Below are 57,671 nucleotides of genomic sequence, written 5' to 3' on the forward strand. Positions count from 1 at the left end.
CTTAATAGGGCACGTACGGTTTGATAAGGGGGAAGCCTTGAGAGAGGTTTCCCTACTTTATTTGCGTGTTGAGACTTTTTTGGTTATCATTGGTCAGCTCGCATAAAAAAAGAGCAAGTGAACGGAAGAAATTAAATTCCCTCGTTCACTTGCTCGTTAATAGTTATTGATAAACAGGAACATCGAAGTACCAAGTATATGCGCTTAGCTGGGAATATAGTTTATGCATATTATTGACTTGCTTGACAGCCCAGCCTATGTCGGTCGCGTATTGATGAGTTCCTGGTATAGCAGGGTTCCAGCGCATTTTATATAACGTATTCTGTGCATACGTCGGGTGGTTAATATATTTTTGCCCGATAAATTGCGCTCCACCAAAAATGGCTGCTTCCGGTGTGAACCATCCGCTCTTATAGGCATATTCTGATCCAGTGCGTACTGCATCACCATCATATGCACCAATTCCGAACATATTATATACTACTCTAGGAGTGACACTTACGCCATCAACTGTGTTCACCATGACGCCGTTTGCCAACTGAGATGTTCCATTTCCAGTTTCTAGAAATGCGTGTGATATCAAATAAATCTCATTAATATTGTAGGTTACACTTGCGTCAATGAAGGTTTGACCCATGCCTTGCAAAATGCCTTTGCCTGCAAGCGTAGTGTAATTTAAATCATAAGCACTTATTCCAGTATTTTTGTTCAATAACAAAAATTGAAGATAGGAACTGCTTCCAAGACTGAAGTTTTGCGGATTAACATAATAGCTTACATCCTGAGCCGTTGGATTTCGCCACGCAGAATATCTTATTTCATACCAACCATTATTCTGGCCGAGGATTTCCACTTGGCTTCCACTATTTAGAGTTCCAAAGCTATGATGTTCAACTCCCGGTCCTGAGCGTACATTCAAAATCGTGGCATTAACCGTACCCAACGTAGAGGAATTGAGCGTAATATAGCTGCTGCTAACATATGCTTTTTCATTTCGATATTTATCTGTTTGCGGTCTCAAATTCATCTGGGTATTAACCATGTCGGTTAACGTCAAATTATAATATGTGTAATAAACGACGGGTCCGGGATTCAGGACACCATCTGGGAAAAAGTGATATGTTTTCCCGTCAATTACTACTTCTCCGGTAACCATGGCCCCGTGGCTGTCAAGATAGTACCATTTGTATCCATGGTATAACCATCCTGTCTGCATTATGCCTGCATCGTTAGAGAAGTACCATTTGTTTTGGTAGAGGATCCATCCAGTTTGCAAAACACCTTCACTGTCTAAATAGTACCAGTTATTTTGGTATTGAATCCATCCAGTCTGCCTGACTCCCCCGCTATTCAGGAAGTACCATTTATTTTCATGCTGCAACCAACCGGTAAGCATGACCCCGCCGCTGTTAAGGAAATACCAGTTATTTTGATACGGCAGCCAACCGGTTTGCATGACCCCCCCGTTGTTTAAGAAGTAGTAATTGCTTTGATAAGTAAACCAACCGGTCTGCATGACTCCGCCATCATTAGAAAAATACCAGTTGTTTTGATAAGGAATCCATCCGGTGTTTAACACTCCGTTGCTGCCCAGAAAGTACCAGTTGCCTCCAATCTGCACCCAACCGGTTTGCATTATGCCGTCTGAATTTAAATAATACCAGCTATTAAAGTAGGACAGCCACCCAGTTTGAAGGGTATCCTCATTTGTGAGATAATACCAGTTTCCCCCATCAGAAACCCATCCTCTGACCATGACCCCATCGGATTTTAAATAATATCTTTTACCGCTTTCTTCAAGCCATCCTGTTTTCAATAACCCATTCGCATCGAAGTAATATCTATTTCCGGCATGGTCCAGCCATCCTGTATGAAATGTTCCGTCTGCATAAAGGTAATATTTATTATTTCCTTCCGCTACAAATCCAGTAGCCATCACTCCATTTTCACCAAGGTAGTATTTCCTATCACCTTCGATGACCCAGCCGGTAGACATCACGCCGTCTGAACTGAAGTGATACCTTGAAGAATCAATTGTTTGCCACCCTGTAGCCAGTGTGCCATCCTGCTCAAAATAGTATTGTTTATTATTATCAGTGATCCAGCCTATTGCCATTGAACCATCAGCGTTAAAAAAATATTTATTACCATCAATTGTGTGCCAGCCGGTGAGCATTACACCATCTTGGCCGAAGTAGAATTTTTTGCCGCCTTCTTCCAACCAACCCGTCACAAAACCGTTACTATCAAAATAGTATGTATTACCACCATCCTGAAACCACCCAGTTCCCCCAGAAGAAATTAATGCACCTCCACTGGAAAAAATGTAAGGCTGAGCATCTATCAGTTTTGGACCAGATGCCATCGATCCGTCTTCAGTCAGGTAATATTTGGTTTCGTTAAGCTCCAGCCATCCTGTTTGCATAGCACCGCTTGGTGAAAAATGGTACCATTTCTCACCATTCAATAACCACCCTGTGGCCATAGACCCATTGGGATTGAAGTAGTACCAAATACTATCTAGTTTGACCCAGCCAGTCTTCATATCCCCGGATGTGCCAAGGTAGTACCAGTTTTGATTATAAAATAACCAGTTTTTTTGCATGGCACCTCCTTGTTCGAAGTAATACCACTTATCATCCACTTTGACCCAACCGGTCTTCATAGCTCCGTCAGCAGCAAGGTAATACCAATTACTGTTGTCCAGCAGCCATCCTTTTACATTGGTACCGCTACTGTCAGTGTAGTACCAGGTGTTGTTAATCAGTTTCCAGCCCGTGTTGGTGCTGGCATTCACTGAAGTTGAACAAAAAAGAATAAAAAATAAAATAGAAGAGATAAAAATTAACTTTTTCAAGTGTCCTTCCTCCCGCATTCCCCTATTATATTTCAAATTAGAATCAGCAAAATATAAAGTTCTTAGGTTAATAGTCATATAGTTTATATCGGCATAAATATATGAATATTAATATTCACTCCATAAAATACACTAGTATTATTTTCATAAAATTCATTGTAAAGTAAAATCATTAAAGTATGAGTTAAGAAAAAAGAACTATTTCCTTCTTGTTATTATTTAAAGTATGTTGATATAATGGTATTAATTTACCACATTGGGAAAAGGGGGAAATCATATGAAAAAGAGAATAATTATTGCTTTACTTGCTGCTTTTCTATTGTTACCTGGGGCATTAGCAGCAGCCGAGGAAAGTGCAACAGTTTCTAATGAATCTGATTCACAGGTAACAGTGGGGGGTCTGGATGGTTCATCAGGGACACCCGCAACAGAAACTGAGCAGGACAATATAGAATCACCGGTACAGGAAACAGAACAGCAATCGACAGAAACAGCAGAAGAAGAGCCTGTACAAGAGGATGTACCAGTAGAAGAGCCTGTACAAGAGGATGTACCAGTAGAACAACCTGCGAAGGAAGCTGCACCTGCGGAAGAACCTGTTCAAGAAAATATGGAGACAGAAATAGGAAATACGGGTGAAACAGTGCCTAATCAGGATGGAACAGCAGAAGAAGGATCTTCTAAAACGCTTCCTGCATCCAATGACGGTATTAAAGATGTTACAGAAGCGGTTCAGGATTCAGCAAGTGTAACGGAACCTGCAGAAGAAAAAAATGACAGCTTAGTATCAAGGCAGAATATCACCTCATTATCGCAAACCGGCTGGGTCAGAATGTATAATGATTATGACGGCTACTATTGGGTCTTTATCCATAGTGATGGAACACCTCATGTAGGATGGCTGAACTACAATAATAGCTGGTATTACTTCAACCAAAATCAGATGATGGCAACTGGATGGGAAAATATTAACAATCATTACTACTATTTTACAGATAGTGGAGAAATGGTAACCGGCTGGTATCAGGTAGGAAGCGGTGATTGGCATTATTTCAATGCAAATGGAACCGAATATTACGGATGGCTTAATCAAGGCGGGAATTGGTACTACTTAGAAGAGGATAGTCAGGCTGGATATATGCATACAGGTCTTTCATATATTAACGGCAGTTACTATTTCTTTGACAGTAGTGGTGTGATGGCGAAGAATGGATGGCAATATGATGGGTATGACTATTACTATAGTAATGCTAGTGGAGTGCTTCACACTGGATGGCTATTAATTGGCGGAACATGGTACTATTTAGATGAGGACACTGCGGCAATGGTGAAAGGTGCGCACCAAGTCTCTGGTGTAAATTATTACTTCGATAATTCAGGAGCAATGGCCACAAACGGCTGGAACTATGATGGCTATCACTGGTTCTATAGTAATAGTAGTGGTGTGCTTCATACAGGCTGGTTACCATATGGAGGGAAATGGTACTATTTTGATGACTATGGATATTCGGCAACAGGATTCCATCTGGTCGGCGATACATGGTACTACTTTGATCCTTCCACTTACATCATGCAAACCGGATGGGTGAATGTTGATGGAGAATGGCATTATTTCAACTCAAACGGCTCAGAGCATTATGGTTGGTTACTAGAGGGCGGAAGCTGGTATTATATGGATTCTGGTGGCGTAATGGTAAGAGGGGTTTCTATGCTTATTGGCGATACAACATACACATTCGATGCATCTGGCAGACTGGTAAACTGACAGTAAACAATAAAAGCAACAAACCCCATTCCAAATGTTATGGAATGGGGTTTGTTGTCCTTTTGACAGGAGAAGATTTTATTTATAGCTCCAAGTGTTGTTTCAATAGATTCTGTATTTTGTTCTTTTCTTCAGTAGGAACCTGTAAATAATAAACATTATTAATGGTAGTTCCCTGTCCGGTAATTGAAATTTGTTCAATTGATTTACTTGCTTCCTTGTATTGACTTTGTATGGTCATCATTTCATCAAAGGTTAAATTGGTCTTTACATTATTCCCCAATGCTTTGAAAATATCTCCGTAATTAGCTAAAGTACTAAGACTAGCTCCTTCATTGATAACTCCCTGAATAATCTGGCGCTGTCTCTGCTGTCGACCTACATCTCCCGTTGGATCTTCATATCTCATTCTTGAATACTTAAGGGCCTTATCACCATTGAGTTTAAGCTCCCCCTTCGGGAAATTAGTTCCCTCATGAGTAAAAGCGAACTCATTTTGAACTGTAACACCACCGACTGAATCGACAATGTCTTTAAAGCCCTCCATATTAATTTGTATTACATAGTCAATAGGAATATCCAAAAAGTTCTCGACAGTTGCCAGAGACATTTCAACTCCGCCAAATGCATAGGCATGATTTATTTTATCCTGTTTGCCTTTTCCGACTATTTCTGTTCTGGTATCTCTAGGGATGCTCACCATTTTTACCGATTGAGCTTCAGGATTTACAGTCAGGACGATCATTGAGTCAGACCTGCCTCGGTCTCCGTCTCGTTGATCAACTCCCAAGAGGAGAACTGATATAGGATCCGCAGTTTTGAGTGATACGGTTTCTGACCGTTTATCCGATTTTTTCCTATCAATCTCGTGATGCATCGTATCAACAGCCTCAGTCAAGGAATTGTATACAGAAAAGAAATATACTCCGGCAATGATAAAAAGGAACAAAAAGGAGTATAAAAGGACTCTCAGCCATTTGCGTTTCTTGTTGGTCCTTCTTGTTGTGTTCAATCTAGAATTCATTTCGTTTTTTCCTCCAGTATGCTAAAATTCACTGCATAAACAATGTTTTATCTTGTCAAAAAATTAGACGTTTTGTCGGTAAAAAGGTTTCCTACAAATATAAATAATAATCCTTTATTCTGATAGTTACAATGGGGGATTTTACAAAATTCATGGTTCTTTTTCCATAATATATAATTTTCCATCGTCGTAAAAAATTAAGAATTTAGACCGATGTAAATATTAAATAAATAAAAGCTAGGAGAATTGGCATATGAAACTGAGATGGGCATATTATATGTGTCTTTGCTTTGCAATAACTATACTTTCGAATTTACCCTCGAAAGTAGAATCATCTATGAGGATGCAACAGGGAGACCAAATTAATGACACAAACCGCGTCATAGTGAAATATAACAATAGTTATATGAAAAAACAGGGTATAGACAACGTCAATAAACTAGATTCTTCAATATCAATAGATATGGAAAGTCTTAAAGTTCCTGCAGGAGAAACTGTTGAAGGATTTATTGATGAGTTAAAGAAAAATGACAATGTGGAATTTGTTGAACCAGATTATAAGCTGCAAAAATTATATATACCTAATGATCCTTATTATTCCAGACAATGGCATCACTCTGTCATAAACACCGGGACAGCCTGGCAAAAAACAAAGGGCTCTGATTCAATCACCGTAGCTGTGATTGACGATGGTGTTCAATTGGACCATCCAGATTTAATTAACCAAATTACTGCTCCATTCAATGTGATTGGGATGACAAGTGCTACGATTCCTGCTGGGGACCATGGAACCCATGTTTCCGGCATTATTGCGGGCTCAATAGAAAATAATCAGGGCGGAACAGGGGTAGCACCCCAGGTAAGGTTAATGCCCATAAATGTTTTTTCCGGTGACGACGCTTATATGTCGGATGTAATCAAAGGTATAAATCATGCCATAGAACACGGGGCCGATATCATTAATTTAAGCCTTGGCACTTATAGTTACTCTTTGGCCCTGGATGAAGCCATTCAGGAGGCATACAGCAAAGGAGCTTTGTTTATATCGGCAGCAGGTAATGATGCAGTGAATGAAAAGTCTTATCCAGCTTCAATCCCTAATGTCATATCGGTAAGTTCCACTGATAATACTGATGCCAAATCTGCATTTTCTAACTTCGGGGAGGAAATAGATATTGCAGCTCCGGGATCAGACATCGTTTCTACTTTGGTTAATGGCTATGGATACATGAGTGGAACATCTATGGCTGCTCCTGTTGTGTCAGGCGTTGCTGCACTGATTTGGTCATCGGACCCTGAATTGACAAATTTGCAGGTAATGAATCGGCTTCTTCATTCGAGTGACGACATAGGCACCACTGGTAAAGATACCTACTTTGGCTATGGAAGGGTTAATGCTGCTAAAGCTTTGAACAGTACTGTTTTGGAACAACCTTATGTTGAAAATATTAATAATGATAGCCACGTGGTTACAGGAATAATCTCTGCAGGGATTGAAGGAGGGCGGATTATACTAAGCAATGATCAAGCGATGGTTGCAGATTCATATGTTGATAGTAACAAGCGTTTTCAAGTGCAAATTCCAGCAGCGAATGTGAATGAACAACTGTATATCCGATTGACTGATAAGTATGGCAATTCCAGCGATCGATTTGGAATATCAACTGCACAGCATTCAGGATGGGTCTTGATTGGAGGTAAATGGAAGTATTATGATCCTATAACGGGACAAATGAAAATAGGCTTCAGTTTAATTATTGGTAATTGGTATTTCCTGGATTCTAATGGTGATATGGTGACCGGATGGAGAACAATTGACGGGATTTGGCATTATTTTAACGACGGCGGGAATATGCACAAAGGTTGGCTTTACAACGGCGACTCTTGGTATTACCTCGATCAGGAAGGGAAAATGAAGACAGGCTGGGTATATATCGGCAGCTCATGGTATTTCTTTAATGAAACTGGCCGAATGCAAACAGGCTGGCTTTACACTAATGGTGCGTGGTATTACCTTGACGCGGGCGGCAGTATGCGAACAGGGTGGATATTCACAAATGGCGCATGGTATTACCTTAACGAGGGAGGCAGCATGCAAACAGGCTGGCTGTACATTGACGGCGCGTGGTATTTCTTAAACGAAGGAGGCAGCATGCAAACAGGCTGGTTATATATCAATGGTGCATGGTATTTCTTTAACGAGAGTGGCAGCATGCAAACAGGCTGGTTATATATCAATGGTGCATGGTATTTCTTTAACGAGAGTGGCAGCATGCAAACAGGATGGATCTACACCGATGATACTTGGTATTTTCTTGATGAGAATGGGAGAATGCAATAGGTTGCTGGACTTTGAACAGGGACAGGAAAAGGAATGAAATATGTAATCTTCAATATTCATATTGGTTGTGAAATGGCAGATACATGTGTGTAATATCGGACGGAAGGACTTGTTTTGATTAGCTGCTTGAAGACAAGCATTATTTCAGGATTAAATTGTGTTATTTCTATAAAAGGAGAGGTGAATTATTCCTCTCCTTTTATTTTATTACTGTATTTGATTTAGTGACACGATGTTTTGTCATCCATCGTCCAAGAGAAATTGAAGGCTTTTCAACGTACTTATACATTAAACTAGCTACTGATAGGGATAGTAGTAGCACAAAGAAAATCAGAGAGTTAAGTGGTAATATATTTTTTGTGGCATATACAAAAAATAATAATATTATAGGGTGCACCAAATAAACACTGTAAGAAATCTTGCCAAGGTAAATGAAAACTCGGTTGGTTAAAACTTTTGTAAATGGTGCCCAGTTTAGACTAAACGTAAACAATACCAGAACACCAATAGAAATTAAGAAGTCGATGACAAAAGTACTGATCAGCTTCGCGCTCAATGTACCATAAAGTTTAATATATCCAATGTGGGGAAGTATCCATTCATTTATATATAATAACAAAGCGAGTATTATTAAAAGCGATTTAGTTATGATACCAAAACATTTGAAATAGTGTGCTATAACATGTCTGTATTTTGCGAAAATTGCCCCAAGGATAAAAAACAAACTGTAGTAGGCAGTGTAACTGAATGATTGTATCATCAAAGATATATTTTGATTGGTTAAATGCCAAGAAATGAATGACATTATATACCAAGTAGTGATGGTAATCATAAAACCGTACAAAAAAGATTTGAACCAATTATATTTCAGTACAACAACCATAACGAGTGGAAAAATTAATGATATCCGCAATTCATGTACTAAACTCCAAGTTACTGTATTTATATTATGAGTATCAAATCCTAGCAAAAGTAAGAATGATATTGCCTGCTTTAAGTCAAATGGAATGGACCACATACTATTGAACCATGAACTTAATGCATCCGAATCGTTTTCTTCTAAAGCCGTGAATAAAAACATTGATACCAATATAGACGTAATGTACGGAACATAAATTCTAAAAAACCTTCTCGTAACATAAATGCTATATTTCGTATATTGGTGATTTAGAAATTGTAATGACAATACATAGCCGCTCAATACAAAGAACAATATCACTGCTTCATGACCAGCCCAAAATATATGAATTGGAGAATTCGCCAAGAATTTAACAGTTGGATGATCAATAGATTCATGTGCTACTGCTGAGAGAAATACAGGAAAGGAAATTAGGCAGTGACTCATGACAACAGATAATGCTGCTAGTCCCCGTAAAGAATCGAGTTCATGATATCGCTTCACAAAACACGCAACCCTTCTAGATGTTTACATAGTTATTATTTCGGTTTATTACTGAAATAGTTAAGTCAATGTATAGTAACAAGAATAAAGCCGATACGTAAATCTGAATATAATGGAATTAAAAACTACACATGCCTTCAAAAATGTTAATAAAATAATTTTTCCCTCTTAAAAACATGACGGCCGTCGTTTTATTTTAAACTGTGAAGCTGATCTATTTCGTTTACACTCTTCTATAGGTGTCCGTGATACTCTTCCTAGGTCCCCTCTTATTCTCAATTCAGTAAAAATCTAATTCACGTCCTTTTGTAGACGTATGAAATGCACCACACAGCAGTTATGCCACAGGCGGATATCTATTTTTAGAGGAGGGAGCTATTAAAATTCAGCTGCAAACGGTCTTCTTAAAAAATCCCTGGAAGAAGTGATGGTTTCTTCTTGGAACATAAGTTCTGATCCACAGGTATCGATACCGGGCGATCTTGGCAATTTATTTTTTTTGCCACTCAGCCATATGTGTCCTTGTGTCTGACGCTATGTAGAAGGGGGATTTTTCGGAGGTGAAGTGTTGTGTGGGGCTTTCATTATATTTTGCATGCGCATCATGTATCATTTTGACTAAATACATCTAATGTTCCTACAACATTGTGACTAAATACGTCTAATGTTCCTATATTAAGTACCATTTGAGTCTAGTATAATTTGAATTTAGGTTAAAGTAAGGACACAATTGTACTGTGGTGAGCATTTGCGTATATGAACTGATTACTTTCTTATTTTAATCCGAAATAATAACATAAGAGACACAGAAAAAGAAAGGTGATGGTTACAAAAATCCAACACTGTCAATTTATTACCTTGATCCTTAGTTCTACGAGAATATATATATTATTTGTCCGGGGGGAAAAGTTTGAGAAAAATAGGAATAGCCACGTTTTTTTTAGCTGGTTTTCTATTTCTTTCAACTACAGCATTTGCCAATAGTACAGGCTGGAAGTTTCAAAACAATAACTGGTATTATCTTAACTCTGACAGTTCTTTTAAAACTGGTTGGCTAAATGATAACAACAACTGGTATTACATGGGTTCTGACGGAGCCATGAAAACTGGCTGGGTTTTAGTAAATAATCAATGGTACTACTTGGCTTCGAATGGAGTAATGTTGAGAGGCTGGCAGTTAATTAACAATGGCTGGTACTTTTTGTCGAACAGTGGAGTCATGAATACAGGTTGGGTATTCAATAATAACAATTGGTATTATCTTTCGGATAGCGGAAGGATGCATACGGGTTGGCTCCTAATAAATGGTAAGTGGTATTATCTTTCTGACAGTGGAGCCATGAAAACTGGTTGGCTTCTAAATAATAGTCAAAAATATTATCTTGAAAATAATGGTGAAATGGTTGTAGGAGCAAAAGTGGTTGACGGGAAACCGTATGTGTTCTCCAGTTCCGGAGCTCTTACTTCCGTTACTGTTACTGGGTGGTTGAAGGATGCCGACAAATTGTATTACTTCGATCAGCAGGGAAATAAAGTTACCGGCTGGATAAATGAAGGTGAAAAAAGATATTACTTTGGACCAGACGGGGCGATGGTCACTGGCTGGCTTTTCGAGGGAGATAAAAAGTTTTATTTAAATTCGGACGGATCGATGCATCGTGGTTTTTTGGTTGACGGTGAGAGTAAATATTACTTTGGTTCAGATGGAGCCATGTCCACTGGCTGGGTTGAGGATGCGGGGGAGCGCTATTACTTTGGCACTGACGGTACCGCCTCTAAAGGCTGGGTGATTATTAATAATGACAAGTACTTTTTCGATGCCGATGGAAGTATGTATATTGGGTGGCTGATTGATGGAGCAAACCTATATTACCTGGATCCACAAAGTGGACTTGCCCATACCGGCTGGCTTGAACAAGGGGAAAAAAGGTATTATTTGAACTCTGATGGAATTGCGCAAAAAGGGTGGGCAACCATCGACAATGGGAAGTACTATTTCAATGATGATGCAAGCATGCACACAGGCTGGCTTTCTGAAGGAGCAAATTCATATTATTTAGACCACCAGACAGGAATTTTACATACGGGCTGGCTGGAACAGGGTGACAAGAAATATTATTTTGCTGCCGATGGAAAGATGGTCACCGGTTGGGTAACTGACGAAGGCAAAAAATATTACCTTCAACCTGACGGGACCCCACTGACGGGCTGGGTAAATGATTCGGGAAAATGGTATTACATTAAAAGTGATGATACATTACAGACTGGTTGGTTTTTATATAACGGTAAATGGTTTTACCTTGACCAAGATGGTGTAATGCAAATCGGCTGGATCCTTGATAACGGAAGCTGGTATTATTTAAACGCTGATGGTTCCATGCATGTAGGCTGGTTAAGTCACAACGGAAAAACTTATTACTTGAACAGCAGTGGAGCAATGGTGACAGGCCAGCAAATAATTGACGGAAAAACATACCAATTTTTTGATGATGGTACATTAAATACTGGTCCAATTATCCATTACACACAGTATGACATCACTGGTCAGGACATGGTGAATATCCAAATGAACCGGAGCCCACAGACTGATAAATACCGAAATGATAAAGCCTATGTCAGTGGAACATATATATCCCGAAATCAGAATGACCCTTCAAAGGGCATTGTAACAGCAACGTCTCTAAACGTGAGGGAGGGAGCAGGAACTGCTTATCGGGTGGTAGGTACTCTGGCCAGTGGGGATTCCGTACAAATTGTTTCGTCTATAGGTGGCTGGTATGAAATTAAATATAGTCCATGGAGACTTGCCAAGCCTGAGGATGTACATTATTATGTCATTCCAGACAATTTTAGGGTAAACAGCGATGAGTACTATCAATTTCTAAATCTATCGAAAAGTGCTGGTACAACAGCAACGGAGCTTGATGCAAATACTCTTGTTGGTAAAGGAATACTTGAAGGGAAGGGCCAGTCTTTCATTGATGCAGCCCTGAGATACAATGTCAATGAATTGTATCTCATCTCGCATGCACTTCTTGAAACGGGCAATGGAACTTCCGCGCTGGCTTCAGGGATAGATGTAAATACGGTGGATGGTGTCCCGGTTACACCAAGGAAAGTATATAACATGTATGGCATTGGAGCGTTTGACAGTTGTCCGGCAACTTGTGGCGCAGAAACAGCATACCGAAATGGATGGTTCACTCCAGAAGCAGCCATTATCGGCGGTGCGCAATTTATTGGACAAAACTATATCAATAACAGTACGTACAGGCAAGACACACTATATAAAATGAGATGGAATCCGTCAATGCCAGGGCATCACCAATATGCGACAGATATTGCATGGGCGGCAAAACAAGTTTATAGTATTAGTAGGCTCTATAACTCTCTTAGTTCATATACTTTATATTTTGATGTGCCTGTCTATAAGTAGTTTAGTATTTTAGGGTTTTCAGAGGCTGGCTCTTCAGAGTGAGCCTCTTTTTACTATTAATAAAAAAAAACATATGAAGGGAGTGATAAAAAATGAGGAAACTCGGTTTAGTTTTAATGTCTCTTACTATATTTATGTCTGGCGTATCTTGTTATAAAATATCAGTAGTTTCCGCTGGTACCGTAGACGCAACGACATCAAATGATGCTGGTAGTAGTGTAGCTGAAAAAGTGGATAGTGAATCTTTGCAGCCGGAATTAAGTGAAGTTACAATTCCGGACGCAGCTGAAGGCTCTATGGACATAGTGAACCAGCTTGAAGAAGATTCTAACATCGAATCTGAGCTGCCTGATAACGAAGATTCCAACACTTTAACTGCAGATACGATCAATCAGGATTCGACGGAATCAAACACTCCGGTAACAGGCAATTCAAATACCGACAACTCCGAACAGGCGAGTAAAGAGTCTGTGACTAGGAGCCAAGTAGATTCCGAAAATACCTCAACTCAAACCGTTGAGACCGCGCAAGAGGAACCTGGTGTTAAACAGGGCTGGATATTGGAAAACCAGAATTGGTTTTACTATGAAAATGATGTTATTAAAAAGGGATGGCACCTATTAGACGACAACTGGTTCTACCTTCATCCTGAGACTGGGGCACGACAAACTGGCTGGGTTTTGTATGGTGGAAGTTGGTTTTTCCTCAATCATGACACTGGGATAATGCAGAAGGAAGGTTGGGTACTAGATCAGTACAAGTGGTATTACTTGGATCCTGCAACTTCAGCAAGGAAGACTGGCTGGATTTCCAGCAATGGAAATAAGTATTATGCAGATCCGAATACAGGAGAAATGCAAACCGGCTGGCTGCTCGACAGCAACAATTGGTATTTTTTAAACAGTGGTGGGGTAATGGCAACTGGCTGGATTTTTTATGAAAATAATTGGTATTATCTTGATGGTAATGGGGTAATGCAAACCGACTGGGTTTCATATCAAGGAAATTGGTACTACCTTAATCCTTTGAATGGAATTATGCAAAAAGAAGGCTGGGTACTGGATCAGGGGAAATGGTATTATATAGACCCTGTTAATTCCACCAGGAAAACTGGCTGGATTTTCACCGATGGATTTTACTATTATGCAGATCCGGATAGTGGAGAAATGCAGACCGGCTGGATTTTTTACCAGGACAATTGGTATTACTTAAACAGTGGCGGGGTAATGCAGACCGGCTGGGTTTTATATAATGGCAATTGGTACTACCTCAACGCTGAGAATGGAATTATGCAAAAAGAAGGCTGGATACTGGATCAAGGTAAATGGTATTATCTTGACTCTGTCACCTCAGCTAGGAAGACTGGCTGGATTTCTGCCAATGGCTTTTATTATTATACCGATCCTAATAGTGGAGAAATGCAAACAGGCTGGATATTGCATCAGAATAATTGGTATTACTTAAACAGTGGAGGCGTAATGCAGACCGGCTGGATTGTATACCAAAACAGCTGGTATTTTTTGAATACAGGCGGCGCGATGGAGACTGGCTGGGTTTTCAATGATAACAGCTGGTATTATATTAATGGCAATGGTATAATGCAAACCGGCTGGCAAGTGATTGGCAACCAAAAATATTACCTTAGTCCGCTATCTGGTGTTATGCAAACGGGCTGGTTTATGGATCAATCCAGATGGTATTATGCTTATCCATCCGGGGTTTTGGCACAGAACACCGCAGTTGGTGGCTTTCAGTTAGGCCAGAGTGGCGTTTGGCTGCCTGAAATAGTCAATCCGAATCAGGTTTATACATATGAGACAATGGCGGCAGACATAGCTTTGCTGCAGCAAAATTATCCATATTTAATCAAGACCGAAGTGATTGGCAATTCTGTCGATGGCAGGAACATATATGCCGTTAAAGTCGGCAATGGGCAAAAAGAAATTACAATCAACGGCTCGCATCATGCGAGGGAACATATGACCACAAATTTATTGATGGAAATGATTGAACAATACGCTAAATCATATGCAGATGGAACGTCTTTTTCAGGCTATGACACTACAAGCCTGTTAAATAATGTTTCGATTTGGTTTGTTCCTATGGTGAATCCAGATGGCGTCAGTCTTGTCCAGAAAGGACATGCCAGTGCTAAAAATCCTCAGTATGTTTTGCAGTTGAATAATTATAGCACCGATTTTTCAAGCTGGAAGGCAAATATACGCGGAGTGGATTTAAACAGGCAGTACCCTGCTGATTGGGCCAACATTTCGGGAAATACAGGGAGACCATCTTCACAAAACTTTAAAGGCTATTCACCTTTAAGTGAACCTGAAGCAATCGCTCTTTATAATTTTACCAGGGCGCATAACTTTAAGACAGCGGTGGCCTATCATTCCTCTGGTCAAATATTGTACTGGTATTTTAATCAGGATTCTAGCGTCTATAACCGAGATTATAATCTTGCTCTGAAATATGGAGCACTTACCGGCTATTCACTTGTGAATCCTACAAGCAGTCCAAGTGGAGGGGGATATACTGATTGGTTTATCCAGGATATGAGGCAGCCCGGATTTACTCCGGAAATATCTCCTTATACGTATAATAAACCTGTTCCATTAAGCAATTACGCCAGCATCTGGGAGCAGAACAAAGCAGCAGGACTCATGCTGGCCCTGGATGCCATGGCAAGGTAAGAATGTTTTGAACAAAAAAGGCCTGCTCTCTTAAGGAGACCAGGCTTTTTTACAATTTCTTAATAATTTGTGTCGAGATCCTTACAGCTCACAAATCTAACTTAATCTTCTGAAAAATATTGTGATTTTTCAAGTAATCCATAAAAAACAAGCCGACTACTTTACCCACAAGAGCAAATCCGAGCAAAGTGAAGGGTAAATGCCACAATACAGGGTTCATATGTATATGTATATAAGAGTGTCCCTTCGCCAGTATATACCATGATAGTGGAGCAAAAAATGAAAACCAAACCATCAAAACTAAAGCGATTAATTTCTTTTTCTCTTTATATATTGTTGGGGAATATTTTTGTAAAAAGTAACCAATAAACGATGCTATGATAAAAATAACAACAATAACGATACTTTTACCCCAACTGCTTACTCCCCCGAAAAGCGGAACATCTAAATAAGTCATTATGACCGCAAACAAGTCAACCTCTAAACTCGCTCGATACACTTCTTCAACTTTATCCGAGGATCCATGAGTTCTTTTTGCTACATCATACAGGATACTGTCAATACCTTTTTGAATAGAACCAAATCTTAATGACAACTGATATATATGAACAGCTATAGTTGAAAAAAAGGCTAGTAACGAAGCTGCCCCAACCACCATGATCCTTCCGGACATTTTTTTGAATTTCCATCCTCTACTATATGCGTAGTACACATATGGAGTGACCATTGCAACCAATACTGTACTAATATATTCATAGCCATTCACACATTTTAGCATGACAGCAAAATATATAGAAAAAAAACTTATAACATGAGAATACTTCCTCCCACAATCCTCCAGTTGTAGTAAGATGAGACTCACTATGAAAGGCAGATACATTGTCCAAAATACCCAGTATAAGTTTCTGCCAAAAACAATTAGCCATTGGGAGCATACGATTGAAAATAGTACAAATAGGGAACTAACAAAACCAAATTCTCTACTAACCCATATTATGATTATGGAAAGCAACGATGAGAAAATAAAAGAAGTAATCAAGTTGAACAATATAATAGTATTCCCAGGCTTGAAGTTAGTATATTTACCGATGATACTAAATACAGTTCCTTGAAGACCAATTTGACCATTGTATGTTGTATATTCTCCACCCTCAAGACTTTTACCGAATAGTCGATATTGATCCTGGGGATGGCCGCTTCCACTTGGAATATTGGAATATTCTCCCAACAACATACTATTAGATGCAATCCCTTCTTCTTTTGCAGTGACCATTCTTCCAATAACAAGTGATTCGGAATATTTTTGATGCGATTCAAACCATGATTCATCTGCAGTGTTCCAAAAATTATAAAAAAATCCTAACGTAAGTATTACTACACTGAATAAAAGAAAAAAAATATCACTTAAATGCTTGTTTATAGAAAAAATCACGTTGTATCTCCTAACTTTCTCACCTGTAATGTCTTAGCCTTTCTCAATGGGGACTGCATCAGGGCAATCGTACATGTCCCTTCCTACGGTAGAAAAAATAGCTTGATTAATACATATACTAAGAAAGAACAATTATATAACGATATATCGTAAAGACATCCTATTAATAATTCCTCTTTTTTAATGAGAACGCTTTACAAAATGCTGTAATATCGTTCATGCACCAACTATACCATATATATGAATCATCGTTTTGCTCCTGCAATAGCATTACGGTTACCGAGATGTGTATTTTCATTAATTCTTTCTAAAATGTCATATATATTATCTATTTTCCCACCCATAATATTGAAGAAATTTTTAAAACCATAATTTTCCCTGTAAAGGATAGGACGTCCATCGTCCTCTTCATTTTGTAAAAGAACCGTTTTTATTTCAAAAATAGAGTCAACATATTTAGCTTCAGATAATGTTGGTATATAACGTTGTGCATCTTTTAACATATATAGATAATTTGACTTTATGTCTGTTTTGTTTAAGTAACGATGTCCATCCATAAAGTTCTCCTGATCTAGCCAACTAAAATGCGGAGTATATCTTACATGACTTAATGAATGTAGTTGTTTTGTAGGATAAGGCATCGTAGAGAAAAACGGCCCATCCATGACTGTAAAACCTATTTGCTGAAGTTCCTCAGGCATTTGAATTAGTGCCATTTCCGTTAGCTCGTGCTTCATCGGTAATAAAGATAACTTGGAATCTCTGATTAGTTTATTTATTTGAGAATATGTGCAATTAAACACAAGTTTAGAGGAAATTTGGTCCTCAGCTTTTAAAGTTATATTTAATAAAGAATCATTTTGACATTGTTCAACGGAAATTACTTCTGTTCTGTACCAAATATTAACACCAGCATCTTCTAACCTGTGTCGCATGATATTTCTAAGTATCGCAGCATCAAAAGCATACTCTTTAACTAAGAAGACCTCATCGATTAAATCACGCTTAAATAAATTTTGATATTTCTGATGAGCCACTTCGATGGGTGCTCTAATCCCTTTATACATTTCATGGAATTGATGGGCATTAACTTTTGACCCTGTGCGTGCGATCGCATATAACATTGTAAAGTCATCCACTATGCAATTTTTATATTCTTTCGTGAATAATGGGAAGTTGATAAAAGAACGGTAAGCAGTTACCAGATTTCTTGGATAATGATAGCCATTATGAACCCGCGCTTGATTAACTAAAGATGCACGTAACATTAAATCATCTTCTTTTTCGATTACTAATACTTTAGAAAAGTATTTTTTCAATTGTAAAGCAATTGAACAGCCATAAAAGCCACCTCCAATTACAACTACATCAAATTCCTGCATATTATACATTCATACTACGTCCTTTTTCATCCTCAATAATGTCGTTGCCAGGGTTATATGATCCCATAATCAATTTAACTAATATCATCAGTAAAGATAGATTCCCGCTGAAACTGTTTATCTTTGTAGGAACCTTTCCATCATCAGGATATTTTCTTGTTACAGGGACTTCTTTTGTTTGAAAGCCTAACTGAGATGCTCTCACTGACAGATATGCTAAAAGTTCATATGTATCAAAGATTTCACGAAAGGGGTTTACTCGAGGATCCAGTATGTATCTTCTGCTATAGCCCCTGAACCCATTTGTTGTATCGGTATACCTAAAACCTGCTACCAGACTTATAATGGGTGCATGGATTAACTTAATGGCAACATCACGAATAATAGGAGTATTAACAGCTTTTCCACCTTTTATATACCTGGATCCTTGTATAAAGTCAAACCCGGATTCTAATTCATTAATGAAGATAGGAATAGCATTGACATCATCTTTATCATTGCCGTCAATTGTGATAATACCTTCATAACCTTGTTTTAATGCGTAGGCATAACCTATTCTCAGTTGGGAACTTAATTTCCCTTTATCTTTTTTTACTATGAGTGTCCTTACTCCCATAGACTGTAAAAGATTTATATTAGTAGACCCGTCTGTACTGCCACCATCTACAATAACAAGATCGATATCATTGGAAAATGACTTCATTTTTGTTAATTGTTTTATGATTCGCTCCCCTTCGTTAATGATGGGAATAATAATACAGTATTTTGATGTCTTTTGTTTCATCTCATGATATTCAGCATTTGGAACCTGCCAATTACGTTCCATATTGTTACTCCTCCATTGTTGCCTTTTAATTGTAGACACTTTGAACAAAACTTAAACAACTTCTAACTGTCTCAATGTTTGAATGGTTTATTCCGGATTTCATTTCGATTGAAACATAATTAGTATAATTAATATCATGTAAAACCCTGGCTATCTGTTTGTGATTAACTTTTCCATTTTGAACCATGTTGAGTTGGGGTTCACTAATGTGAAAATGTTTAAGATACGGAAAGGCTTTTTGTAGTGATTTTTCTACATCTTCTTCACTTAAGGTCATTCCTGCGGCATCTAAATGAAGCTGAAACCCAGGATGACTCACCTCTTCAACAAGTTTTATTCCCTCTTCAGTATTTGTAATAAAGTTACATCCGTAAATTTCGGGATTTGGTTCAATACATAGAGTGGTTGAATGCTTGAATGCTAATTCCCCAGCCTTGCGGAAAAAATCTATTGCAATATCCATTGCCTTCGTACTAGTTACATTTCCAATCAATCTATTCTTTGGAGAACCAAACACAAACACTTTTGCACCTAGTTTCGCTCCTACTTCAATGATTTTAGTTAAATACTCCAAGGTTTCTTGTCTATTACTTTGGGCTTGGAAAATTTTTAAATCGGGCCGGCCAAATAAAAGAGATTGAAGTGCGACAACATTAATGCCGTCAGAGTTCCAATAGTTTTTATACTCGCTCACATCATCATTTTTCACTATTAAAGGGTTTGTCCAAACCTTAGTTGGAGCAATTTCTACACCGGTTATCAGTAATTTCACCAATAAATCTTTGACCTCATCATCTTCCTTCAAATCCCAAGCTAAATTTGATATCGCTAATTTCATTTTTTAATCAACCTTCACTTCTACTATTAACATATGTTTTTATTTCGTCCAGTACATCTTCCTTAGATAATAAATAGCCATCCGTCTTGCTTTTGAAAATCCATGAATATATTGTGTTCATATCATAGAAAACTGGGTCATTTTCTGTCTTTTGTTCAAACATTAAGTCAAACGCATAACGCGCTACCTCTTTAACACTTACCGGCTCAGTCGCAAAATTAATTAAATTAATATTGTGATCAAGACAAGTTTGAATATCCTGATACAACCTATTTAGGTTATAAAATTGAAATACGTTATCACAATGTATCAAATCTAGACGATTATTATGAAGAAAATCATAGATAATATTCTTCTTTAATCCATTTCCAAACAAACCTGGAAGACGAATAATGGTAGATTTCGGAAATGCATCTCTAATAAATGTCTCAAGCATAAACCGGTGTTTACCGTATGGGAGTAACCCTTCTCCATCTATCTCAGTATTTTCATGAACACCAATAGGGCATTTATACACATCCACTGTTGATATTAAGATAAATGTTTCGCATTTAATTGTTTTTAAATTTTGTATTAAAAGTTCTATTGTTGCCAGGTCATGAGCCGGATTATTATTAGCTTTCCATTTCAATGCTGGTGCACCCGAGCAAACTACGAACTTGAAATTTTCTCCTTTAATTTCATCTATATTTTTAGAATTATATAATTTATCGAACGTTGTTTGTCGTAGCAAGTTACTGCCAACAAAACCTGTGTATCCAATCAAACCTTTCATCTAGTAGCCCTCCATTCAGACAATATTCTTTCTGTCAATATCCTGATAAATAACCGAACTGCTCGTTTCTTCTGATATATAGTAAAGAGAACCTTTTTTCGTTTCTTTTAATACTGATGATATGTACACACTGATAATGGACAACAGCAGAAATAAAAAAAAGAACATGGAAGAATTCACTAATGACGAGGAAAGCCAACCTTCTTCTACATTTGTTTTAAAGAGGGCTACCATAAAAATATATACCATGTAAAACAAATTTAAGAAGCTAATTGAAAAGCCTAATAAAGATGACCACCTTAACAATTTATCTGAATTAGTAATAAGAATTTCTAATGCAAAACCTAAAGTATTAAAGAAATTTTTCTTCCTCCTCCAGTTTGATCTTTGAATTCTGTGAAATTTTATTGTTGTACGTTTATACCCAACTTCCAATTTTAAGTATTTTAAATATCTACTTCTATCTCGTATCTGCACCAAAGAATTAACCATTTTTCTGCTAAAGCAGACAAAATCAGAATCATTTGGATTGATATAGTATCCTGTTAACTTTTCACTAACTTTATAAAAAAACCCTGCTGATATTCTTTCAATCAATGTATCATCTTTTCTATTGTATCTCTCACCGATTACTAAATCGTACCCAGATAACCCCTTATTTATCATTTCTGGGATTAGTTGTGGAGGGTCATAATTTAAATCCAATAACACAATAAAATCACCAATACAGTTATCAAGTGCTGCAGTATGAGCATATTCCTCATCGTACCTCTTCGAAAGTACAATTAACCTGACATTTTTATACTGTTTCTGTAAGTCCTTAATGTTTAAGACCGAGTTATCTGTTGACCCGTTATCCACTAAAACAATTTCATAATTATCATAATGGTTTCGTAGAAGTGTTGAAGTTTCGTCTATAAAACTCTCAAGTATTTCCATATCATTACGTATAACTGTGGCAACAGATACTATATACTGATTATTCAAGCTGTCTACCCCTTTTCAAAATATCTAGTACTTATTTATTATAGCTGTTTAAACTTACAGCCTCCATTCATTTAAGATAAAATCCTAATTCTGTATTTGAAGAAATCTAAAGGGGAGACCCAACCATTTCGTGCCTCTAAATGAATAACATGATAATGGTGAACAGGGTGTTATGTGGTGAGAGAAAAATACATACCTATTGAATAGCAAAAATAGTAATATCTTGTAGAAATTTATTTACAATATTAGATGCATATTATAAAATTTAAATATATTCAAAAATTGAACGTTTTATCGGAGGCATTATGGAAGATAGATTGAAGCTATTAGAGGTCATTAATAACAATACTACTATAAGCCAAAAAAAAATTGCAGATTTAATTGGTATTTCTACTGGGAAAGTCAATTATCTTATTCAGGATTTATTTATAAACGGTTTTGTCCATTCGCAAAAGCACGGGCGGAATATGAGCTATTTCTTAACGGAAAAAGGGCTAGACCTTTTACAAGAGGGCATTGAATCCTTCAAAGAAAAAAAGTTGAATATTCACCAAGCTAAGGTGGAAAAAGAGGTTAAATTAGCTGTCATTCTGGCAGCTGGACATAGGAAGGACTTTGATAAACCTGCAGGGCTGTTAGAATTGGACGGTAAACAGGTGATAAGGCGTAATATTGAAATCTTACAGGATAATGGCATTAATCAATTCGTAATTGTGACAGGATACCGAAAAGAAGCATTTCAGGAATTTAGATTGCTGCCTAACATTCAGTTTGTCGAAAATAGAAAATATAAGTGGACAGGATCGATGGCGTCTCTAGCGGTAGCCCGACAATATATTAATGATGATTTCTTATTGATTGAGGACGATATTGTCATAGAAGAAAGTGCCGTCAAACGCCTTATAAACAATCCCCAGCGTGATTGTATTTTAATCACTAATGAGAGTGGTTCAGGTGACGAAGCATTCGTTGAGATTCGTAACGGCTTTCTGTATAAGTTGTCAAAAGACATACATCATTTTAACAGAATTGATGGAGAAATGATTGGCGTAAGTAAGTTTTCTCTGGATGTTTTTGAAAAAATGGTGGATGCATATGAACATTATAACGAGAATCCTTATATGAATTATGAATACATGCTTCTGGATATAGCCAGAAACTATAATGTTGGTTATTTAAAAATAAATAACATTGTATGGGCAGAGGTTGATACCAGGAAACAGTACGAACGTGCACTAAAGAAGATTTACCCTATCATGAAAAGAAAAGAAGCAGCATATAGGGAGAATCAGATTATTGAATACTTAGTAAGCGCGTTTAATATAGGTAAAGAATCGATACAGGAAATCCAACCTTTTGGTGGAATGACCAATAAAAACTATAAAGTCCTAATTGACGGTCAGGAATACGTATTGAGAATTTCTGGAATCGGTACCGAAAAAATGATAAATAGATGGGAAGAAAAATACAATGCCCAAATCGCCAGTACACTGGGTATTGATGCAGATTTGCTTTATTTTAACGAGCAAAACGGAATTAAGATTTCAAGGTTAATTCCAGAGGCAGAAACGCTTAACACTAAGACTGCAAAACGTGAAGATAATATGATTATGACGACAAATGTACTAAAACAACTGCATCAGTCTAATCAAGCAATGGCGAGTACGTTTAATGTTTTTAACAAAATTACAGAGTATGAAATGCTATTAGCGGAATTTAACGGGAGTACGTATCCCGGGTATGATCAGATTAAGAAACAGGTCATGCAGCTTAAAGAGCTCTATATGGATATGGATGTTGTTTTAGTTCCCTGTCATAACGATACAGTTCCTGAAAATTTCGTAAAAAGTGGGGAACAGAAAATATACCTGATTGATTGGGAATACGCAGGGATGAATGATCCGATGTGGGATATTGCAGCACACTCCCTTGAGTGTGAGTTTTCCGAGGAAGACGAGGAATTATTTTTAAGTTATTATTTGGAGCAAAGTGAGATACCCCATGATATTAAAATAAGAATCTTGATGAATAAAATTTTCCAAGACTTCCTTTGGACGATTTGGACAAACATTAAAGAGGCAAAAGGTGAAAATTTTGGTGCTTACGGATTAGAACGTTTCCACCGCGCAAAAGAAAATCTGTCTATACTAATGTCGAAGGAGAAAAAATATGCGCTCTCAAAATAAGGGTATCTTATATGGTTTGTTATCTGGATTTACCTGGGCAGTGGACACGGTACTAATTGGAATTATTTTGTCCTCAGCTTTATTTATGTCTACTGACAAAGTCATTTTTCTCGCCCCACTGGTAAGTACCTTTTTCCATGATGCACTATCCAGTTTGTGGATGATGGTGTACTTAGGAATAAAAGGGGAATTAAAAAATTCTTTATCGAAAATAAGAACGAGAAGCGGGATGTTTGTCATCCTTGGGGCATTGCTTGGTGGCCCAATTGGCATGACATTCTATGTATTGTCTGTAAAGTATATAGGTGCCTCGCTAGCAGCATCAATGTCTGCCGTTTATCCTGCCATAGGAGCGTTTTTTGCATTCTTAATATTAAAAGACAGGTTAACTTTAAAAAACTGGATTGGTTTGTTTATAAGTATACTGTTTATATTCTTACTGGGGTATTCAAGTGGAGGCATTCAGTCGGAAAATGTAGTCTTAGGATTTTTGTTCATCTTGTTTTGCATTTTCGGGTGGGGCATGGAGTGTGTCATCCTTGCTTATGGAATGAAGGAAGATGAGGTTTTGCCTGAGCAAGCCTTGCAAATAAGACAGCTTGTTTCCGCTGTAACATATGGAATATTAATTCTGCCTTTGTTTGGCGGCTATTCTTTAGTCCCAAAGGTCGTATGGAATATTGAATTTGTGTTTATAGCCATTATTGCTCTTTCAGGGACAGCATCCTATGTTTTTTATTATAAAGCGATTTATTCATTAGGTCCTACCCGAGCCATGGCTTTAAATATATCATACTCTGCATGGGCAATTATCCTGAGCTTTTTTATTACTGGGACACCTATTACAATAAAATTAGTTTTTTTCAGTATTATGATATTGTTGGGTTCTGTCATAGCAGTGGCTAATCCTGGTGAGTTGAAGTTTAAAAATCTACTTAAAATGGGGAGAACAGCTTAATGCGTGCAATTATCCTTGCAGCAGGGATGGGTACGAGAATGAGGCCTCTGACCTTGAATACACCGAAATCTTTGGTTGAGGTTAATGGTGTGCCTATGCTCGAAAGGCAAATACAATTCTTGCAAGAAAAAGGTATCAACGACATTATTATCGTTACAGGTTATTTGAAAGAAAAATTTGAATATCTAAAATCTAAATACGGCGTTATGCTGGTTAATAATGAAAAATATGATATATATAATAATCTTTATACAATGCATCTTGTAAAAGAATATTTGCCCAATTCATACGTAATAGAAGGAGATGTTTTTTTAAACAACAATTTTTTGTTGGAGGCACCAGAGACTTCACTTTATTTTAGTGCAAAAAAACCTAAATTTCAAAATGAATGGATTCTCAGATTCGATGCCGACAATACAGTTCAAAACATTGAAGTCGGTGACGGGGAACAAGAATTTATCCTTTGTGGCGTGTCATTCTGGTCTGAGAAAGACGGCTTATTTATTTCCCAGAAGATAGAAGATGCAATAAAATCAAAGGATTATATTGAACTTTACTGGGATGATATTGTAAAAGAGAATCTTTCAAAATTAACTGTTCATATCCATAAAATCAATGCAAATGATAGCTATGAAATAGATTCTCTTGAAGAATTACAACAAGTAAATGAATCACTGCGCAGTCTTTAACATAAGGAAAGCGGCGAATGCTGCTTTTCTTTATTTCAGCTATCAGGCTCCTGATAGCTTTTTTTAACCAGGGTTGCAATCTAACCTTATTAGTAGTGTGTACAACAATTTTTTTATAAGATGAGGAGCATAGTGGTAGAGGGTTGAAAACAAGTACGTATTATGAAATAATTTTAGGGAAAATAACATTCTTATAGTTGTATTAAAATCAGTTAACATAGAACCATAAGGGGATAAACTAAATGAAAAAAGTCAAGAAAGCAATCATTCCCGCTGCAGGTCTCGGTACACGGTTTTTGCCAGCTACTAAAGCGATGCCAAAAGAGATGCTGCCAATTGTAGATAAGCCAACCATACAATATATAGTGGAAGAGGCAATTGAATCTGGAATAGAAGATATTATTATAGTAACTGGGAAAGGAAAACGGGCCATTGAGGATCATTTCGACCATGCTTTTGAACTGGAACAAACTTTGTATAATAAAGAGAAGTATGAACTATTAGAGAAAGTCCAAGCGCCATCAAAACTGGTGGACATACATTATATCCGGCAAAAGGAACCGAAAGGCTTAGGACATGCTGTCTGGTGTGCCCGGAATTTCATTGGAGATGAGCCGTTTGCCGTTCTGTTGGGTGATGATATTGTCCAGGCAGAAACCCCATGTCTTAAACAGTTGATAAACCAGTATGACAGTACACTTTCATCTGTGATAGGCGTCAAGCGTGTTCCAGAAAGTGAGACACATCGTTACGGGATAATTGATCCTATTGATCAAAAAGGCCGTTCTTTTCAAGTAAGGAATTTTGTTGAAAAACCTGAACCAGGAAGCGCTCCTTCTAATCTCGCTATTATTGGAAGGTACGTGTTCACACCTGAAATCTTCATGTTTTTAGATAAGCAGGAGATCGGTGCTGGTGGAGAAATTCAATTGACAGATGCCATTCAGAGGTTAAATGAAATTCAGCGAGTGTTTGCTTATGAATTCGAGGGTGAAAGATATGATGTCGGGGAAAAACTCGGTTTTATTGAAACAACTATAGAGTTTGCCTTGCAAAATAGTGAATTAAAAGATGATTTGCTGGCATTTATGGCGCGTAAATTAGGTGTTGAGCGATAGAACATTTCTGGATCCGCATAGCTGAATAGATAATGAACTAAAAATGTATCAAAGCATCATTGATACATTATTAGTTCTGTGGGTCTAATGATGGGTAGAGTCATGAAAACAAATTGTATGATTCGTACAGTTTATAATTGGAAAAAATAGTTGAAACTGCTACCCAGCGATAGGAGAAAGTCACATGAAAAAAGTACAGGTATTAATGTCCACGTATAATGGTGAAAAATATGTCGTTCAGCAAATTCAAAGTCTGCTGGATCAGGACCACAGAAATTTGCAGATTTTGATTCGCGATGACGGTTCGCGGGATGACACTTTATCTATATTGGAACAGTTCAGCAGGAAGAACAAGAATATAATTTTTATAAAGGGTGCGAATGAAGGGGTTATTTCAAGCTTTTTTGAATTGGTTTTAAATGCCTCTGAAGATGCAGACTATTATGCTTTTTGCGATCAGGATGATTTTTGGAAGCCTTCAAAAGTTTCCAGGGCGGTCAAATTACTGGACAAAGAAGACAGTGATGTTCCCCTGCTTTATCTTTCTCGCCTAGATATTGTGGATGAGCAGCTTAGCTTTTTAAAACATTCCCAAATTCCGCCACAAGGTATTAGCCTGAAAAACGCCATTATTCAAAACATTGCTACCGGATGTACGATCGTGTTTAATAAAGCAATGCTTACATTGTTTAAGTCTCATATTCCACAGGTTGAAAAGGTATCGATGCATGATGCTTGGTTTTATTTGTTAGGTACAGCATTTGGAAAAGTTATCTATGATGAGCAATCTCACATATTATACAGACAGCATTCATCAAATACCTTAGGGATGGCTGACAATAAATTAAAAAGTGCGGTGGTACGGTATAAAGCCTTTAAGAAACAAGGACATTTAAAGCCATTCACCCTTCAAACTGAAGAATTTTACCGTCTATTTAAACCACAACTTAATGGACAACAAAGAAAGTTAATTGAGGATTTTCTAAATAACAGAAATTCTTTTTTTAGAAGACTTATGTACGCGGGTTCAACTCCTCTATACAGACAAAATAAGCGTGACACATTGATATTTAAATTATTATATTCCATAAATAAATACTGATTGAATAAAAAAAGCGCAAGTAACATGCTTGCGCTTTTCTTATGCTTAAACTTATCATTCCGGTACACTACCTAATCTCTAAAGTATTAAATATTACCGGCACCCTTTTTTCCTCTTATAGCATCGATAACCCCTTTGAACATACTCCGGATTTTTTTACCTCGATTTTTTTCAAAGAGAAGGATAATAATGAATTCTTTTGCTGTGGCAATAAAATCTTCTTTAATCCATTCCTTTTCAGTTTTAAAATACTTTTTATATGTGAATAACCGATTCCTCGTAATATAATACCTTCTAACATAGTTATGGTTTGTCGCCATTACTTGTGAACCCAATAATTTATGTTGTTGAGTGTTTCCTAAATTGTGGATCATAGAGACTTGTGGCGAAATGAAAATTTTATATCCACGGCTTCTCGCACGCAAACAGAATTCATGATCCAAGAAATCGATGAAATACTCTTCCTCAAAAAGTCCAATTTCTTTGAATATCTTCTTTTTCACCAAACTCCCCGATGTGATCACTGTTTTTTGTTCTATAAGCAGTCCAGTTTCATTTTGTTGCAATTGATTTTGTTCTATTTTTTTCTCTATCCAATTTGGCGCTAATATTGCTAAACTTTCCTTGTGTTGAAATCTTTTGTAGGAATCTAACATTTTAGAGAAATATCCATTCTCAACTTTACTATCCTGATCAAATGTGGCGATCCACTCGATTTCGTCTAATTCTGGAGAACTGAACAGGTAGAGTATGCCTTGGTTTAATGCATGCCCCAGCCCTTTATTGTTCGTGTTCATAATAACTGTAATATTCTGTTGGTGTTCCAGTAACTTTAAACGCTCTTGAATGTTTGGCATGGATCCATTATCTATGATAACTAGATGGATACATGAATCAGCAATTGACTTTGCATTATCATAAACCTCTGAATCGGGATTGTAAGTAACCATTACCGATGCCACTTTATTTTCTTTCATGAACAAAATTCCTTTCAATTCTGTGTGGTTTTTCTTTTCCAACTCCAAACGTGTATTCCTTTCTTCCAGAGGAAAATAGCCATCAGGAGTGTAGCGAAGGCTTCTGTCAAGAGGGCGTTCCATGCAGTTCCGTATTCATTAAATGTGGGTATAAGCAGGAACATTAATATAACACTTAAAGCGCTTGCAGCTATATAAATTCTGGACAGTTGTCTTTTATAATCGAAATTAATCATGGTCAAGATACCAAAAACATTAGCCCAGCCTAAGATTAACGGCAAACCGGCTAATATTTGAAGGAGTGGTATAGTGTCTTTGTATTTAGCGCCCAAAGCAATATCCACGATATCATCTGCGAATATTCCAACCAACATTGATAAGGCGCCCATAGTAATGGTAATCGAAATAAATATTTTATTAATAATGCTTAACGTTTTCTCTCGGGACTCTTGAAGGGCTTTACTTAAAAAGGGGTAAACAGTTTGGATCAAAGGTGCAATGACACTTGAAAGGGCCTTTATGACTCTTTCTGCACTTGAGTAGTATCCAACCACCGTGTTACTTGCAAAAAAACCTAGTATAAATGTATTACTTGTTGTATAAAGGCTTGTTACAATATTGGATACAAAAATGTCCCAGCCACCTTTTAACTGGTATATGATATCGCTTTTAGATGGTTTCACTATATTGATTTTATAACGGAACATTACTAGATACAAACCGATTACACCGATAGTGATATAACCTAATGAGTTAAGAATTGGTACATACAAGAACTGTGATTTATTATTTACAAATACAAAAATCCCTATTGTGAAAATCACCTTGGATACCATGTTTAATACAGAAATCACTTTCATATGTTCTATGCCTTGGAAAAACCATACTGGAAACAATACATTCCCTACTACCATTCCAAAAGTTAGAAAATAAATCAGGCTTTCATGCTGAAATTTTGGAATCAACCAGGTTAAACAAATCAATATAATTAAACTAATGCTTAATAAAAGAATCCTTACTAACATCACTGTAGAGAAAATGACAGACAGTTGCTTTTTATTGTCACGGTGTAAGGCGACGTCTTTTGTAGCGACCAGGTTAAAACCATAATCGGTAAAAAGAATGAAGTATTGAATCAATGCTTGAGCAAAGCTAATCAATCCGAACTTGCCAGGCCCCAGAACCTGCAACAAATATGGGAGGGTTATTAAAGGCAGGACGAAATTTAATCCTTGCATGCTCGCCAATGAAAGAAAATTTGTAATTAACCTTTTTTTTGTAGACATCAGTTCAGATACTCCTTGTTAGGCATTGACTGTTACTAGCGGTTGTGTGGGAACAGTGACTATGCCTTGAGATTATCGCGCATTAAATCATTTAATTATAAAATACATAATCGCACATATCAAAATAAAAATGTTTATTACAGTAATTTGGTGCTGGTACGTCTGGTGCAACCATATATGAAATTAGCTCAATAAACGGGCTATGATGTTATGAAAACTTCGGAAAAACTCTTTTAGCCAGCAACTGTCTGCCTTTGTATCGCTATATTATCAAGGTTATATATCATAAACTAGTAATTTTTCCCTTTTAATTTACAGGTATAAAAAAAGCTTGATACACGTGGGTTTTCAGAAATTTAGTATTCAACGAAAAATGTCGATACATAAGAGATTTAGTTATAAATACTCAGTAATTTTTGTCAAATTATATGTTATTATGCTATCAAGATACAAAATATGTATCTTAAAAAACAGAGAAATGATAGTTTACTTAGGAGGGGAAATTAACTGTTTTGAACCACAACTTAATATGGCGATACGGAGTTGGAATTTTGGCGGCAATTTCTGTGGCCGGATTTTCACTAGGAGCAGGAAATTCGGTAAAAGCAGAGAGTGTTTACTATCCGGACGCAGGAAAGCCTGTTCATTATAATTGGGGATGGGGCAGTCCAGGCAATGGAGTGCCGGCAGATAACTTCACAGCAACTTTTGATCAGTCTGGTAATTATTCAAGCGGAGATTACTTTATCCAAACTTTTGCTGATGATGGGGTTAAAGTAGAAGCTGACGGACACATGCTGATTAACCGTTGGAGTGATTATACTGGCCAGCCTGAACGGGCTCTATGGCTGGGAGTAAATGGTGGTCCTCATACTGTTAAGACCCATTATTTAGAGAAAGTCGCTAATGCGGCTGTATTTTCAGACATAGTTCCGTTTGATTCTTGGCTGGCATATTACTATCCCAATGAGTCGTTGGCTGGTGTGCCGGCGACAGCAAAAGTGATTTCTCCTTCAGGTGACTTTAAGAATCTTTATGAAGACTTCGGAGGCGCAGCACCGGCAGACGGTATTCCTGCCGATCACTTTTCAGCAAAATATGTCAGTGCCAAAAGAATACCTGCGGGTGAATATATTTTACGCGCTAAAGCAGACGACGGGATCCGTGTTTATGTCGATGGAAAGCTCCAAATCGATCGATGGACCAGCAGCGCTTTTCGTGAGGATTCAATTAAGATCAATATCGCTGACCGTGCTGATGCAAAAACGGGGGAAAAGGATATCCACTGGATCGAAGTGGAATATTTTGATTCTGTGGCTGCCGGCAAGGTGGAGTTTTTCCTTGAGCAGTTTTCAAAGGCAACGGAGAATGCCTGGGTCGGAGAGGTATTCCCGAGCAAGGACCTGCAAGGTACCCCAGTGATCATTGGCGGCAATAACGGCATTAACCCGATCTCCAACATTGATTTTGACTGGGGCTGGGGAAATGGTTCGCCACATCCAGCCATTCCGGGTGATGGCTTCTCGGCAAGGTTTACTAAAAGAGTTAACTTGGAGGCCGGTTCCTATATCTTCAATGCTAATGCAGACGATGGAGTTCGTGTAAAACTGGACGGCCAAACTATTATTAATGCATGGCCAAACACCAAGTTTACTGAACAAAAGAAAGTTATTAACGTAACGGGTGGCACTCATACCATTGAGGTAGAGTACCTTGAAGATGTTGCCTTAGCAAAGCTTTCATTTAACTTCCACCGCTTGTCGGAGCTTCCAGTAGTATATGCAAAACAAATACGTAATAACTGGGGCTGGGGAAGCCCGGGAAACGGGATTTCTGGTGATTATTTCACGGCGGTTTTTGATCAGTCCGGCAGCTATCCGGCGGGAGATTATTTTCTTCAGACATTTGCTGATGACGGAGTCAAAGTAGAAGTAGATGGACAATGGCCGATTAACCGTTGGGGCGATTATACAGGCAAGGTTGACCGGGCTTTATTGCTAGGCATGAATGGTGGACAACACACGATTAAAACCCACTATCTTGAAAACGTTGCGAACGCAGCCATCTTCTCAGAGATGGTTCCGCTTGGTTCCTGGCTGGCATATTATTATACAAACCCAGCAACCACTGGCATGCCTGCTACAGGAACGGTGATTCCTTCAACAGGTGATGTTTTGAGCTTTAGTCAAGATTTTGGTGGGGGTTCCCCTGCGCCTGGGATGGCATCTGATAATTTTTCAGCGAAATATACCACCGCCAAGCGAATTCCGGCGGGTGATTATATTTTACGAGCTAATGCAGACGATGGCGTCCGTGTTTATGTCGATGGAAAGCTCCAAATTGATCGCTGGACAAGCAGCGCTTTTCGCGAGGATTCAATTAAGATCAATATCGCAGACCGCGCCGATGCAAAGACAGGGGAAAAGGATATCCACTGGATCGAAGTGGAATATTTTGATTCTGTAGATGCTGGAAAGGTGGAATTTTCCCTTGAGAAGTTTTCAAAGGCAACGGAGAATGCCTGGGTCGGAGAGGTCTTCCCGAACAAGGACCTGCAAGGTACACCAATCGTCATTGGCGGCAATAACGCCCTTAACCCGATCTCCAGCATAGACTATGACTGGGGAACTGGCTCGCCCCATCCGTCCATTGCGGGTGATGGCTTCTCGGCAAGGTTTACAAAACGAGTAAACCTAGAAGCCGGCTCCTATATCTTCAATGCTAATGCAGATGATGGAGTACGTGTAAAACTGGACGGCCAGACTATTATTAATGCATGGCCAAATATAAAGTTTGCGAAGCAAAAGAAAATTCTAAATGTAACGGGTGGCAATCATATCATTGAGGTAGAGTACTTCGAAGATGTAGCGTCAGCGAAGCTCTCATTCAACGTCCTGCCCTTTTCGCAGCTCCCGGTAGTATATGCAAAACAAGTACGTAACAATTGGGGGTTGGGAAGCCCTGGAGACGGGATTCCTGGTGATTATTTCACTGCGGTTTTTGATCAATCCGGCATCTATCCCGCTGGAGATTATTTTCTTCAGACATTTGCTGATGACGGAGTCAAAGTCGAAGTGGATGGACAGTGGCCGGTAAACCGTTGGGGCGATTATACAGGCCAGGTTGACCGGGCACTATTGCTGGGTATGACTGGTGGACAACACACGATTAAAACCCACTATCTTGAAAATGTTGCGAACGCAGCCATCTTCTCAGAGATGGTGCCGCTTGGTTCCTGGCTGGCATATTATTATACTAATCCAACATTGTCTGGCATGCCTGCTACGGGAACGGTGATCCCCTCAGCAGGTGATGTATTGAGTCTTTCTCAGGATTTCGGAGCAGGTTCCCCTGCGCCCGGCATGGCAGCTGATAATTTTTCAGCCAAATATACTACTGCCAAGCGTATTCCGGCGGGCGAGTATATTTTTAGGGCTAAGGCGGATGATGGCATCCGGGTTTATGTGGATGGCCAACTTGCTGTCAACCAATGGACAGAAGGTGCATACCGGGAAGGTGCTGTTAAAATTAATATTTCTGACCGTGCCGATGCTAAAACAGGGGAAAAAGATATCCACTGGATCGAAGTGGAATACTTTGATTCTGTAGCTGCTGGCAAGGTGGAATTTAGCCTTGAGCAGTTTTCAAAGGCAACGGAGAATGCCTGGGTCGGAGAGGTCTTCCCGAACAAGAACCTGCAAGGTACTCCATTTATCATTGGCGGCAATAACGCCCTTCACCCAATTTCCAATATAGATTTTGACTGGGGTTGGGAAAATAGTTCTCCATATCCTTCTGTGGGAACTGATAACTTCTCCATGAGATTTACCAAAAAAGTAAATCTTGATACGGGGACATACTTGTTTGTTCTTAATGCAGATGATGGTGTACGCGTTTTATTAGACAATCAATTGATCATCAATCATTGGCCAAATGCAGGTTTAAATGAAAAACGCCAGGACGTCTATATAAATGGCGGAAATCACACCATAACAGTGGAATACTATGAGGACGTAGGGAATGCTCATTTATTAATTGACATAAAGAAATTAAGTCCTAATAGGGTTTTCTACCAACAAAATCACAATGTTCAATATAACTGGGGATCAGGAGGCCCCTCGTCTTATCCTGTAGATGGATTTGAAGCTGTCTTTGATCAGTCAGGCGTTTATGCAGCAGGAGACTATTTCCTTCAAACCTTTGCAGATGACGGTATTAAAGTTGATGTCGATGGAAAAGAATTAATAAACCGTTGGACAGACTATACTGGTAAGGCGGACCGGGCGTTATGGATCGGTGCCAATGCCGGTAAACATTCTGTTCTAACACATTATTATGATAATGTCAGTACAGCAGCAGTCTTTTCTCATGTGTTACCTTTCGATACATGGCTGGCATATTATTTTCCAAATGAAACGCTGTCCGGTATGCCAGCAGTGGCTAAAATGCACGCTCCTGCAGGTCCATTGAAGAGCCTGTATGAGGATCTTCAGGATGTAAGCCCTGCGCCTGGGGTTGATAAAGATCATTTCTCGGTTCGTTATACTACCGCTAAACGAATTACAGCAGGTAGTTATCTGTTTAGAACAAAAGCAGATGACGGTGTAAGGGTTTATGTAGATGGAAAGCTCGTATTAGATCGATGGACAAGCAGTGCTTTAAGGGAAGATACCGCTACAGTTCAAATCTCGAATAGAGCAGATGCAGCATCGGGGGAGCAAGATATTCACTGGATTGATGTTGAATATTTTGATGATGTGAATATTGGTAAAGTTGAATTTTCTATTGAACCATTAATTGGTCCAGTTTATCAAACAACAAATTATCATTTTAGTCTTACTCAAATGGTAGATACTCAAATGACTACTTTACCGCAAACGGACTTGCATACAAAGTACCTGAGGGAAGATGCACTCACAAGAGACGCTAAAGGTAATTGGGTCGTTAATGGCTCAGGGTGGAATGTAAGAGGGGGTCCAGGCACAAATTATCCTGTGGTTGGTACTATCAATAATGGTACCCCAGTTCGGATTCTAAAAACCATAAATGTTGATGGACAGCCGACATGGTATCAGGTTTCAGCATGGATGAATGCGTTGAGAGGCGACGTTGAGTACTACGTCAATCCCGGCAATTTCTCCAAGGGATCAACCGAGTATTTTCAATTCCTGAAATTATCGGAGAGTGCAGGTCTTAATGTAAACGAAGTAAATGATAGGATTCTAAATGGTAAAGGTATACTTCAAGGTAAAGCAAGTTCCTTTATAGAGGCCGGAACCAGGCTTGGAATTAATGAAGTATATTTAATAAGCCATGCTCTGTTGGAGACAGGTAATGGTACATCAAATTTAGCAACCGGTGTAGTAGTTTCACAGTTGGATGGTCAAGCAGTGGAACCAAAAACAGTTTATAATATGTATGGTATCAATGCTAAAGATTCATGCCCATTGCAGTGCGGTTCAGAATATGCATATAAAATGGGATGGACCAGTCCGGAACGGGCAATTGTTGGCGGCGCTGAGTTTATAGCAGGCGGATATATACACAATGGCCAAGATAATTTATATAAAATGAGATGGAATCCGGGCAGACCTGGGACGCACCAGTACGCCAGTGATATAGGCTGGGCTACAAAGCAAGTAAATCGTATCAAAAATTTATATGATTTACTTAGCAACTATACCTTGGTTTTTGATGAGCCAAAATTTCAGTAAGAACTGAAGAGTCTCCTTTTTGGAGGCTCTTTTTTCCACTCCTGAGACCTAACAAAAAAAGTATGTGTCTTATAAAAAGAACTACATACTTTTTTGCAACGAGGTACTATCTATGTTTTAAAAATGATTTCACAAGTAAGTTTGAAATTTGAAATCTCCAGAGGAATTTTTGTTTCAAAGATGAAGTATTTTCAACGGTGGTGACCGTCTGACCGTGTCTTCGATAAAAAATCAATTTTTCTGGTATTAGCAACGCAGCGTCATTCATATCAGCGACCAACCCGATCCACATATCATGCATTGGTACTTTTCTTGGTATTGGCAGAATTTTAGCTTTTAATTCTTTTCTAAAAGACATTGCACAGCCAATATAACTATTTTTTATAATATTTTTAATAACTCCTTTACGGCTTCCTCTAAATTCATAAAATGAGTCAATTGTTGTGTTGAGTTCATTGTCTACTACAGTTATATCAGACATGATCATTTGGATTTCTGGATTTTGTTTATAGTAGGATTTCACCGTTTCAACCTTTTCAGGCTTCCAAACATCATCCTGGTCACTTAAAAAGATAATATCATTTTGAGTATGCTTAATGGCGTTTTCAAAATTTGAAGTAACCCCTGATTCTTCATTTATAAACAATTTCACCCGAGGATCGACTTTTTTATACTCTTCAATAATTGAAAGTGTCTGGTCAGAAGAATGATCGTCAGATATAATCAACTCGTCGTCGCTACTTAATTGAGAGAGAATACTATCTATTTGGGGTTTAAGGTACTTCTCACCATTATAAGTGGCCATCGCTACAGAAACCTTCATTATCTTCCTCCACTATCATTCAACATAAAAATTATGCTCTTTTTCTCCAATTAATCCCAGTATGTCTAATATGAAATAATTAATTGAATATCTATCTTTTACTTTATCATCAACTGGCACGAAAGGCGCCTTCATGAATTCATCTGGCACCACTACTTTATCTCTGTCCACAACACAAATATTATTCGGATGATAAAAATCATAATGTTGAATGTCTGCGTTGGTTGTAATCATTTTTTTATTCGCACCGAGCATTTCAATCGTTCTCATAGTCAGGCCGGTCTGTTTTGGATGCTGAATATCGACAACAGCCCTGGATTGCTTTAGCTTTTCTGTCAGTTGCTCACTCGGCATGCCTTCAAATGAAAACTCATTGATTTGGCTGCCGGTAAAATCATTGGTAAATAACTTTCTTTGATAATACATGAGATTACTTGGAAGATACATAAAGTAAAATACATTTAAATCATTCTTTTCAAACTGCTGTCTTATTTCCTTTAATATCCGGTAGCGATCGCTATGCACCGTCCCTACGAAAAATAAATCGTAAACCAGCTCAGGCTTTTCTTTTGCGATAAGTCCATATTCTTTATCAAAGAACAACGGTCTGAAAGTCAATCCGAATTGATCACAATCCTTTTTATCAAAGGAGAATACCTCATCAAAAAAATCTAATTTTTCTAACGTATTTATTTTATTTGCGACAGAATCCCACAGCATGAGCACCATTCTTGCGGTCGGATTCAGTTTCTGAATATCCTTTAAAAACCATATGGGAGTCGCCTCAGCCTGGCAAATAAAAATGTAATCATACGTCTTGTTTTTAATTTCAGAATAAATTTCTTGATAGTGTTTCTTTATTTGGGGGGTAACAAAATTTCGGTTGATTCTTAATAAAGCTTTTGAAAGAACTGTATTCGATGGACGCTCATCAAAGTAATCTACTTCCGCACCCATCGATTCCATTGCCTTCATTATTTTTTTGTGGTAATTAAAAAATAATGGACATAGGAACAAAATCTTTTTATTGTTCAATTTACTTTCCATTATTTATACAAACCTTTTTTCTTCATTTCATCAATGGATTTTGCGTAATTATCTTCAACGACTTCTTGCTGGTTAACCCAGTCAACAAACTTACTGATGCCTTCTTCAAAGCTTACTTTAGGCGTAAAACCGAGTTTTTCATGTATTTTTGTCAAATCTGCATAGTTATGCCGAATATCCCCCAAACGGTAGTTTCCGCTAACTTCAATTTCAGTATTTGATTGATATTTTTCTTTAAGGACATTAGCTACTTCAATGACTGTGGTGGCAACGCCGGTCCCGACATTAAAACTTTCAAAGTTTGCTTCGTCTTTTTCAATGCCCAAAATGGTTGCATCAACAATATCGTCAATAAAAACAAAGTCTCTTGACTCTTTGCCATCTTCAAAGATGTTAATGTTATTATTATTTTTAATGATTGTAGAGAAAATTGATAGTATTCCTGTATATGGGTTCTTTAAAGATTGACCGGGTCCATAAACATTTTGGTACCGATAAGCTACTACAGGAATATTCAATGATTTCCCGACAACCATACACATATCTTCTTGCATTTGTTTCGTAATTCCATAAATTGATGTTGGGTGAATTTTTGTTTTTTCAGTTGTTGCCATCAATTCTACATTACGATTGCAAATGGGGCATTTTACTTCAAAATCGCCTTTACTCATATCCTCTTCTGTTCTTGCAACAGGGAAAACCGTTCCGTGTTCTGAACAATGGTACATGCCCTCACCATAGATGGCCCGTGAAGATGCCACAACGATTTTTTTAACCTGATGCTCTTCATTCGTTAAGATATCTAATAAATTAGAAGTTCCTTTAATGTTCACATCGATATATTTATTAATTTCATACATCGATTGGCCAGTACCAGTCTCGGCAGCTAAATGAACGACAACATCTTGATCTTTTAATGCGTTTCTCCAGTCATCGCTGTTAACAACGTCCCCTTTAATAAAGGTGACCTTATCTCTTATTTTTAAAAATAATTCTGATGATGTACCATCTGCTCCATGAATTTGTGGAGATAAATTATCGAGAACTGTTACGTTATATCCCTTCTCCAGTAATTTTAAAGCTAAACTGCTTCCAATAAATCCTGCTCCGCCGGTAATCAATACATTTTTTATCATAATCATGTCCTTCTTTCTTTTTGATAAACATTTTTTGATTAAAATCCGTTGAGTGCTTTATGAAAATAAAAACGCACCTTAACGAACAAATGGTAAAATGGCAGTTGCTACGTCAACCAAAAATACCAATATGCGAGGTGCACTTTTCATGGAATTACGAACTGTTTCCATTATTGAAAACACGCTCGGTTTGATGGGAAGATCATAGTAATATACATTGCCAATTGTCGGCAAAAAAATAACTCCTCTTTATTAAAAGTGGAGATGGCTTTTTTCGACTTTAATTATACAAAATGTGATGCAGAAGTTCAAATTTCGTTGTTAATTTTGTCGGACGTGCCTGGTTGGTACCGTAAGGGCTTGAATGTTAGACATACATTTCAAAACACACATTTTGGGAGAAGAAGGTCGATGAAATGAAATACTTGTTTTACGTACCATTTCCTGAACTTAGCACTTTTTTTGTTAGAAGAAAACCTATTGGCAGATTAACGATTGTGGTAAAAAACGGAACAAGATATTCATTTTGATGGAAAATATCAACAACGATTGTAGGAACTGCATAAGCAATGCTCAATTGAGCGACTGCAATAATAGGATATTTAACAAAACTTTTCATATTGAGGGCAACTTTGAATGTATAAAGACTATTAATAAAATAAGAGGCAATGTTTGCAATTAAAAATGCTGCTACATTTGCATAAATGAATCCCAGCACAGGACTTAATAACCAGTACCAAAAATAGTGATGTGCTGTATTAAATACTCCAGTGATGCAATATTTTATAAATCTTAATCGCAGCAAAAACAGACATGATTCAATAAAGCCCTTCTTCATTTAAGAATCTCCTAACCAATAACATTACACTTTTTCTCAATCTATTTATTTGAGGAACCCCGCCACTCCGTGGGACAACACTGGCATAAACTCTCAACTTTAATAGTGAACTCGAACTACCTAAAGAATCGAAAAAAACGTCCAGTCTATTATTTCATAATCACTTTTTTCATTCAAGGCTTTAAAAGTGTTCCTTATTTGATTAGTTTATGGCAATATTAACCTGTCGTTCTGGTGTTGTAAGTCCGATAACATGGTATTGACCAGTAGTATTTAGGGCTAGCTACCCCTCGTGTTTCATTAGAAACTACTGACTGTTTGGTATTTTTATGGTTGACTATGCAAGACTTGGTATCACTTATAATATACAAATGATTATGATAGACTTGTATAAATGAATAGACATAGTCCAGATGAGGAGAGAAACAATGTCAAATTTACCTCTGCTAACTATAGTCGTCCCTTGCTATAATGAAGCAGCTACCTTAGAAGAAACCACGAAAGAACTATCCAGAATTATTGAAGAACTAATTGCAGATCAAAAAATAAATAAAGAAAGTATAATTTTATATGTCAATGATGGAAGTTTTGATAATACATGGGACATTATTGAAAATAAAATTGCTACTAATCCCTATGTTCAAGGCATAAAATTAAGCCGCAATTTTGGACATCAAGGGGCGTTAATCGCGGGTTTGGATTCAGCACGAGAATTTTCTGACTGTGTTATTTCCATTGACGCTGACCTTCAAGATGATGTAAATGTGATTCATCCATTCATTGAAAAGTACCATGAAGGGTATGAAATCGTTTATGGAGTTCGAGATAAACGGGATACTGACACAAAATTCAAAAGAAACACCGCTTTGTGGTTTTACAATTTAATGAGGAAAATGGGAGTGGAGTTAGTACCTAATCATGCAGATTATCGTTTATTGAGCAAAAAGGTACTTGATGAATTCGTAAAATACCAAGAGGAAAATCTATTTATTAGAGGTATTATCCCACTGTTGGGTTTTAAATCAACCAAAGTCTATTATAATCGCAAAGAAAGATTTGCGGGGGAATCAAAGTATCCATTAAAAAAAATGATTGCGTTCGCCATTGATGGAATCACTTCGTTTAGTGTTGCACCAATTCGTTTTGTAGCATATCTTGGGTTTTTTATGGTGTTAATTGGCATTGGAATAGCATTTTATACTTTAATGGCAAAAATTTTCTCATTCACAGTAAGTGGTTGGACCTCATTAATGTTGTCTATATGGATCGTTGGAGGTGTTCAGTTGTTAGCTCTGGGAATCATTGGAGAATATATAGGGAAAATTTTCAAAGAAACCAAGAGACGTCCGAGATATACCATTGAACATAATAGTTGTTTAGAGCACCAAAAAAGAAATATTTCTGAGATACAAAAAAACAGGTAAGTATATAAATGTAACTTCTCGTACGAATTCAAAATGTGAAGGGGAGACTGTATATTAATGTTAACTTTGTGGAAGATAAATAAAAAACCAATGGAAAAAGCTTATGTTTTTTTATTTATCTACTCCTTTTTTATTATGCTATTTTTTACACAATCATCCCCATTGTTTGCCATGAATATGTGGGTAGATTCTAATTCTTTTTTTACTGTTGGAAAAGGTATGGCCAACGGAGTACTGCCGTATCGAGATCTTTTTGAGCAAAAGGGACCGTTATTATATGCACTACACGCATTGGCTTACACCATTTCTCATACAACTTTTTTTGGTGTATATATTTTAGAAGTGATAGCTTTGTTTATTACTCTTGTTCTCGCCTTTAAGATATCTCGTCTCTATCTAAATTGGATGCCTTCCATAATAGTTTCGCTTTTTTTGCCACTATTAATACTGAATCAGAACAGTTTTGCTTTTGGTGATAGTGCTGAAGAGTTTTCCATTCCGTTTTTACTTGCTTTTATATATCTCATGCTAAAGAATTTTAAGTTTTCTTCCGATTCTTCATTTAGATGGACATTCTATTTAATAAATGGAATACTGATTGGATGCGTTTTTTGGATAAAATACACCCTTGTAGGCGCTTGGATTGGATTTTACCTTGTGATTTTATTGGTCGGTATACGCAAAAGAAGTTGGCGTAACTTGGTAAATGCAATTATATTTACTTTTGCCGGACTTGTCATTTCAAGCGTTCCATGGCTACTGTATTTTGGCGTAAATCATGCAATTAAAGATTTTATAGATGTTTACATTAAATTTAATCTCGTTACTTATTCAGCACAGACTTCAACTGTTGGCAAGCTGATAAATTCCGCAATTATATTTGGAAGGGCATTTAACAATAACTTTGAAGCGAAGGTTATGATCATAATTGGCATGATTGCTTTCATATTCACTAGAAAATACCTTTCAAACAATTACCAGAAATTGTTTATGTTTTCTACTGTTGCTTGTTTAATTATGGGAGTATATTTTGGTGGAAGAGAATATCCGTATTACTTCCTAATTATTACACCACTTGGTTTATTAGGGTTAATCGTTTTGGTCGATTTTATACAGCACTCGTATAAAACACATCATAGTGACATTGCCAGAAATAGATGGTTCCCATTATTAATCGTTGCGCTAAGTGCATTTTTTCTTTGTTTTGGCTACAATTCTAACATTCATTATTCGAAAATATATAACAAAGAACCGTTGCCACAACAAACATTTGCAGACCTAATGCGCAAAGAGCCCAACCCAACATTGTTGAATTACGGAGCTTTAGACGGGGGATTCTACTTAAAAGCAGATATTGTACCGAATGTCCGCTATTTTCAAAGCCAGAATATAGACCCAAAACTTTATCCTGAAAACATGGACGAGCAGCATCGTTATATCAAAGAAGGTGCAGTTCAATTTATAGTAGTAAAATTGGCGGGGCAAACACCTGTTGAACAAGTCGACATTCCGCACCTTATTGATCATTATCGTTTGGTTAGCCAACAAGATCATCATATGGCAGGAACAACATTCAGGTATTTGCTTTATAAAAAAATTGATTAAGAATAATATAATAGACACCCTGGAGCAGGTATTTAATATTACGGCCAAACCTGATCAATATTTAAGATTTTGGTGAGGTTTGGCTCATTATAAATTATTACTTATGGAAAGATTCATAGTAACACTTGTAAAGGCCACTGTTTGTTGTACTTCTATACGTCTTTTTCTGCGTATGGATGTCATAATAAGCCATTCAATAACTTAAAAAAAGACTAGTAATCTTGTTAGATTGCTAGTTCAAAAAATGTTCAGTATATATTTATTTTGGCAACAGTTGCTGCTGGAAGACCTAAATGTTCCCTTAACTCATTAGATAAGGATTGACGTGTTTGATCGCTCACCAGGTAATACCATTGATCACTTGGTTGAGGTTTTCCTTCTATTTGGATCTTCTGGATGTTTGAAGCTGCAGATTTATACGTTGATTGTATTCCTACCATATCGTCTAACGTTAAGTCGGTTTTGACATTTTTCTGTAGTGCTTCCAAAATTTCATCATATTTGGTTAGCGATGAAAATCCTGCGCCCTTGTTAATGACTTTAGAAATAACTTCTTTTTGTCTTTCCTGACGGCCAAAATCCCCGGTTGGATCTTCTTTCCTCATCCGGGCATATGCTAGTGCCTTTTCGCCGTTTAAGTGCTGGGGACCCTTTCGTAAAGTTATTCCATCTAATTCAAACGCATATTTATTGTCTACATCGATTCCGCCTACTGCATCAACTATATCTTTGAAGCCTTCCATATTAACTTCGGTATAATAATCAATAGGGATATTCAAGAAATTTTCTACCGTATCTATTGTCATCTCGATTCCGCCATAAGCATATGCGGCATTAAATTTACCAACTCTATTTTTGTTGGGTTTTTTCATACTTACCAGCTTTGTTTTAGTATCACGAGGTATGCTTATTAGTTTTGTTGATTTTTGTTCGGGATTTATTGTCACAACGATCATTGAATCTGTGCGACCTTTATCACCTTCACGCTCGTCTACGCCTACTAAGAGGACAGAAATAGGGTCTTTTCTATCAAATTCTATTTTTTCCTCTCGTTTTTTTGATGCTTCTCTCTTTATAGGTTGATGCATTTTATCGACAGCATTTGCAATATCCGAATATACATTATAAAAATACAAGCCTGCACCGACAGTCAACATAAAAAGGGTTAATAGAAAAACGCGAAAAACCCTGAGCTTTTTCTTTTTCTTCCCTGTCCTTTGTAGTCTGGTATTCAATTTAAAATCCCTTTCTTTATAAGGATAATAGGCTGTTATATTAAACAGCATATAACAAAAATTATAAGCCTAATATAGAATAATATCAACCTCAATTCGGGAAAAGGCTAAATGGATGATACAAAACGTGACAATATGATGTTATAATCAAATTTTGTGAGTATGCAATCTCTTAATTTGTCATTTTTTGGTGCTTCACCAATAAAAACAATAATTGTGGTAAAGTAGTTGAAGGTGAAAAAATTTTGTAGAAGCGAAGAGAGAAAAAACGCTAATAATCGTTTTATGTGGGTAAAATTTAATTATTACTCTCTTAAGTTATTTCGAATGCCGTACCATTTGCAGAGAATTAAATACAACTATTACAATAACGCTAATTTCATTATTATTTTTATACAGAGTATCATAAGTAGTTCAGTTAGCCAGGGTTTTTCTTTATCAATCCATATAAAGGTGCGATTTGGCGGCTCATTACTTTATAAGCCTTATTAAATTAATTAGCATTTTTTAAAAGACAGCTTATAGTATAAAATCGTGCTACGAAAGGTGGGATGTTGGGTGCTAATAAAGGGTAAAAATATTGATCAATGCATCAGTTCTAGAAAAAACAATCTGGATATCATTAGATTTATCGCAGCAGCTTTAGTTCTTTTTTCGCATTCTTACCCATTAACTTTAGGTAATAACTGGACAGAACCGTTTGGGGTTTTGACAAGGGGTGACATGACTTTCGGTGAGTTTGCTGTCAGCATATTTTTTGTGATCAGCGGATTTCTAATTACTCAAAGTTTCGACAGGTCTAAGGACCTCGTTTATTATTTCCAAGCCAGAATACTAAGGATATTTCCAGCACTAATTTTTTGTGTTTTATTAATAATTTTTGTACTGGGTCCCATTTTTACAGATTTAAGTTTCCGGGACTACTTTAATCATCATGAAACTTATGATTACTTACGGACCATCAGTTTATATTGGCTTCAGTTTGATTTGCCAGGTGTATTCCAAACAAATGTATGGCCTGGAGCTGTTAATGGTTCATTATGGACTTTGTGGTTTGAATTCTTCTTCTATATCGTGGTTGCGATTCTGGGAGTAACCAGACTTCTTAAAAAGAGAATTGTTCTGCTGGGATTCATCCTTTCTACTGTCCTCTTTATTCTGGGTAAAGGTGGATTCTATACTGATTTATTTAGGTATTTTAGTGCAGGAATGGTGTTTTATCTCTTCCGAAAACAAATTAGGTTAAATGGATGGGTTGCGTTCCTTTCGTTCGTTTTTTTACTGTCAACCATCAGAACAGGTTACTTTAGTTACTCACTTTCTATTTTTGGAACATATCTAATCTTCTATTTAGCTTTTGATACAAGAATAAAGATGCATAATTTCGGAAAATATGGGGATTTTTCTTATGGTATTTATATTTATGCATTTCCCGTGCAGCAAATAATGACGTTTATATCTGGTAACAAGTTAACACCTTTAGAAAACACATTGTTATCATTTCCGGTTACGTTATTATTGGCAATTGTTTCGTGGAACTTAGTGGAGAAGCAAGCTTTGAAATACAAAAAGTATCCTTATATTAAAAGACAATTGCAAATACAGGAAATGGCGATTGACTCACGAAGCAAACGCCTTTAAGCAATAAGTATGAGGAAACTGTCTGCACATTGAAAAGGCTAATGGAATAGGAGAGGATTTTTTTGTGAATAGGTTTGAAAAAATATTGCTGACTGCTTTTTTTGTAGAATTATTTGTTGGCGGCGGGGGAAGGTTGATTGACCTAGGCATACTTTCCATACGTCAAATTTTATTTTTATTACTTATTCTAACGCTGGTTTTTCGTATTCTGAAACAGAAAGCTTTTTTCGATAAAAATATTAATACCTTTATAAAATTAAGTCCGGTCACAATAGGCATTTACGCACTGCTACTTTGGTTTTTAGTCAGTGCTGCCATAGGATTTATAAATGGCCATCCAGTTTCCATCATCGTAATGGACTTTTTGAGGGTTTCTTTCGTCTTGGTATATTTTCCGTTGGCCTATTATATTTCTGAAGATAGGTTCTCGAAGCGGCGAATCATCTCTATTTTACAGTACTGTGCTTTAGTAGTTGCTATTTTTACAATAACCATATCCTTGTTGGGCAAGACAGTATTTAGTGGGAACTTCGGCCCTTTCTATAATTTTATGAACTCGATAATGAATGATGATTTATTCTTTAGGCCGAGTAATAGTGTCTTTTATAAGAGTCATTTGTTCGTATTAATTGCTTTAATCATTTCACTTAATGATGTGTTGAATAAAAAACATACTAAGATGGACGTAGCGATTCTGGTGTTGGGCTCTATTTCTGTCCTATGGTCTGAGACGCGGGGCTTTTTACTTACGTTCATTGTTAGTGCGTTAATCATTATTCTGCTTGATGCAAATGTTATAACTGAACCTATCAAAGGATTTACGAATAAAATCAAAAAATTGATGCAATCGAAAGCATTTCTAAAAAAAGCTACCATTTTAGTGCTGATCATCATTTCAATTCCTTTTTTATATAAGTATATGACCCTGGAGCGATTTCAGGAAGACGTAAAGGTTGAAAAGCCAGCTGTAGAACCTGTGAACAAACAGGAAGTGAATGATGTCAGTGTGAATTCCCGCATTGAATTTATGCTGGATTCAAAAGATATTCTCCTGAGCAACCCGGCACATCTAATCGTTGGAACAGGTTATGGTACTGAAATTGCTGGCAGGGTTACGGGTATCGAAATGAGTTTTCTGGATATCCTTGTAGAACAGGGATTAGTGGGGCTAGGTATGTGGCTATTTTTGTTCCTGCTGGTGTTTTATAACTACTACGTCGCTAATAAGCAAGGCAAGAAAATAGGTACATTGGAAATTTCCTTGATGGCTGCGTTTATGGGGCTTTTGTTGTTAACGAATATAAATCCTTTCATTAATAACCCGATTGGTATCAGTTTTTTTATTGTGTTATTAATCCTTTCGCAAAATAGAAAAGAGTCTATTTTAAATGGGGAACGGAAATGAAAAAAACATTTGTCATCGTTTTATATAAACTAAAGGTCGAACAAAGCAATACGTTTAGATCTCTAAAAGACACACTCCTGGTTGAAGATAGGCAACTGGATAATATTGAACTCATTTTGTATGATAATAGCCCACAGGCGCAGGAATTCAATATTGACCAGTATAGAAATATAAATATTACTTATAAACATGATGCGAGGAACCTTGGAATATCTACAGCCTATAACTATGCATTGTCAATTGCGAAGGCTAATGGCAGTGAATGGCTTCTTCTTTTGGATCATGATACAGAGATAACAAATGAGTATATGAAACAGATAATGGACCTCAATGAAATGAATGAACATATTGTAGGGGTAATCCCGAGAATCATTAGCGAAAATGTCATGATTTCACCAGTGTATAGCAATACATTAAGACCTCTACACGTTAAAAGACCTGTTGCAGGCATACAGGAGCAACCGGTTATGGCTATTAATTCGGGAACATTGTTAAGAGTTAAATTCCTGGAGCAGATAGGCGGCTTTAATGATGAATTTCCGTTGGATTATTTAGATCATTGGTTATTTCACCAAATTTATGAAACTGGGTATAAAGTCTGGCTGCTGAATACAATGTTGGAACATGAGTTGTCGGTCATGGACTATAGCAGAGTTTCGATTACCCGGTATAAAAATATTCTGGAATCAGAAATAAATTTTTATAAAAACTATAAATCAGATTTATATCGTTCTTACAGGATACAGCTTGCAAAGCGATTTATTAAACAACTTGTGACTATAAAGAATAAAAAAATAGCTTTGCATACACTTCGTCGGTTGTTTTTATGGTAGAGGGAGCTGTAATTTAAGGTATTAAAGGGTAGCTGCTTTGTGTGTGCTATTCTTGAAAAATTCTCTAAATGCATCTTTAACACTGTTGTAATGCAATGAAAATCAAACGCTCACTGCTCCTGAAAAAAATGAAGAACAATGAAGAGAAGAGGCTGTCTTTTAGCTGAGATATACAAATAATTTATTGTTACTTTTTTATTACATTCCATGAGGATATTTGTTTTTTTTTGACCTTCTTTCTATAATGGGAAAGGAGTGCTTGGCGATTTTTGTATAAAACAAATGAATAATGTTGTGACAAATACTATTCCCAAGGAGTGAGCGTTTTATGAAAGGTATTATTCTAGCAGGGGGAAGCGGAACCAGGCTTTATCCTTTAACCAAAGTAGTTTCAAAGCAATTGCTTCCTGTGTACGACAAACCAATGATTTATTACCCGCTATCAGCGCTGATGCTAGCCGGAATAAAGGATATATTGATTATTTCGACACCTGAGGATATTGGAAGGTTTGAGCAAATTCTTGGTGATGGATCTGACCTAGGCATGAATTTTAGTTACAAGATACAGCCGCATCCTGGTGGTTTGGCACAGGCCTTCATCCTTGGTGATGAGTTTATCGGCGATGAAAATGTGGCTCTTGTACTTGGTGATAACATTTTTTACGGGCATGGACTTACCGACCTCTTACGTAAGGCGGCCAGCCGAAAAACAGGTGCTACTGTGTTCGGGTACTATGTAAATGATCCTGAACGCTTTGGAGTGGTGGATTTTGATGAGGGTGGCAAGGCGATTTCTATAGAAGAAAAACCTATGGACCCAAAATCAAACTATGCTGTTACTGGCCTGTATTTCTATGATAATAGAGTTGTCGAAATTGCTAAAAGTATTAAACCGTCTGCACGGGGAGAGCTTGAAATAACGGATGTGAATAAAGCTTACCTGGAGATGGGTGAATTGAATGTTGAGCTACTTGGCCGTGGGTATGCCTGGCTGGATACTGGTACACATGAATCATTGCTTGAGGCTTCCCAATTCATTGAGACAATTGAAAAGCGCCAGACGCTTAAAATCGCATGCCTTGAAGAGATTGCCTATAAAATGGGTTATATTACAAAGGACAAGCTAATCGAGCTGGCACAACCGTTGAAGAAGAATCAGTATGGCCAGTATCTCATTAAAATAGCAAATCAGGGAAAGTAATTTTTAAGTGAGGCGGTATTAATAATGAAAGTTACTGAAACAAAGCTCCCGGGCGTGAAAATATTAGAACCAAAGGTTTTCGGGGACCACCGTGGTTATTTTATGGAAAGTTACAGTAAACAGGTTTTTGATGATTTGGGATTAAAATATGACTTTGTCCAGGACAACCAGTCACTTTCTGCTCCAGTTGGAACATTGCGGGGACTGCATTTCCAGTTAAACCCAAAGGCGCAAACAAAATTAGTGCGTTGTATTACAGGAGCTATATATGACGTAGCGGTAGACATTCGTAAAGGATCACCTACATATGGACAATGGGTTGGCGTTATTTTGAGCGAGCACAACAAACGGCAGCTGCTCGTCCCAAAGGGATTTGCCCATGGGTTCTGTACCCTCGTACCGGATACCACGGTTGCCTATAAAGTTGATGAATATTACTCTCCAGAAAATGATGGCGGAATTCTTTGGAATGACCCGGCACTGCGCATCGATTGGCCAACCAGTAATCCGGTTCTGTCAGAAAAGGATACCAAACATCCTGTGCTGGCAGAAGCGACCCATCTCAACTTTGTGTATGAAAAATAGGAGGAAATCATGACTGAAAAATTATTAATTACTGGCGGAGCAGGCTTCATTGGAAGCAACTTCGTACGTTACATGGTTAATAAGTATCCTGAATACAATATTGTGAATCTGGATCTACTCACATATGCAGGGAACCTTGAGAATCTGAAAGACATCGAGGACAAGCCTAACTATAAATTTGTTAAAGGTGATCTCGCAGATCGCGATTTTATTGATAACCTGTTTGAAGAAGAAAAATTTAATTATGTAATTAACTTTGCTGCTGAGTCCCATGTAGACAGAAGTATCACAAATCCTGATATTTTTGTACGTACTAATGTACAGGGAACACAAGTGCTGTTAGATGCGGCAAAGCGCATTAATGTAAAAAAATATCTTCAGGTTTCAACAGATGAAGTATATGGAACTCTTGGAGAAACAGGTTACTTCACGGAAGAAACACCGTTGGCGCCAAACAGCCCATACAGTGCAAGTAAGGCTGGAGGGGATTTGCTGGTCCGTGCTTATAACGAAACCTTCGGGCTGCCCGTGAACATTACCCGTTGCTCCAATAACTATGGCCCTTACCATTTCCCTGAGAAGCTTATTCCATTAATGATTATCAATGCACTGAATGATAAAGAGCTGCCTGTCTATGGCGATGGCTTAAACGTTCGTGACTGGCTGCATGTTGAGGACCATTGCCAGGCTATCGACCTTGTCCTTCACAAAGGACGTGATGGAGAAGTATATAATGTTGGCGGGAATAATGAACGCACTAACATTGAGATTGTGAAAACAATCTTGAAGCAGTTAGGTAAACCAGAGTCTTTGATTAAATTTGTTAAGGATCGTCCAGGCCACGACCGTCGTTATGCAATCGATGCAACTAAGCTGCGGGAAGAACTTGGCTGGAAGCCAAAGTACAACTTTGAAACTGGGATTGAACAAACAATCAAGTGGTATTTGGATAATCAAGAGTGGTGGGAAAACATTATTTCTGGTGACTACCAGGATTATTTCAAATCCCAATACGGCGACAGATTAAAAGAGGTAGAGTAATGAAGGTTGTAGTAACCGGCGCAGCAGGGCAATTGGGGCAAGATGTAGTTAAAGAATTGGAGAAAAAAAAAAATCAGGTTTACGGTATTGGGCGGAACGATTTAGATATTACGGATGAAGCAGCTGTCCTTGCCTATATTGAGGACGTAAATCCTGACGCTATCCTTCATTGTGCGGCTTATACAAATGTTGATGCTGCAGAATCTGATGAGGAAACAGCTTATAAAGTCAATGCACTTGCCACAGAGTATCTAGCTAAAGCGGCGAATAAGAATGGATCGAAAATGCTTTATGTCAGTACGGATTATGTTTTTGACGGTACCGCCAATGAACCTTATGAAGTCGATCATCCAACCAAGCCACTAGGTGTGTATGGTAAAACCAAGCTTGCTGGTGAGGAATTACTGGAAAAACATTTAGAACAGTTCTTTATTATCCGAACAGCCTGGGTGTTTGGAGTGAATGGAAACAATTTTGTGAAAACGATGCTCCGCCTTGGGCAAGAGCGCGGGGAAGTCGGAGTTGTCCACGATCAAGTAGGATCACCTACTTATACTGTGGACCTGGCCAGATTTATGATTGAATTGATGGAAACAGACAAATTTGGAATATACCATGCGAGTAATGAGGGAGTGTGCTCCTGGTATGAGTTTGCAGTGGAAATCTTTAAGCAGGCGGGCATGGAAGTTAAAGTTAATCCTTTAACAACAGAACAATTCCCGCGTCCAGCGGCGCGCCCAAAATACTCAGTGTTAAGCAAGAAAAAAATTTCTGAGCAGGGATTTACACCTTTACGGGATTGGAAAGAAGCACTCTCTGCCTACTTGATTGAATCAAAATAGTGAGTTCGCAATAAATACAATAAAATCTAAATTTGCAGCATGTAGAACATTAATTATTCTACATGCTTTTTTCTATACGTGACTGTTATATATATTTGTTTTTTCGGCTCTATAATATTTGTTGGGGTCTAGGCACACTTTCGTTTGCATAAAAAAACACGCAAACTCCCATTTCTTTTATACTTGAATTGTCGGAAACAAGTAGAGAGAATGGGGTTGCGTGCAAATGAATTTTATCATAAATATACCTGGATTAGAAGAGGCCACCGTGACCAGAGTGGAAGAACGCCATAACGTAGTATGTCTTTTTGTGGAGATGGAACGGAAGGTTCATCGCTGTCCCAGCTGCGATCAGAGGACTCGTCGCGTCCATGACTACCGGATGCAAAAGATTGATCATCTGAAATGGTTTGAAAGAAAGACTCAAATTTTTTACAAACGCCGTCGTTATGCCTGCCGTTGTGGGAAACGGTTTTCCGAGAAGAATCGGATTGTCGAACGGTATCAGCGTACTTCGGTGGAATGGAATCAGGCTATCTCCATCAGGGCCATAAAAGGAAAAACCTTTAAGGAGACGGCAGAGATTTATGGCACTTCTTCCACGACAATTGTCCGCCGGTTTGACCGGATGGCCGCTGAAATCCGTCCGGTAGAACAGTTGCCATCCGTCATTGCCGTTGATGAGCACAAGGGTGACACGAAGGAAGGAAAGTATCAGTTAATTATCGCTGATGGCATCACGAAGAAACCCCTCGACATCTTACCCAATCGGCATAAGAAGACCATCAAGTGCTATCTTCAAAAGCATGGCAGCCAGGTTCAAGTAGTGATCATGGATATGAGTCCTGCCTTTAAAGCAGCTGTTCAGTCCGCGTTGGGCCGTCCTGTGATTGTGGCAGACCGGTTCCACTTTTACAGGTATATTTACTGGGCACTGGATGGGGTAAGAAGACGAGCCCAACAGGTTTTTCATGACTATGACCGCAAGAAGTGCAAACGAATGAAACATGTCTTTCATAAGGCAAATGGCCGTTTAACGGAGGAAGAGCGCTGGCATTTGGATCGTTACCTCGAGATGTCAGAGGAACTGAAGGCCGCGTATGAACTGAAAGAAGCTTATCGTGAGTGGTTTTTAGAAGCCAAAGAGATCGGTAAGGACCAAATAGCTACCGTGAAAGACGGGTTAAACCGGTTTTATGACTTGGTTGTTGATGCGGGCATTCCTGAAATGATGAAAGCCATACAGACATTTCAAAACTGGCAGACAGAGATCCTGAACAGCTTTGTGTATGATTATTCAAACGGCTTTTTAGAAGGAATCAACAACTCCACCAAAGTAATAAAGCGCAATGCCTTTGGCTTTAGAAATTTTGAACGCTTTCGGGCGAAGATATTATTAACACATCAGTATAAAGGAATTGGGGTTCACATTGGATAAGGGTGACGACACCTGGTCATCACCCCAACATTTGACGTAGAACCGTTTTTTCTGATGATTACTGGTTAAGTACACCATCCAATATGTTGGCTAACATAATAAAATTACTTTCAGTGTATTAAACACCTTAAAAAGTGGTATATATTAATCACATTAGATTTTGTTTCAGATTTTTTTTGAATTATTTCACATAGAATTTGCAACCTTAATGAAAAAATTTCGTCTTATTAATGAGACAACTTCAGTATTTTAATTTAGCTCGGAGCAATGAGCTGTTCGTATGTTCATACGAAAATATTACAATGTTAAATTATTAAATTGATTTACTTTTTAGCATCAGTCTGTGCTATAATCGCGTAGGAGTAAAAAGCTTAATTATAAAATGAAGTATTAAGATTCTCAAACAGTCACAAGAATATTAGCATGGAGGGGCTTATGTTATATTTCACTCTGATAACTTGTTTTGTTGCAGCAATGCTCCTTACACCTTTAATAAAAAAATTGGCGTTTAAAATCGGCGCAACCGATCAGCCGAACCATAGAAAAGTACACGCAAAAATCATGCCCCGGCTTGGTGGATTAGCAATCTTTTTCAGTTTTATCCTTGGGATTGTTATTTTGCAGCCGAGCGTAAATTATGAATTGGCGACAATTCAGCCCAATGAAAAACTACACTTGGCCATAATATTTGGAAGTTTAATAATTCTATTGACAGGTATATTTGATGATATTAAAGAGATTTCCCCGAAAGTAAAAATGTTGGGCCAAGTCGTTGCGTCTTTTATTGTTGTGCTTTTTGGGGATTTGAATGTTGAGTTTATCAATCTGCCATTTGGCGGGCAAATTGATTTTGGCTTTTTAAGCATCCCTATTACGATGATCTGGATAATCGGAATCACCAATGCCATCAATTTAATAGATGGACTCGATGGTTTGGCGGCTGGAGTTTCTACGATTGCATTGTTTACGATTGCCGGAATGGCTTTGTTAATGGGCAATGCTTATGTTATGGTAATGGCATTACTGCTGGCTGTAGCATCCGCAGGGTTTCTTGTTTACAACTTTCATCCCGCTAAGATTTTCATGGGAGATACAGGAGCCTTATTCTTAGGGTATATGATTGGTGTACTGTCGTTGTTAGGCTTTAAAAGCGTTACTTTTATTTCGTTAATTGTCCCAATTATTATTTTGGGAGTGCCGATTTCAGATACATTCTTTGCCATCATCCGCCGTATCGTCAATAAGCAACCTTTATCCGCACCTGACAAATCCCATCTGCATCACTGTTTATTGCGTGTTGGGTTTTCTCATAAGCAAACGGTGTTATTGATATATGCGATGAGTGCTCTGTTTGGATTAGCAGCCTTTATCTTTTCACAGGCTACTTTATGGGGTTCAATGATTGTAATAGCAGTGCTGCTGATTGTAATCGAGCTCTTCGTTGAAAAAATCGGTTTGGTCCGCGAAGACTATCAGCCATTGTTGAAATTTCTAAGAGGATTGAATCCAGTAAACGTGAAAGATCGTTAATAAGCATTACTTAGTCTAAGGAGTCCTCTCCTTAGACTTTTTCTATTTCTCTGCCTAAAGGATTTTTTTATTATCCCAATTTTTTTCACTACGCTTACGAGTAAATCATTTTCTTACCCAATTTTCCCTGTTTTCTTTACAGCACTTAAGGGGCAACATAGGAACAAGGAGGATGGGCATGCTGTATTTGACATTGTTATTATGCTTTTTTTTGTCTTTAATCATTACACCTTCTGTGAAGAAATTGGCCTTTTCGGTCGGGGCTACAGACAATCCGAATCAAAGGAAGGTCCATACAAAAACAATGCCCCGTCTGGGCGGGCTTGCTGTATTTATCAGTTTTTTCGCTGGTATGCTCATCATTGGACCAATACATCAATATTGCAATTATATATTGTTCGGAAGTATCATCATCATCCTTACAGGAATTATAGATGATATTATAGAGCTATCCCCTAAAATGAAATTATTGGGACAGCTTATTCCAGCTGGAACAGTTCTTTACGGTGGATTACATATTGACTTCATTAGCTTGCCTTTCGGAATGAAACTGGAGTTCGGGTGGATGAGCATTCCAATTACCCTGCTATGGATTATTGGAATTACGAATTCGATTAATCTGATTGATGGATTGGACGGGCTGGCGTCTGGAGTTTCAGCGATTGCCTTACTGTCGATTTCAGGCATGGCGGTTTTAATGAATGATTGGTACGTGTCCAGTGTCGGTTTCATACTGCTCGCCAGTATTTTGGGTTTTTTGCCGTATAATTTTCACCCTGCAACAATTTTTCTTGGGGATAGCGGTTCGCTTTTTTTAGGATATATGATCGCGGTGTTATCCTTGCTTGGATTTAAAAACGTCACTTTTATTTCATTCATCGTCCCAATTGTCATACTTGGAGTGCCTATTTCAGATACTTTATTTGCCATCATCAGAAGAGTAACCACCAATAAACCCTTTTCGGCTCCGGATAAATATCATTTGCATCATTGTTTACTGCATATTGGTTTTTCCCATCGTCAAACGGTGTTGATCATCTATATAATGGCTGTTTTCTTTGGAGCAATCGGCGTGATCATCACGAAATCCAATTTGAGGGGTACTTATATATTTATTGGAATTCTAATTTTAATGCTGGAGTTATTTGCGGAAAAAATCGGCTGGGTCGGAAAAGAGTTTAAACCATTATTAAAAATTGCTCAACTGTTCAGGCTTTCTCCGGGAAAAAATGAGTAAACAAACAAAGGACAGATCACACTGTCCCGTTTTTTCAATCCGATTTTTCTTCCTCTAAATATAAAAGCTGCCCTTGTGTTGTATCGCTCTGGGCATTCGTCAATTCGATCATCCACTCCGTGAAAGCTTCAGTCTGATGTTCCTCCACAAAGGTTTCAAATTCTACTTTATCAAGGTAATGAATTTCCTTAATCGTGTAGATGGATGAGCGGAGCTCGTTCTCTATTTTCCCGAGCCATGTGTAGTCGATTGTGGTGTGCATGACACGCATCAGTTTTCGCTCGACAATCCCGGTGGCGGCCAGTCCTTCTGATGTAGCTTTTCCGTATGCGCGGATGAGGCCGCCTGCACCTAGTTTTATCCCGCCAAAATAGCGGGTTATGACTACTACTGTATCTTTTAACTGCTTTTTCTTTAATACCTCCAGGATTGGGACTCCGGCGGTTCCGGACGGCTCTCCGTCATCGTTCGCTTTCTGGATCTGGTCATTCTCTCCGATAAAGTAGGCTGAACAATTGTGGGTGGCGTCCCAGTGCTTCTTTTTGATGCCCTGGATGAACTCCTGGGCTTCTTCCTCTGTTTCTGCTCTGCTTACATGGGCAATAAATCGTGATTTTTGGATTGCGATTTCGTGTTCTCCGTATCCTTTTACTGTATAGTAGCAGGGCAGCATTTTTACCGCTCCTTTCTTTGCTTACTAAAAACTAATATCCGACAAAACATAATATTAAATGTAGTCCGGTATGACAGATTACATTATAATCCACCAGTAATTTGAGTGCTAATGTAATGAAACTTTAATATCGCGAAATGTGGCAGGTGATATAATGATAAAGTGTGTACCAGAATGCTTGTTGGTATTATTTTTTACTATTCTTTTTCTATATATTAAAGGTAATATTACTTATAAGCCATGTTTTTTTATTTATATAATTGGTTTAATTATTCAATTTATAGGATATAAGACTTAGGATAAAAAACGGGACTTATGTCTTTTTAACGAATTTTTAATAAATTGGTATGTTTTTCATGTAGATTAATAGTAACCGAACCGTTTTAGCGATAAAATATTGACAAGTGCCAAAAGGATTAACAGCCCTCGGGGGAGTGCAAATGGCCATAAAAAAATTCGACACAAAAACGCTCGACCATATTCTTGAGCAAATGATTGAAACCGTAGGCAGCAGCAAGGATGAAATCTTCCAGATCGGCGAGCAGTGCCGGCAAGACTACGATTCAATAATTGAGGAATTGAAAGAGGTCAAGCGAATGGTCGCTCAAATGATCAACGAAGGCGACAAGCTTGACGTCCAGGTGCGTTTCGCACGCAAAAGGCTTTCCGAGGTGAGCAAACACTTCAAGGACTATACTGAAAGTGAAGTCCGTGAAGCATATGAAATTGCCCATAAGCTGCAGATGGATTTGACGATGAACCGCCAGCTGGAAAAACAACTGCGGGATCGCAGGGATGATCTTGAACGGCGTCTTTGCGGCCTGACAGAAACGATTCAACGGGCAGAGCACCTCGTTTCCCAGATTTCTGTGGTGATGAACTATTTGATGAGTGATTTGCGCCAAATGGGCGAAGCCCTGGAAAACGCCAGGCAGAAGCAGGATTTTGGGCTGAAGATTATTGAAGCCCAGGAAGAAGAGCGGAAGCGGCTGTCCCGGGAAATACATGACGGCCCTGCACAAATGCTCGCAAATGTGATGATGCGATCTGACCTGATTGAAAAGATTTACAAGGAAAGAAGTGCCGAGGAAGCGATCATAGAAATACGCAGCCTGAAAAAGACCGTCCGTTCTGCACTGTATGAGGTACGGAGAATTATTTATGATTTACGCCCCATGGCTCTGGATGATCTGGGACTTGTACCCACGCTGAAAAAGTATTTGCAGACGATTGAAGAGTATCATCAAACGACAAAAATCCATTTTACGAATATTGGCCAAGACCGGCGGCTTCCGGCAAAATACGAAGTAGCCCTGTTCAGGATGATCCAGGAATCCGTACAGAAT

General features: G+C 37.9%; 40 protein-coding genes (1 of these 40 running past the window's edge). 23 read left to right on the forward strand and 17 right to left on the reverse strand.

The window, feature by feature from the left end; all coding sequences use genetic code 11:
* Positions 1 to 163: 163 nt before the first annotated feature.
* Positions 164 to 2,857 (reverse strand): glucosaminidase domain-containing protein, encoded by a 2,694-nt coding sequence (locus CVD19_RS22215; RefSeq protein ID WP_180953751.1) that lies wholly within the window; start codon positions 2,855 to 2,857, stop codon positions 164 to 166.
* Positions 2,858 to 3,134: 277 nt separating this feature from the next.
* Between CVD19_RS22215 and CVD19_RS22220 the strand changes: the two genes are divergently transcribed.
* Complete coding sequence (locus CVD19_RS22220) at positions 3,135 to 4,622, forward strand: hypothetical protein (RefSeq protein WP_101585369.1); 1,488 nt, start codon at positions 3,135 to 3,137, stop codon at positions 4,620 to 4,622.
* Between the two features lie 82 nt (positions 4,623 to 4,704).
* Here the strand turns inward: CVD19_RS22220 and tagU are convergent, their stop codons facing one another.
* Positions 4,705 to 5,646, reverse strand: coding sequence for a polyisoprenyl-teichoic acid--peptidoglycan teichoic acid transferase TagU (gene tagU / locus CVD19_RS22225; protein ID WP_101585370.1), 942 nt, complete (start codon positions 5,644 to 5,646; stop codon positions 4,705 to 4,707).
* A gap of 337 nt (positions 5,647 to 5,983) precedes the next feature.
* On the opposite strand from tagU, the gene CVD19_RS22230 reads away from it, so the two are divergent.
* On the forward strand, positions 5,984 to 7,987 hold the full coding sequence (locus CVD19_RS22230; RefSeq protein ID WP_180953752.1) for a S8 family serine peptidase: 2,004 nt from the start codon (positions 5,984 to 5,986) through the stop codon (positions 7,985 to 7,987).
* A 199-nt stretch (positions 7,988 to 8,186) separates the two neighbouring features.
* Here CVD19_RS22230 and CVD19_RS22235 read toward each other — a convergent pair whose 3' ends face one another.
* Positions 8,187 to 9,389, reverse strand: coding sequence for an acyltransferase family protein (locus tag CVD19_RS22235; protein ID WP_101585372.1), 1,203 nt, complete (start codon positions 9,387 to 9,389; stop codon positions 8,187 to 8,189).
* A gap of 910 nt (positions 9,390 to 10,299) precedes the next feature.
* Here CVD19_RS22235 and CVD19_RS22240 point away from each other — a divergent pair.
* A complete protein-coding gene (locus tag CVD19_RS22240) occupies positions 10,300 to 12,825 on the forward strand; it encodes a glucosaminidase domain-containing protein (RefSeq protein WP_142383559.1) in 2,526 nt (841 codons plus the stop codon).
* Positions 12,826 to 12,917: 92 nt separating this feature from the next.
* Complete coding sequence (locus CVD19_RS22245; protein ID WP_101585374.1) at positions 12,918 to 15,521, forward strand: M14 family zinc carboxypeptidase; 2,604 nt, start codon at positions 12,918 to 12,920, stop codon at positions 15,519 to 15,521.
* An 88-nt stretch (positions 15,522 to 15,609) separates the two neighbouring features.
* Here CVD19_RS22245 and CVD19_RS22250 read toward each other — a convergent pair whose 3' ends face one another.
* From CVD19_RS22250 to CVD19_RS22275, 6 genes are all read right to left on the reverse strand, one after another.
* Positions 15,610 to 16,953 carry a hypothetical protein gene (locus CVD19_RS22250; protein ID WP_101585375.1) on the reverse strand — a complete coding sequence of 448 codons (1,344 nt, stop codon included), beginning with the start codon at positions 16,951 to 16,953 and terminating at the stop codon, positions 15,610 to 15,612.
* Between the two features lie 245 nt (positions 16,954 to 17,198).
* Positions 17,199 to 18,344: an FAD-dependent oxidoreductase gene (locus CVD19_RS22255; protein ID WP_219620116.1), complete on the reverse strand. Its 1,146-nt coding sequence runs from the start codon at positions 18,342 to 18,344 to the stop codon at positions 17,199 to 17,201.
* Complete coding sequence (locus CVD19_RS22260; RefSeq protein WP_101585376.1) at positions 18,337 to 19,161, reverse strand: glycosyltransferase family 2 protein; 825 nt, start codon at positions 19,159 to 19,161, stop codon at positions 18,337 to 18,339. Before CVD19_RS22260 ends, CVD19_RS22255 begins: the two co-directional genes overlap by 8 nt.
* 25 nt (positions 19,162 to 19,186) lie before the next feature.
* On the reverse strand, positions 19,187 to 19,999 hold the full coding sequence (locus CVD19_RS22265) for a sugar phosphate isomerase/epimerase family protein (protein ID WP_101585377.1): 813 nt from the start codon (positions 19,997 to 19,999) through the stop codon (positions 19,187 to 19,189).
* Between the two features lie 7 nt (positions 20,000 to 20,006).
* Positions 20,007 to 20,774: an NAD(P)-dependent oxidoreductase gene (locus CVD19_RS22270; RefSeq protein WP_101585378.1), complete on the reverse strand. Its 768-nt coding sequence runs from the start codon at positions 20,772 to 20,774 to the stop codon at positions 20,007 to 20,009.
* A gap of 15 nt (positions 20,775 to 20,789) precedes the next feature.
* Entirely contained in the window at positions 20,790 to 21,761 is a 972-nt protein-coding gene (locus tag CVD19_RS22275; RefSeq protein ID WP_101585379.1) for a glycosyltransferase family 2 protein, read from the reverse strand.
* Positions 21,762 to 22,066: 305 nt separating this feature from the next.
* On the opposite strand from CVD19_RS22275, the gene CVD19_RS22280 reads away from it, so the two are divergent.
* The 5 genes from CVD19_RS22280 to CVD19_RS22300 all read left to right on the forward strand — a co-directional run bounded on the left by CVD19_RS22280 (position 22,067) and on the right by CVD19_RS22300 (position 27,814).
* Entirely contained in the window at positions 22,067 to 23,947 is a 1,881-nt protein-coding gene (locus CVD19_RS22280; protein ID WP_101585380.1) for an NTP transferase domain-containing protein, read from the forward strand.
* Entirely contained in the window at positions 23,931 to 24,905 is a 975-nt protein-coding gene (locus CVD19_RS22285) for a DMT family transporter (protein ID WP_101585381.1), read from the forward strand. Before CVD19_RS22280 ends, CVD19_RS22285 begins: the two co-directional genes overlap by 17 nt.
* A complete protein-coding gene (locus CVD19_RS22290; RefSeq protein ID WP_101585382.1) occupies positions 24,905 to 25,594 on the forward strand; it encodes an NTP transferase domain-containing protein in 690 nt (229 codons plus the stop codon). Before CVD19_RS22285 ends, CVD19_RS22290 begins: the two co-directional genes overlap by 1 nt.
* A 242-nt stretch (positions 25,595 to 25,836) precedes the next feature.
* A complete protein-coding gene (galU, locus tag CVD19_RS22295) occupies positions 25,837 to 26,712 on the forward strand; it encodes a UTP--glucose-1-phosphate uridylyltransferase GalU (protein WP_101585383.1) in 876 nt (291 codons plus the stop codon).
* A gap of 184 nt (positions 26,713 to 26,896) precedes the next feature.
* On the forward strand, positions 26,897 to 27,814 hold the full coding sequence (locus CVD19_RS22300; RefSeq protein ID WP_257985253.1) for a glycosyltransferase family 2 protein: 918 nt from the start codon (positions 26,897 to 26,899) through the stop codon (positions 27,812 to 27,814).
* 86 nt (positions 27,815 to 27,900) lie between these two features.
* Here CVD19_RS22300 and CVD19_RS22305 read toward each other — a convergent pair whose 3' ends face one another.
* Positions 27,901 to 28,791, reverse strand: a complete 891-nt coding sequence (locus tag CVD19_RS22305; protein WP_180953753.1) for a glycosyltransferase family 2 protein — start codon at positions 28,789 to 28,791, stop codon at positions 27,901 to 27,903.
* Positions 28,792 to 28,805: 14 nt separating this feature from the next.
* The gene (locus CVD19_RS22310) at positions 28,806 to 30,077 is read right to left on the reverse strand and encodes a flippase (protein WP_101585386.1); all 1,272 of its coding nucleotides are present in this window, start codon (positions 30,075 to 30,077) and stop codon (positions 28,806 to 28,808) included.
* 551 nt (positions 30,078 to 30,628) lie between these two features.
* Here CVD19_RS22310 and CVD19_RS22315 point away from each other — a divergent pair.
* On the forward strand, positions 30,629 to 35,791 hold the full coding sequence (locus CVD19_RS22315; RefSeq protein ID WP_101585387.1) for a PA14 domain-containing protein: 5,163 nt from the start codon (positions 30,629 to 30,631) through the stop codon (positions 35,789 to 35,791).
* A gap of 106 nt (positions 35,792 to 35,897) precedes the next feature.
* Here CVD19_RS22315 and CVD19_RS22320 read toward each other — a convergent pair whose 3' ends face one another.
* The 4 genes from CVD19_RS22320 to CVD19_RS22335 all read right to left on the reverse strand — a co-directional run bounded on the left by CVD19_RS22320 (position 35,898) and on the right by CVD19_RS22335 (position 39,635).
* Positions 35,898 to 36,614, reverse strand: coding sequence for a glycosyltransferase family 2 protein (locus CVD19_RS22320; RefSeq protein ID WP_101585388.1), 717 nt, complete (start codon positions 36,612 to 36,614; stop codon positions 35,898 to 35,900).
* A gap of 15 nt (positions 36,615 to 36,629) precedes the next feature.
* Positions 36,630 to 37,661, reverse strand: a complete 1,032-nt coding sequence (locus tag CVD19_RS22325) for a lipopolysaccharide biosynthesis protein (protein ID WP_101585389.1) — start codon at positions 37,659 to 37,661, stop codon at positions 36,630 to 36,632.
* Positions 37,661 to 38,797 (reverse strand): SDR family NAD(P)-dependent oxidoreductase, encoded by a 1,137-nt coding sequence (locus CVD19_RS22330; protein WP_101585390.1) that lies wholly within the window; start codon positions 38,795 to 38,797, stop codon positions 37,661 to 37,663. Before CVD19_RS22330 ends, CVD19_RS22325 begins: the two co-directional genes overlap by 1 nt.
* 430 nt (positions 38,798 to 39,227) lie before the next feature.
* Positions 39,228 to 39,635 (reverse strand): GtrA family protein, encoded by a 408-nt coding sequence (locus CVD19_RS22335; RefSeq protein ID WP_101585391.1) that lies wholly within the window; start codon positions 39,633 to 39,635, stop codon positions 39,228 to 39,230.
* Positions 39,636 to 40,063: 428 nt separating this feature from the next.
* On the opposite strand from CVD19_RS22335, the gene CVD19_RS22340 reads away from it, so the two are divergent.
* Together CVD19_RS22340 and CVD19_RS22345 are read left to right on the forward strand one after the other, a co-directional pair.
* Complete coding sequence (locus tag CVD19_RS22340) at positions 40,064 to 41,059, forward strand: glycosyltransferase family 2 protein (RefSeq protein WP_101585392.1); 996 nt, start codon at positions 40,064 to 40,066, stop codon at positions 41,057 to 41,059.
* 57 nt (positions 41,060 to 41,116) lie between these two features.
* Positions 41,117 to 42,664: a glycosyltransferase family 39 protein gene (locus CVD19_RS22345; RefSeq protein WP_101585393.1), complete on the forward strand. Its 1,548-nt coding sequence runs from the start codon at positions 41,117 to 41,119 to the stop codon at positions 42,662 to 42,664.
* A 248-nt stretch (positions 42,665 to 42,912) separates the two neighbouring features.
* Here CVD19_RS22345 and CVD19_RS22350 read toward each other — a convergent pair whose 3' ends face one another.
* Positions 42,913 to 43,899: an LCP family glycopolymer transferase gene (locus CVD19_RS22350; RefSeq protein WP_308314893.1), complete on the reverse strand. Its 987-nt coding sequence runs from the start codon at positions 43,897 to 43,899 to the stop codon at positions 42,913 to 42,915.
* A 558-nt stretch (positions 43,900 to 44,457) separates the two neighbouring features.
* Between CVD19_RS22350 and CVD19_RS22355 the strand changes: the two genes are divergently transcribed.
* The 10 genes from CVD19_RS22355 (at position 44,458) to CVD19_RS22400 (ending at position 55,652) form a co-directional block, all read left to right on the forward strand.
* On the forward strand, positions 44,458 to 45,540 hold the full coding sequence (locus CVD19_RS22355) for an acyltransferase family protein (RefSeq protein WP_180953754.1): 1,083 nt from the start codon (positions 44,458 to 44,460) through the stop codon (positions 45,538 to 45,540).
* Between the two features lie 64 nt (positions 45,541 to 45,604).
* Complete coding sequence (locus CVD19_RS22360; RefSeq protein ID WP_101585396.1) at positions 45,605 to 46,945, forward strand: O-antigen ligase family protein; 1,341 nt, start codon at positions 45,605 to 45,607, stop codon at positions 46,943 to 46,945.
* Complete coding sequence (locus tag CVD19_RS22365) at positions 46,942 to 47,778, forward strand: glycosyltransferase (RefSeq protein ID WP_101585397.1); 837 nt, start codon at positions 46,942 to 46,944, stop codon at positions 47,776 to 47,778. The genes CVD19_RS22360 and CVD19_RS22365 overlap by 4 nt, the downstream gene beginning before the upstream one ends.
* Before the next feature lie 328 nt (positions 47,779 to 48,106).
* Positions 48,107 to 48,979 (forward strand): glucose-1-phosphate thymidylyltransferase RfbA, encoded by an 873-nt coding sequence (gene rfbA / locus CVD19_RS22370; protein ID WP_101585398.1) that lies wholly within the window; start codon positions 48,107 to 48,109, stop codon positions 48,977 to 48,979.
* 24 nt (positions 48,980 to 49,003) lie between these two features.
* Positions 49,004 to 49,564 carry a dTDP-4-dehydrorhamnose 3,5-epimerase gene (gene rfbC / locus CVD19_RS22375; RefSeq protein ID WP_101585399.1) on the forward strand — a complete coding sequence of 187 codons (561 nt, stop codon included), beginning with the start codon at positions 49,004 to 49,006 and terminating at the stop codon, positions 49,562 to 49,564.
* A gap of 9 nt (positions 49,565 to 49,573) precedes the next feature.
* Positions 49,574 to 50,605 carry a dTDP-glucose 4,6-dehydratase gene (gene rfbB, locus CVD19_RS22380; protein WP_101585400.1) on the forward strand — a complete coding sequence of 344 codons (1,032 nt, stop codon included), beginning with the start codon at positions 49,574 to 49,576 and terminating at the stop codon, positions 50,603 to 50,605.
* Complete coding sequence (gene rfbD / locus CVD19_RS22385) at positions 50,605 to 51,447, forward strand: dTDP-4-dehydrorhamnose reductase (RefSeq protein WP_101585401.1); 843 nt, start codon at positions 50,605 to 50,607, stop codon at positions 51,445 to 51,447. The genes rfbB and rfbD overlap by 1 nt, the downstream gene beginning before the upstream one ends.
* A 226-nt stretch (positions 51,448 to 51,673) precedes the next feature.
* A complete protein-coding gene (locus CVD19_RS22390) occupies positions 51,674 to 52,885 on the forward strand; it encodes an ISL3 family transposase (RefSeq protein WP_101585402.1) in 1,212 nt (403 codons plus the stop codon).
* A gap of 435 nt (positions 52,886 to 53,320) precedes the next feature.
* Positions 53,321 to 54,415: a glycosyltransferase family 4 protein gene (locus tag CVD19_RS22395; RefSeq protein ID WP_101585403.1), complete on the forward strand. Its 1,095-nt coding sequence runs from the start codon at positions 53,321 to 53,323 to the stop codon at positions 54,413 to 54,415.
* 178 nt (positions 54,416 to 54,593) lie between these two features.
* Positions 54,594 to 55,652, forward strand: a complete 1,059-nt coding sequence (locus tag CVD19_RS22400; protein ID WP_101585404.1) for a glycosyltransferase family 4 protein — start codon at positions 54,594 to 54,596, stop codon at positions 55,650 to 55,652.
* A 34-nt stretch (positions 55,653 to 55,686) separates the two neighbouring features.
* On the opposite strand, the gene CVD19_RS22405 is transcribed toward CVD19_RS22400, so the two are convergent.
* A complete protein-coding gene (locus tag CVD19_RS22405; RefSeq protein ID WP_101585405.1) occupies positions 55,687 to 56,325 on the reverse strand; it encodes a YigZ family protein in 639 nt (212 codons plus the stop codon).
* A 440-nt stretch (positions 56,326 to 56,765) separates the two neighbouring features.
* Between CVD19_RS22405 and CVD19_RS22410 the strand changes: the two genes are divergently transcribed.
* A protein-coding gene (locus tag CVD19_RS22410) for a sensor histidine kinase (protein ID WP_101585406.1) crosses the window boundary here: on the forward strand, positions 56,766 to 57,671 show its 5' portion. Its footprint extends 237 nt past the window's final position; the window shows 906 of its 1,143 coding nt (coding positions 1-906); the start codon lies at positions 56,766 to 56,768; its stop codon lies off the right edge, out of view.

It is taken from the genome of Bacillus sp. T33-2 (assembly GCF_002860205.1).
GTDB lineage: Bacteria > Bacillota > Bacilli > Bacillales > Cytobacillaceae > T33-2.

Coding starts and splice junctions, on each gene's coding strand:
- CVD19_RS22220 (WP_101585369.1), top strand. CDS start 3,135: ATGAAAAAGAGAATAATTATTGCTTTACTTGCTGCTTTTCTATTGTTA.
- tagU (WP_101585370.1), bottom strand. CDS start 5,646: ATGAATTCTAGATTGAACACAACAAGAAGGACCAACAAGAAACGCAAA.
- CVD19_RS22230 (WP_180953752.1), top strand. CDS start 5,984: ATGAGGATGCAACAGGGAGACCAAATTAATGACACAAACCGCGTCATA.
- CVD19_RS22245 (WP_101585374.1), top strand. CDS start 12,918: ATGAGGAAACTCGGTTTAGTTTTAATGTCTCTTACTATATTTATGTCT.
- CVD19_RS22255 (WP_219620116.1), bottom strand. CDS start 18,344: ATGTATAATATGCAGGAATTTGATGTAGTTGTAATTGGAGGTGGCTTT.
- CVD19_RS22260 (WP_101585376.1), bottom strand. CDS start 19,161: ATGGAACGTAATTGGCAGGTTCCAAATGCTGAATATCATGAGATGAAA.
- CVD19_RS22265 (WP_101585377.1), bottom strand. CDS start 19,999: ATGAAATTAGCGATATCAAATTTAGCTTGGGATTTGAAGGAAGATGAT.
- CVD19_RS22270 (WP_101585378.1), bottom strand. CDS start 20,774: ATGAAAGGTTTGATTGGATACACAGGTTTTGTTGGCAGTAACTTGCTA.
- CVD19_RS22280 (WP_101585380.1), top strand. CDS start 22,067: ATGGAAGATAGATTGAAGCTATTAGAGGTCATTAATAACAATACTACT.
- CVD19_RS22285 (WP_101585381.1), top strand. CDS start 23,931: ATGCGCTCTCAAAATAAGGGTATCTTATATGGTTTGTTATCTGGATTT.
- CVD19_RS22290 (WP_101585382.1), top strand. CDS start 24,905: ATGCGTGCAATTATCCTTGCAGCAGGGATGGGTACGAGAATGAGGCCT.
- galU (WP_101585383.1), top strand. CDS start 25,837: ATGAAAAAAGTCAAGAAAGCAATCATTCCCGCTGCAGGTCTCGGTACA.
- CVD19_RS22300 (WP_257985253.1), top strand. CDS start 26,897: ATGAAAAAAGTACAGGTATTAATGTCCACGTATAATGGTGAAAAATAT.
- CVD19_RS22305 (WP_180953753.1), bottom strand. CDS start 28,791: ATGAAAGAAAATAAAGTGGCATCGGTAATGGTTACTTACAATCCCGAT.
- CVD19_RS22310 (WP_101585386.1), bottom strand. CDS start 30,077: ATGTCTACAAAAAAAAGGTTAATTACAAATTTTCTTTCATTGGCGAGC.
- CVD19_RS22320 (WP_101585388.1), bottom strand. CDS start 36,614: ATGAAGGTTTCTGTAGCGATGGCCACTTATAATGGTGAGAAGTACCTT.
- CVD19_RS22325 (WP_101585389.1), bottom strand. CDS start 37,661: ATGGAAAGTAAATTGAACAATAAAAAGATTTTGTTCCTATGTCCATTA.
- CVD19_RS22330 (WP_101585390.1), bottom strand. CDS start 38,797: ATGATAAAAAATGTATTGATTACCGGCGGAGCAGGATTTATTGGAAGC.
- CVD19_RS22335 (WP_101585391.1), bottom strand. CDS start 39,635: ATGAAGAAGGGCTTTATTGAATCATGTCTGTTTTTGCTGCGATTAAGA.
- CVD19_RS22340 (WP_101585392.1), top strand. CDS start 40,064: ATGTCAAATTTACCTCTGCTAACTATAGTCGTCCCTTGCTATAATGAA.
- CVD19_RS22345 (WP_101585393.1), top strand. CDS start 41,117: ATGTTAACTTTGTGGAAGATAAATAAAAAACCAATGGAAAAAGCTTAT.
- CVD19_RS22365 (WP_101585397.1), top strand. CDS start 46,942: ATGAAAAAAACATTTGTCATCGTTTTATATAAACTAAAGGTCGAACAA.
- rfbA (WP_101585398.1), top strand. CDS start 48,107: ATGAAAGGTATTATTCTAGCAGGGGGAAGCGGAACCAGGCTTTATCCT.
- rfbC (WP_101585399.1), top strand. CDS start 49,004: ATGAAAGTTACTGAAACAAAGCTCCCGGGCGTGAAAATATTAGAACCA.
- rfbB (WP_101585400.1), top strand. CDS start 49,574: ATGACTGAAAAATTATTAATTACTGGCGGAGCAGGCTTCATTGGAAGC.
- rfbD (WP_101585401.1), top strand. CDS start 50,605: ATGAAGGTTGTAGTAACCGGCGCAGCAGGGCAATTGGGGCAAGATGTA.
- CVD19_RS22390 (WP_101585402.1), top strand. CDS start 51,674: ATGAATTTTATCATAAATATACCTGGATTAGAAGAGGCCACCGTGACC.
- CVD19_RS22395 (WP_101585403.1), top strand. CDS start 53,321: ATGTTATATTTCACTCTGATAACTTGTTTTGTTGCAGCAATGCTCCTT.
- CVD19_RS22400 (WP_101585404.1), top strand. CDS start 54,594: ATGCTGTATTTGACATTGTTATTATGCTTTTTTTTGTCTTTAATCATT.
- CVD19_RS22405 (WP_101585405.1), bottom strand. CDS start 56,325: ATGCTGCCCTGCTACTATACAGTAAAAGGATACGGAGAACACGAAATC.